This window comes from Mesorhizobium sanjuanii (genome assembly GCF_002529485.1).
In the GTDB taxonomy this organism is placed as follows: Bacteria; Pseudomonadota; Alphaproteobacteria; order Rhizobiales; family Rhizobiaceae; genus Mesorhizobium; species Mesorhizobium sanjuanii.
Genome location: NZ_NWQG01000022.1, coordinates 57,086 through 112,634, shown reverse-complemented (window position 1 = coordinate 112,634; position 55,549 = coordinate 57,086). Strand labels below are relative to the sequence as shown.

Sequence of the window (55,549 nt, the reverse complement as noted above, 5' to 3'; positions counted from 1 at the left end):
AGGGCACGGCCAGCATGGTGTGGGAGAGGAACAGCGAGATATCGCGGTTCAAGAGGTTCCAGGGCGCGAACTGCAGATAGAGCCCAAGGCCAAGAACGATGACCGGCACCAGCAGCGGCCCCATGATGAAGCCGTTGATCAGGCCGGCACCAGACAGGCGCGCCCGCTGCAACGCATAGGCTGCGGGCAGGCCCAGAACTGTCGTGGCAAGCGCCGTCATCAAGGCGATCATCAGGCTTTGCATCATGGCGCCCCACCATGCCGCGTCGGTGAAGAACTGCTGGTAGAGGCCAAGCGAAAGCGCGCGCGGTGGAAATTCGAACTCGCCCCCCGTTCCGAACGAGATCGGAAAGACGATGACACTGGGGAGCAGGAGGAAGAGGTAGCAGGCCCAGGCGACCACGGGCACGAAGAAGACGGCGGCTATTCGCAATGGTCTTGTCATGATGCCACTCCCATGACGCCGGCCCCGCCGCGGACACGCCCGAGGATGGTCACCAGAGCGCCTGAGATCAGCAGCAGGACGACGGAGATGGCGGAGGCCATCGGCCAGTCGAGAGTCTGCCTTGTATAGAAATCGATCAGGTTGGCGATCATCATGTCCTGGCGCCCGCCAAGCAGCGCAGGCGTAATGTACATGCCGATCGACAAGGTGAAATTGATGATGATCCCGGCAATGACGCCCGGCATGCTGAGCGGCAGCGTCACCTGGCGGAAAATGCGGAACGGTCCGGCACCCATCACTTCGGCCGCCCGCGCCAGATTGCCGTCCTGCGCGAGCAGGCTGCCGAGGACCGACAGGATCATGAATGGCAGCAGATAGTTGATCATGCCGACAATGGCGCCAAAGCGATTGAAGACCATCGGAAACTGGATGGTTCCGCCGCTGATGAAGCCCAGCGCCTGGTTGACAATGCCGCTGTGGCCGAGAAGCACGGTGAGCGCGAAACTCTTGACCAGAATGCTGGTCCAGAAAGGCAGCATCACCAGCATGAGGTAGAATGTGCGCCTGCGGGGCGACTGCCTCGACAAATGCAAGGCGACCGGATAGCCGATGAACAGGCTGACCAGCGTTGCGGTAAGGCTGATGACGAAGGTGGTACGAAGAACCTTATAGAACAGCGTCGACGTGGCAAGCTCGGCATAGGCCCGCAGCGTGAAGCCGCCCTCGTAGAAGCTCTGCCAAACCGTCAATACCAGCGGGTAGGCGAAAAACAGGATCAGCAGCGCACCGAGCGGCGCGACGAGAAGCGTCGCCGACCTCGGGCTGAGAAATGAAACGTCACTCGCACTCGACATTTGAAAAGTTCCCAGTCATGTCGCGATGCGTCGTGAGGTCAATGCCCCGGCTGGCCCCTGGATGAGGTCCGCCTCCCATCTTTCGCATCCACGATTTTCATAAAACTGGCATATGCCATGCCATATAACAAGCGGTTTTCTGAAAAATGAAATTTCTGACGACGACCCATGAGGCGCGTAAGGCGCCTAGATGTTTGCGTTGACCCAGAAGACGGTCGCCTGGTTGGCGCCGACATTGGAAAAACTGTGCGGATGATCGCTCGGAAACGAGAAGCAATCGCCTACCCGCAGGATGAAGACGCGATCGTCGATTCTCAATTCCAGCACGCCGGACATGACGAGCCCCATCTCCTCGCCGGTATGCACATAAGGCGCAGGTCCGGAGCCGCTGCCGGGCTCGATGACGACGTAGAAACCCTTCAGCCGCTTGCTGGCCACCGGCGAAATAAGGTCCTTTTTCAGGCCGTCCGCGTTGAGGAAAGGCTGGCGCTTGTTGGCCCTGACCACGAAGGGCGCGTCCACGTCTCCGCTATTTTCAGGGTCGATCAGCCAAGCGGGCGACACGCCAAGCGCGCCTCCCAAGGTGAAAAGCGTGCGCACCGTCGGCGAAACGAGATCCCGCTCCAACTGCGAAAGCGTTCCGATCGAGAGTCCCGTGCTGGCGGCAAGGTCGGCCAGCGTCAGCTTTCTTGCCTGCCGCAACTCGCGCAGACGCGCCCCCAGCCTGGGATCACTGTCCTGCCCGGCATCCGCTTTCTGCAATGTCATCAAACGAGACTTTATGTTTTCCATGCTGGACTTTCACGTCTTGCTGCCCACCGGGCAATCGTTTTTTCCAGCGCGCTAAAGACATGCGCCAGGGCGGCAACGATGGTCGTGCCGGAAGCTAGCCAAACTTCGCCGATGAAACAATCGTTTTTCAGAAAATTAAAAATCATTGTTGTGATTCCGGGAAAGCCGTGCAGAATTGCTTGGCGCGACCCCGGCACGACGCCCGTTGGGTCTGTCTTCCAGTTCAGCCTGCACGGAGTTCCCGCACGTGGCGCATCCCCTTTCGCTCAAAGGCATCATTCCGGCCTTTCCGACCCCCATTCGCCCCGACCACAGCGTCGATATCGAAGGCGTACGCAGGCTCGTGCGCTACATGATCGACAATGGCGCCTCCGGCGTGGTGCCGCTCGGCGGAACGGGAGAGTTCACGGCACTTTCGGCAAAGGCCCGCATCGAGACGGTCGGGGCGAGCGTTGCCGCGGCCGCGGGAAAGGTGCCGGTCGTGGCTGGCGTGTTGTCGCCCGGGTTGGGTGATGCGGTCGATACCGGCAAATCCTTCAAGGAAGCGGGTGCTGACGCGCTCATGCTGATCGTCCCGTTCTACACCCGCAACAGCCAGGAAGGCGTACTACGCTACTTCGCCGAGGTCAGGGAGGCGGTCGATCTGCCGATCGTCCTCTACGACAATCCGGCCCGTACCCATTTCGTCATTGCTCCCGAAACCATCGCCACCATGGCGAAGCGCGACATCATCATCGGTATGAAGGCGTCGAATACGGATCTCTACCATTTCGATCATGTCATGCAGAAGGTTCCCGCCACCTTCCAGATGCTGAGCGGCCAGGACACGCTGTTCACCCAGCAAGTCAGCATGGGCGCCAGGGGCGGGATCCTGACTTCGGCTGTACTTGTTCCGTCCTTCTGGAACGAGGTGCAGGTCCATGCCAAGGGCGGACGCTTCGACGACGCTCTCGCTCTGCAACGCCGGCTTTGCCCCTTGATGGATGCGCTGTTCAGTGAGGAAAATCCCGGTCCGACACGACTGGCTCTCGGCATGATCGGGCTTGATCCTGGCGGCTCGCTACCGCCGCTTGGAGCGGTGTCTGAGGGCCTGGGGACCAGGCTGCTCGGCATTCTGCGGGAGTTGCATTCAGCTGGCACCCTCCCCGTCAAACCTGTCGCTTCTTCGCCGGCCACGCTTTCGCCGGCGGCTGCTTCGTAAGAGCGTCGCCTATGCTCGAAAGTGAACCGCCTAGAAGCCTCTACCGCGAAACCGCCGGCGGCAGCGTTAACTACCCGGTCCTCGCCGGTGCGCAGCGCGCGAGGATCGCCATTGTCGGCGGCGGCTTCACAGGACTTTCGACGGCACTGCATCTGGCGGAAGCCGGCGAGGACGTCGCCGTGCTCGAGGCGCGCCAGCCGGGTTGGGGCGCCTCGGGCCGCAACGGCGGCCAGGTCAATCCTGGCCTCAAATACGATCCCGACACCATAGAGGCGATGTTCGGCCCGGATCTCGGGCCGCGCATGGTCGACTTCTCCTATGGTGCGCCCGACTTCACCTTCGATCTCATCAAGCGCTTGTCGATCGCCTGCGACATCAGGCAGAACGGCACCATACGTGCCGCCATCCGCCTGAAGCCGGCAGGCGCCGTGCGGGCCACGGCCGCGCAGTGCGAGCGGCGAGGCATGCCGGTCGCCATTCTGGACGCAAAGGCAATGGCGGCGCGGACCGGCACGGACAGATATATGTCGGGCATGTTCGACGCCCGTGGCGGCGATCTCCATCCCTTGAAATATGCCCTTGGTCTGGCCGCTGCGGCCCAGAATGCCGGCGCGCGGATCTTCGGCGACAGCGAGGTCCTCTCGCTCGGCAGGGAGGCCGGACGGTGGCGCCTCAAAACCGCAAGCGGCTCTCTCAGCGCCGAGAAGGTTCTCATCGCGACCAATGGCTATACCGGCACGCTTTGGCCAGGCCTGAAACAGTCCCTCGTCCCGGTGTTCAGCGCCATCGCCGCGACCGAACCGCTACCGTCGCCGGTTGCCGCGGCAATCCTTCCCGAAAGGCCGGTCGTCTATGAGGCCGGCAACATCACGGTCTACTACCGGATCGACGCGCAGAACCGCCTCCTGATGGGCGGCAGGGGGCCGATGCGGCCGATCGAGAATGCATCCGCCATCGGCTACCTCACCGATTACGCGAGGCAGCTCTGGCCAACGCTTGCCGGCACACGCTGGACACATGGCTGGAACGGCCGGGTCGCGATCACCAGGGATCACCTCTTGCATGTGCACGAGCCGGAAGACGGCATCCTCATCTGCCTTGGCTACAATGGTCGTGGCGTCGCCATGGCTTCGGCAATGGGCAGTGCCTTGGCGCAGCGTCTTCGCGGCGACGAGACGGCGCCGTTCCCCATGCCAATATCGCAGGTGAAGAGGATCCGGTTCCACCGGTTCTGGCCGCTGGGCGTGAAGGCGGCGATCCTTTCCGGGCGGCTGAAGGACCGGTTCGGCCTTTGACGCAGTGAGCGCTGATTCAGTCGGTCGCCAGAAGCCTCACCGGATCGAGAGGCCGGCGGCCGCGGATCATGTCGTAGCCGCGTCTGGCAAGCGTGCGGGTCAGCAAAGCCATGGCCTCCATTCGAAAAGCCCAAGACTTGGTCAATCGGGTCATCTGGCAATCCCATGTCTCCACGACAGGAATTGCCGCCATCTTGAGCATGCGCCGGGCGCGGTCAGTGTGGACACCACCGGTGAGAATGATCCTTCAGGCCGACGCCACAGCATCGTCTCGATCAATTCCTCTTCTTTCTGTTCGGAGTAGTCCGTATCCAAGCATGAGCTGCAAACCGGCGCGCTGGAGCTCTTCGGTGATCCCACGTGCGGTACGCCTGAGTTTGTGCCGACGACTATTGCAACTCGACAGCCAGATTTCACTTAAGCTGTCCGCACACTGCGGCTGGCATAGGTGTTGTAAAGACGCTGCTGATTGAGGGCATCCTGCTTTGGTGCGATACCGAACTCGCGCGAATATTCTCGGCTGAATTGCGAAACGCTTTCGTAACCTACCCGATAAGCCGCGTCGCTGACATTTGCCGCCTCCGACACCATCAATCGACGAGCCTCGAGTAAACGCAATTGCTTCTGGAACTGCAGCGGCGTCATGGACGTCAGTGCCTTGAAATGCTGGTGAAACGACGATGGACTCATCCCGGCCAGTTCGGCGAGCTGTTCTATCCGCAAGGTCCGAGCGAAGTTGAGATGCAATGCCGAGATCGCCGCGGCGACCCGCTCGACATTCGACTCCGGCAATACCAGCTTGCGCAACTCCCCGCCATGCGGGCCACTCACCAGCCAGTAGCAGATCTCGCGCATCACTGATTGGTAAAGGATGGGGATCGACTTGGGCGACGCCGTCATGCGCATGAGGCGCATGACACAGTCAATCAAGGTCTCGTCCACTCGGCCCACGAATACGCAGGGTCCGGACTCCGCGACCGGCGCAGGCGGTTCGTCCAGTTGCTCAAGGACGTCCCGCACCATGGCCACATCGAAATCGATGACAACGCCGATATAGGGCGCTTCGGCGCTGGCCTCGACGATCCGTCCCGTTGCCGGAAGTTCGACGCTCACGACCAAGCAGTCCATGGCGCCATAATCGAGTCTGTCGTCGCCGAAGTGAATCTCCTTGGCGCCTTGCAAAACAACGCAGAGCGACGGCCTGTAAACTGCCCGGACCGGCAACATAGACTGAAACGAGCGGACGATGTTGAACCCTTCGACCAGGGTCGGGAACAGGCCCTGCCCGCCGCCCTGACCCTCGATATACGCGTTGACGGCCGCCAGAAGGGTGGACGACATTTGGGCCTCCTTGTGAGGCCAGAGCAGTACCTGACCCTCCGACAGCCTATCCTCATTTGTAGGAATAGGCAAATTTCTTGAAGGTTCGGGCATTCTGATCATTGGGCGCTCCATTTAGCTTGATTATGCCAACAAGCGAGGAGCCGCTCAGGAATGACAGAAACGTCAGCGCAGTCAACCGTATTAACGATCACGCGACCATATCACGCTGAAAATACCAGCAATTCATATGTTGAAGGTTGGCGCGTTGCGTCTATGTGCATCACTCTTATTCTAATCAACGCGTTCTCGCAGATTGATAGAATTCTCCCCTTCATCCTGGCCGAATCCATCAAAGCCGATTTAAACTTGAGCGATACACAGATGGGCCTGCTCACCGGCCTGGCATTCGCCGTCTGTTATGCGCTTCTATCACTGCCACTTGCGCGCGCCGCCGATCGTGGATCACCAAGATTTGTGCTCGTTTCCTGCATCCTGATCTGGAGCGTGATGACTGCACTCGGCGGTTTTGCAGCAAGCTTCCTGTTTTTGGCCCTGACCCGATTTGGCGTCGCTTTCGGCGAGGCCGGCGCGGTTCCCGCCGGGCATGCGCTGATCGCGAGAAAGATCCGGCCCGAACAGCGCGGATTCGTGATCGGATTATTCGCCATGGGAATCCCGCTCGGCACGATGGCCGGTTTTGCCGCCGGCGGCGCAATCGCAGATACCTTGGGTTGGCGTACAGCGTTGATCGGCGCTGGGTCGATCGGTATCGTGATCGGGCTCGTGACGATCCTTGTCGCCGGTCCGACTCCGCCCTCCAGACGTCCGGCGAGCGACAATGAGCCCTTCTTGCGTACCGCCCTCAATCTGCTCGCCACCCCGGCGTTTCGCTGGATGTTCGTCGGCGCCATTTTCATCGGCTTCGCTGCCGCACCGTTCTATGCATTCATCGCACCGTTTCTCATCCGCTCCTACGGCTACACCGCCAGCGAAGTGGGCCTCGCCTTCGGGCTTCTCCAAGGGCTCATGGGCATCCTCGGTACGCTGGGTGGCGGCCGCTGGTTCGACAGCGCGGCACGGTCCGGCACGGGCAGAGTTCTTGGGCCGCCGGCAATTCTCCTGCTGCTTGCCAGTCTGACGACGACGGCCGCGCTGTTCATGCCCACAGGGTGGATGTCGATCGCACTTCTCGTTCCCTCCATGCTGTCCTTCTCCTTCATGTTGCCCTGGGGGTTCGGCGCCGCGCATCTGGTTGCCGGTCCTGGCCGGCAGGCGCAGGCGTCCAGTCTTGTGATGATCGGCACCGGCCTCGTGGGTCCGGCACTCGGACCAATCCTTGTCGGCATCATCAGCGACACCGCAACCGAGGCGAACATTGCTAACGGCTTGGGGCTCGGATTGTTGATCGTACCGCTCGGCAGCGCCTTGGCCGGTCTCGCCTTTCTGGTCGCAAACCAAAGGGTCGCAGATTTCCTTCGAAAATAGCCGCCGAGGGACCGCCGCACTCAGGCCGACTCCTTCCATTTTCCCAGATCCGAGGTTGGCATGCTTACCCTCATTGAAAATGCACTCGAAAACTTCCTGGATGAAGACGATGGACAAGCCGTCGTGATGTTGAATCTCCTGCGGTTCCGAGAGGACGGCGGCAGGGAACGATACATGGAGTACCTCGCCATCGCCACGCCGATCGTCGCCCGCTTCGGGGCGGAGATCGTCTATGTGGGCAATGGCCTCCCGGCCCTTTCGGCGGAACCCGGACAAGCCTGGGACGCGGTGGCCCTCGTCCGTTACCCCAACCGCCGGGCATTCGCCGATTTGGCGATGGATGCCGACTACCGGGACAAGGCGGCACCGTTGCGCGAGGCGGCACTGGCTGAAGCCGTCTTGCAGCCTCTCCAGACAGCTTCCTCCTAAAGGCCGCGAGAGAATTTCCGGATGCGAAAGAATTGGACCACCCAGGACATGCCGTCCCAGAACGGCAGGACAATCGTCGTCACGGGCACCGGTGGCCTCGGCTTTTATGATGCACTTGCGCTTGCGCGCGCAGGCGGCGACGTCATTATCGCCGGGCGAAACCCTCGCAAGGGAAGCGATGCCGTCGCCCGCATCAGACAGTCGGTGGGACATGCGCGCGTGAGCTTCGAGCCCGTCGATCTTGCAGATCTGGCCTCTGTCGCCGCATTCGGACAGCGATTGCGCGAGAGCCGGGAGCGGGTCGACACTCTGATCAACAATGCAGCCGTCATGACGCCGCCGCAGCGCGAGACGACGACGGATGGGTTCGAATTGCAGTTCGGGACCAACTATCTCGGCCACTTCGCGCTGACTGCGCATCTGTTGCCTTTGCTCAGGCGTGGACAGGATCCTCGTGTGATCACGCTGTCTAGTATCGCCGTGCGCCGGAATGCAGCTATCAATTTCGATGATCTTCAGGCCGAAAAGGCCTATCTGCCGATGCCCGTCTACGCCCAATCCAAGCTCGCCTGCCTGATGTTAGCGCTCGAGCTTCAGCGCCGCAGCGACGAAGCGGGCTGGGGCCTGACGAGTATTGCCGCTCATCCCGGAATTTCGCGAACCGACCTTCTGCACAACGCCCCGGGGCGATACAGTGCCCAGGGACTTTTGCGTTCGATCCTGTGGTTTCTGTTCCAGCCGGCGGCGCAGGGAGCCCTTCCCACATTGTTCGCGGCGACGTCACCGGATGCTCGCGGGGGAAGGTACTACGGCCCCGACAGGCTTTCGGAGACACGCGGCCATCCAAGCGAGGCGGAGACTCCCGCTGCCGCACTGGAATTGCACGTCGCCCGCCGGCTCTGGGATGTCTCGGAAAATCTGGCGAACGTTGATTTCATAGCCGCGGCGGCAACACCTCTCCACACCCATCCGTGTGGGTCCAACCTTGTCGCGGAGGGCTGAGGGATGGACCCGCTCGGGAGCCTCGTCGACTGGATTGCTCTCTACGGACTACTTGGTTTGTTCGCTGCAGGGCTGGCGGAACGTTTCATACCGGCCTTGCCCTCCCATGGTATTTTGGTTGCGATCGGCATGGCTGCGGTCGAAGACAGTTGGTCGCTCCCGTCCGCTTTCATCATGACGACCTGCGGAAGCTTGTTCGCCAGTCTGGCAATGTTCCTCGTCGTCCGTGCTGTCGGGCAGGATGTATCCGGGAAACTCTTGTATGGAACCGGGCGGCTCCTGGGTCTGCCATCGACGCGCCTTGACAGGATGCTCATCTCCTTTCGAGCGCATGACCGGAGCCTGTCCCTGATTGCGCAGATCATCCCGACAGTCCGCTTCGTCGCGCCGCTGGCGGCTGCGCTTGTTCGCTTGAATGCGTGGCGCTTTGCGACCGGCACTCTTCTGGGCATCGCCCTGTGGAACGGCCTATTCCTGACCGCGGGCTACACAGCCGCACACTCGATCCCCGACCTCAATGCATCAGCCGCGGCGATCAAGCTCCTGTTCATCGTTCTTGGCGTCGAGAGTTTGTCCGTGCTGATCTGGCGACTGCTTGGGCGAACCAGGTGGCGCCGGACCTCCTCGGAGGATCAAGCATGCTGAACAGGTCGTCGGAGACCCTCCAGTTCTTCCGCGCCTGGCTATCCGAACCGCTCAGGGTTGCGGCCGTGACGCCATCCGGACGGGCGCTGGCGGCTTTGATCGTATCGGAGGTTTCTGCGGAAACCGGACCAATCCTCGAACTCGGTCCCGGAACGGGGGTATTCACGCGCGCGCTGTTGGCGCGGGGGGTTGCCGAGGAGAACCTCGCGCTCATCGAATTCGGTAAGGAGTTTGCCGCAAAGCTGAATGCCGATTTCCCTCGTGCGAAGACATTGTGCATGGATGCGGCGCGATTGCGCCATGTTGAGCTTTTCGATGACACCCCGGCAGGGGCTGTCATCAGCGGCCTGCCGCTTTTGTCGATGGCGCCGCGAACGGTCTATTCGATCTTGGAAGGCGCCTTCGCGCATGTTCGCGCCAACGGTGCGTTCTATCAGTTCACGTATGGCCCGCGCTGTCCGGTATCGCGTCCGTTGCTCGACCGGTTGGGCCTCAAGGCCACCTATTTGGGCGGTACCTTCGCAAACGTGCCTCCGGCTGCCGTCTACCGCATTCAGCGTCGCAAGATTCTGCGGGTACGTGCCACGACCGCGGGCAGTCCCTGACGCGATAACCCCGTCGCTGCCTTGAGGATCAGGCCTTGTCGCCATGTCGAAGTCGGCACTTCTGTCGTACACACGAGGCCTTTCACGCGAACTCGGCCCTCAAGGTATTACTGTGAATCTCGTTCTGCCGGGATCAACCGACACGGAGATGAACCCTGCCAATGGCGAGAGCGCTGATTATCAGCGGAGCCTCACGTCGCTGGGTCGATTTTGGCGAGCCCCGTGAAGTCGCCAGCGCTGTCGCGTTCCTTGCTGGCCCCGCTGCAAGTCTGATTACGGGTGCGGTCATCAGGGCGGACGCCGGCTTCAACGCCTGAGCTAAACCCCGCCACCACCGGCCAGTCGCCGGGTGAGCTGCAGTCATGCGGCTTGCACTTCGCAACTGGCGCACTTGCTTCCGATCAAACGGACTTGGTTCCTTCAAACTACGAAATCGAACCGTCCGAACCGTCCGTCGCCGGTTTGCTTCATGTCGAGGAGGAGTGTCTCGTGAAAGAGCCGATCTCCGACATTTCCGGGCTCTCCGGGAAAATAGAGCTGGGTGGTGAGGACGCGTCCACCTGGGCGCTGGACCTTGAAATGGAAATGACGCGTTCGGCCAGGATAAAGCGCGGGCACGATGGTGTTGAACCACCAGCGCCCCTGCACGTCGGTGAACTGGTGCCCGCGCAGGCGAAAACCGATGCTGTCGTAATCGCCGTTTTCGTCCGCATGCCAGATCTCGACGAGGCTTCCGGCGAGCGGCCGGCAGCGATTGTCGAAGACAAACCCGGCGACCGTTATCGCTTTGCCGTCGAGAGCGTCCGAATGGAGTTCTCGATTGCGCGGCGAGTTCGGCTTGAAGAACGGACCAGCTTCCCGCTCCAGAGTGAGGTCGTCTCCGTCGCGACATTCCAGGGTCAGAGGAAGTTCAGGGCCGGCTTGCGCGAATGCCTTGGTCCTGGCGGCGTGGATCAGAGGCAGTGTTAGAAATGCGATCAATAGGGATCTTCGGCTTGAGGGCAAGATCAGTCTCCAGGTCTTGAATTCACGGGTACCTCGGATGGACGTGATCGGTCATTGCAGTCGCCGCACGGCGTTGGCCTGCGCCTCCCGGATCAGACCGGAATACAAATTCTCCTTGCCGGGATACCACGGCATGGCGCCGATGGAGCCGAAGCTGGGGATGGTTTCCATGTGTGCGACCATGCGGGCGCGCATGCGCTCGTCGGGAAGCGGTCCGGTCATCGCCTGGATATTGTCGCTCATGTGGTCGGGGTTCGACGTGCCGCATAGCACGCTGGTGACGGCGGGATGCGCCATGACCCATTTCAGGAAGAACTGGGCCCAGCTCGTCGCGCCGAATTCTTCGGCGAAAGCGGGAAGCGGCTGTCCCTCGACCACCTTCATCAGGCGGGCCTTTTCGAGAGGCAGATTGATCAACACGCCGACGCCCTTGTCTGCGGCTGCCGGAAGCAGGCGGCGTTCGGCATCGCGATTGAAGATCGAATAGTTCGTCTGGATGAAGTCGACGTCGTCGCGTTCGACGATCGCCAGCAACTGGTCCTGCGCCGCCGACTCGTGATGGGTCACGCCGACATGGCGGATCAGGCCTTCCTGCTTCCACGCCTTCATCAGCGGGATGATGACAGGCGCATTGGTCATGCTGTGGCATTGCAAGAGGTTGATCGTGTCGCGCCATGTGCGCATGCGCGACTGCCGAAAGCTTTCCTCGGCATGGGTTTCGTCGCCGAGATATTCGCCCGTGGCCCAGACCTTGTTGGCGAGAAACATCCCGTCCGAGCCTTCGAACTCGCCCATGAACTGGCCGACGCTGACCTCGGCCGAGCCATAGAGCGGTGAGGTGTCGACCACGCGACCGCCTGCGGCAACATAGCGTTCGAAGACCTGACGAAGAGCGTCGCGACGATCGCCGGGCCTCAGGTCGAAGGTGAGGAAGGTACCGAGGCCCAGCGTGGTCACCCGTTCACCGGTGCGGGGCAGAGTACGGGTCAGCACCTCGGGATTGGAGCCCGAGGCTGCGGAGGTCGTGTCCTGGGCCTGCGCCGTGGCAGCGGTCTGGGCGGCAAGCGCCAGCCCGGTTGCCGCAGCACCCACCGTTCCGAGAAAACCGCGACGATTGATCTTTGACTGGTCCACGAGAGGTTTCCTGTTCGATTATTTGTTGAATTCAAAACTGCCAGTTGGCGGGAACCCAGGCGTAGCCGCCATCGGTCTTCAGCATCCGGCCGAGGCCGGGGAACGGGAAGTGGAAGCCGAGCACCGGGATGCGGTCGGTTGCCGCCCAGTCGAAGATGCGCCGGCGCGACGCGAGCGCCGTCTCCTTGTCGCGGTCAGGGCCCGGAAGCCAGGGATTGTCGACGTTGACGACCGGGTGATAGGCAAGGTCGGCCGTCAGCAGCAGTTGGTCGGCCCCAGAGTGGACGAGAAAGGTCGCCATGCCCGGCGTGTGACCGGATGCGACGAGGGTCGTGAGGCCCGGCACAATCTCGGCGCCGGCTTCATAGAACTCGACATCGTTCATGACCGGCTCGAGGCTATTCTTGATCGCGGCGGCGAAGCGCACACGAAACTCCTCCGGCACGGGCATGTAGGAAAGATCCGGATCGGTGCGGACGAAGAAGTCCCAGTCCGCCTTCGGAACGAAGACCGTCGCGCGGGGGAAGGCCTTGCTGCCGTCCTCTGTACGGAGATTGCCGACATGATCGGGATGGGTATGCGAAATGACGATCGCGTCAATGTCAGCGGGACCGAGGCCGATCGCTGCCAGGTTTTCAAAGATGTGGCCGCCGTTCGGCCCCATCGTCTTGCCGGCGCCAGCCTCGATAAGAATCCGCCGTCCGCCGGTTTCAATCAGAAGCGTATTCAGGTTGAGCGTCATATGGTCGGTCGGAAGGAATGCTCGCCGCAGCACCTCCTCAAGCTCCGCTTCGGGCGCGTCGCTGGCATAGACACGAGGAGGGCCGCCAATAACGCCGTCGCTCAAGACGGTCGCGCTGATCTCGCCGACTCGAATGCGGTAGTGACCGGCGTTGCCACTCAACAAGGACGCGGCCTGGGCATTGGCGTTGCCGGAGCCGCTCAGGCTTGGGATGAGCATACTTGATGCGCCTGCGACAGCGGACAGCATGATAGCGCGTCTATTGAGAGCGAAGGCATTCATCGGTTTTCCCTTCTTCGTGGGCACGCTCCCGCTTCTTTCAATTGTACGGGGCCGGAAATGACCGGCGAAAGGAAGCAGACAGGGCGCGATAGTTAACTTTGCACCTACCATGACATGGGATAATTGATCCGATAAGATGCGCAACCATGATCAGCTTGGTTAGAATTACTTCCCAATGAGCCCTGTTCGCCTGGACAGCTTTGACGTGTTCGTCTCTATCGTCCGCTGCGGTGGCTTCCGCGCGGCGGCGCTCGAGCGCGGCGTGTCTTCATCGGCCCTGAGCCAAACGATGAACGCGCTCGAAGAGACCCTCGGCATCCGGCTCCTCAATCGCACGACGAGAAGCGTGTCTCCCACGGAAGCCGGGAAACGCCTCCTTGAACGGTTGGCGCCCGCATTGAGCGACATCAGGCTAGCGATCGCGGAAGTCGACGAGTTGAGGGACACTCCATCCGGAACGCTCAGAATCAACGCCCCGGCGCCGGCGGTCGATCATTTTCTTTGCCCGTTGGCATTCGAGTTCATGGATGCCTATCGCGAGGTGAGCATCGAAATCATCAGCGATGCGGCGGTTATCGACATCGTGGAACAGGGCTTCGATGCCGGCGTCAGATTCGGCAAGCAACTGGCGCAGGACATGATCGCGCTGCCGCTTGGCCCGGCGCTTCGCTATGCAATCGTCGCTTCACCGGACTACATTAATAGGTGCGGGCAGCCGCAGACGCCACACGAACTCGTTGGTCACGACTGTATAAGACGTCGTTTCCCTGGTGGCACCCTCGTCACCTGGCGGTTTGCCGAGGGAAGCGAAGATATCGAAGTCACTCCCACGGGCCGCTTGACGGTCAGTTCTGCGCACAATGAGCTGCAGGCGGCTCTGGCCGGCAGAGGAATAGCCCATGTTTTCGATGACTATGCCAAGCCCTATATCCTGAATGGCGGACTCGTGGAGCTGCTCTCCGATTGGAGCTCGACCTTGCCGCACTGGTTTCTGTACTATCCGAGCCGTCGCCTCCCGAGCGCTTCCATGCGTGCGTTTCTCGACTACGTTAAGCGCTACGACTGGCAGACCCGAACGTGACGGCGCCCCATCCGCGCCGGTCGGGTGAGACGCGCGCAACTTCGGTCAGTGACCATATTTTGTGTCAAGCATCGTGCATAGATTCGCCAATGCAGGGTTTAAGCTGCTAGCTGGTTTCGACGGCCATGCTCATCTCCAATCTGTGCTCTCAAACCAGCGTCGACTGCTGGGCGAACATACCCGCCATCGCGCCTTGCCATGTTTTCGGAGTCAGGCCGTGCAGAAGCCGGGGACGGCGACCTTCTGGAACAGGTGCGGGCTGGCCACGACGGATGAAGGATATGCTGGAGGTTTCGCGAGGAACTCGGGATCAGTGAAGGCGGCGCGGACCGCCTCGGTGGATTCCCACACCACATAGTTCAGGTAGGTCGGGCTATCGCCGATCGCTCGGTGCAGTTGGGTGGAGATGAACCCCGGCTGCTTCTTCAGGATTTTGGCAGCCGCCGTAAAGGCGTCTAGGAAGCCCGCTTCGTCGGCGGAATCGAGCGTGAAGAGGTTGATGAGCACGACCGGCGCGGCCGGTGCCGAGTTGGCGCTCAAGCGGGAATTTATCGTCTAGCGGCTTGAACCGATCTCCTGCTTATCGCACGCTTCGATGAGGCGAGAGCAGAGGACGAGAACGAAATCGAATCCTATTGCCGGTCGGCCGTCGCCATGTTCATCGCCGCGCACGGTGGCAACGACCACGCGGGCGGATAAGCATTTGATTGCTCCGGGCAGCTTGGCCGGGACCGTCGTCCAGGCGCTTCGTCATATTGGGCCGGCGCGCGCGGCCGAGCTTGCACAGATCGCGGCCTCATCTTTCTCCCAACGATAAAAAGACGCTCGCATCTACCGCAGTCCAAGCTCCCGCCTGGATGCGGTCGACGCTTCTCTCCATCGCAGATCCGGCAGCAGTCGGGACAACATTTGATAGGTGATGCGACGGTGCCATCCGACGATATGCTATCGGGTCCGGAACATCGATCGATACCGCTGCCAAAGCTGAAACTATGTATGTCGACAACTAAGCGTCTGATTGTGGAACTTCTCATCCGTGGTGCGGTGACAGCCGCAGCCGCGATGCTGGAAACACATCTCGACGCCGCGATGAAACGCATGATTGCCCAGATAAAAATCGTCTCGATCATTCCAGGCCCGAGTGTGACCGCCGGTTACCTAACGCGGGTCGAGTAGCGGGACCACAATTATCTCCCGCGCACTCAAGCCAACACGCTTCTGATCCGATCCAGCAATGCTGGAGCGTGTCGCTCAAAAGTGCGCAACGGTTTTGAGACAACGACATGCATAAAACAAAAACTTAAAGCGCGATTGGCCCTAGTGCCTGACCATCCCGGCGTCGACATTCAGTGTCTGGCCGGTGATCCAGCGGGCGTCCTCGCTCGCCAGGAACGACACGACATCGGCGATGTGTTCGGGCTGGCCCTTGCCCTTCATTGCCTGCAGCATCTCGACGAAGCCGAACGCCTCGTTGTGCGGGCTCGCCTTGACGCCATCGCTCTCGATCAGGCCGGGCGTCACCGCATTCGCCGTGATGTTGTATTTGCCAAGCTCCGTGGCCAGCGCCCGGGTGAAGCCAATGACGCCGCCCTTAGCCGCGACATAGGCGGCCATGTTCGGCGTGCCGGCAAAGAAGGTGTTGGAGGCGATGCTGATCACCCGCCCTGCCTTGCCCGCCGCACGCATCTGGTCCGTGCCGGCGCGGGTGACAATGAAGGTCCCTGTCAGGTTGACGTCGATGATCTTGCGCCAATGGTCGAGATCGACGTCGTCCCAGGCGACGAACGGCACGATGCTGGCATTGTTGACCAGGATATCGATGCCCCCGGTCAGGGCCTGGATTTCAGCGAAGAGTGCTTTGACGGATGCCGGATCGGCAATGTCGGCGGCGATCGCCCTCGCCTTTCCGCCTATCGCCGCGGCCGCCGCCTTGGCGCCTTCGGCGTTGATGTCGCTGACGATGACGGTCGCCCCGTCGACGGCAAGCCGCGCCGCGATCGCCTTGCCGATACCCTGCGCTGCGCCAGTAACCAGGGCCGTCTTTCCCGCAAGTCGTTCAGTCATGAAAATGCTCCCTCGATCCTTGATCCGATGATGTCTGTTCAGGCGTCGGCGTCGATAACGGCCAGCGCCGCCTCGATGCCTTTGCCGATCGCCAGTTTCTGGCCGGCCGCGTTCATGGCGCCGCCAAGTGCCGTCAGCGCCGCGATCGCATAGATCGGCTGGGCGGTCGGTCCCATATGGCCAATGCGCGTCAGCTTCCCCAATGTTTCGCCACGGCCCGACGAAAACACCACGCCGTAGCGGGCGCGCGCGGCCTGGCGAAGCGCCTTCTCGTCGACACCTTCGGGGGTGCGAACGGCGGTCGTGGTTGGCGATGCGATTCTGTCGCTGGCGGCCCAGATCGACAGGCCCATCGCGGTGACGCCCGCGCGCATGGCCTTGGCGGTGAGCGCGTGGCGCGCCCATACCGCCTCCGGCCCCTCATTGAGATAGAGGTCGAGCGCGGCATCGAGCCCGTTGATCTCCGAAACCGACGGCGTGAACGGAAATGGCTTGTCTCTCGACCAGGCATCTTCCCAGTCGACGATGCTGAGCATCGACGCGCGTGGCGCTGCCCCGTTTGCCTTCATCTTGACCCAGGCTCGCTCGCTGACGCCCATCATGGTGAGGCCGGGAGGGGCACCCAGGCATTTGTTGGGGCCGGTGACATAGATATCGGCCTTGCAATCCTCGGGATGCGTCCTCATGCCGCCAAAGGAGGAGACGGCATCGACGATGAGATAGCCGCCATGCGCCGAAACAAGGGCGCCGATGGCGTCGATCGGGTTGATCGTGCCCGACGGCGTGTCGTGATGGCAGACGGAGACGATGGTGATTTCGGGATGTGCCTTGAGCATGTCGGCGACCGCCTGTGGATCGATCGCCTCGTTGTAGGGCACTTCGATCTCCAGCAGATGCGGCGAATAGCGTTTTGCCCAGTAGCCAAAGCCTTTCCCGTACACACCCGAGGCAAGGTTGAGCACGACGTCGTCGGACGTGATCAGCGACGCCGCCGCCGCCTCGAGACCGAGCACCGGCTCGCCATGCAGGATGACCGGCTTGTTCAACAGCCGCATCGCCTTCTGCGCCTTGTCGACCACCTTCTCGTAGAAGAGCTGGAACGCCGGATCGTAGTCGTAAAGCACGGTGCGGGCGAGGCCGCGCAGCACTTCGGCATAGGCGTTCACCGGCCCCGCGGTGAGTGTGATGACAGGATCGGCGTGGTCGGGATAACGCATGGTCTTGTTCTCCGGATTGGCGAGGGATCAGCCGTAGAATTGCGTGCCGGTCCTGTAGGTCTTGAAGTTTTCCATGTCGTGCGAATACATCAACTCGGCGCCATGGTCCTCGGCCAGCTTCTTCACTTTGCGCATCGAATTGACGCCCGCCACCGGGTCGATGTGAAAAGCCGCCTGGCACAGCGTTTCAAGGCTCTTCTGGGTGTAGGCGGCGTCGATGGTGAACATGATCGGCTTGCGCCGGGGGAACTCGACCAGCAAGCTGTAGTGGCCGATCGAATGGCCGGGCGTCGAGATCAGCTTTACGCCCTTGGCGAGATCGACGTCGCCCTCGATGCCCTCGAAGGTCGAGTTGGCGCGCGTCGTGCCTTCCAGCAATTGCGCGGTCGCGCCACGCGCTTCCGCCGCCTCCGCCGAGAAGCTCAGATCCGAATAGCCCAGATGTTCGAAAGGCTGCGGATTGCAGGCCTGCGGCACTTCCGAACGATGGCAGATCTTCTTGGCGTGTGGAAAATACTTGTTGCCGCCGCAATGGTCGAAATGGAAATGCGAATTGACGACGACGTCGATGTCCTTGGGCTCGAGCCCGAGCAGCGCAAGCGCGCCGGGAATGGTCTGGTGCTTTTCCTGGATCGGCTTCTCGAAGGGCAGCACCTTCATGACGTGATCGTAGTCATAGCCGGTATCGATGAGGAAGCGGCCCTCGGCATGCTCGATCAGGATCGAATAGACCGGAAAGCGCACTTCGCCGCCAGGGCCGCGATTCCAGAACACATGATAGCCATCGAGAACGAGCGAGCCGCCATCGAGCAGGTAGACCTTGGTGTCCGACATCTTTGCCTCCTGTTTTGGCGCGGATCCCTTCCGCGCATCTGATTGTTGTCAGCGCGCACCGCGCTCGTATGGAATGCCAAGTGCCGCCGGCAGACTGGCCCGCCGGCCGAACAACACCAGCATGATCATCACCGCCAGGAACGGCAGCATCTGGATGACGTCGGTCGGTATGTTGATGCCCGCCACCTGCATGGCCGTCGTCAGCGACAGGCAGACGCCGAACAAAAGGGCGCCGAACAGCACCCAGATCGGCCGGCCGCGCGCCAGCATTGCCAGAACGATGCCGAGAAAGCCGGCACCGTTGGTGATGAACGGAATGAACAGGCCCGCCCCGACATTGGCGAGATAGGCGCCGCCGAGCCCGGCCAGCGCGCCGGTCGTCAGCACGGCAATGGTCCGGGTCTTGATGACGTCGATGCCGGCGACGTCGAGCGCGGCTGGCTTGTCGCCCGCGGCCTGCAGGTTGAGGCCGAGCTGCGTGCGCCGATAGAGGTAGCCCATGCCGAACACCAGCGCGACCGCCAGATAGACGATCAGGTGATGCTTGAAGAAGGCGGACCCGATGACAGGAATATCCGACAGCAGCGGAATGACGGTGGCGTCCGCCGCCGGCAGGCGGGGATAGCTGCGCGAGAATTGGAAATGATGAAGCAGCGCCGTCAGGCCTTCGAGACCGAGCGTCAGCGCGATGCCGATGACGATCTGGTTCAGCCCGATGCGCACGCACAGCAGCGCCATGATCAGCGCCACCGCGACGCCGCCGGCGGCCCCTGTGAGGAACCCGAGCCATAGCGACCCGGAATAGAAGGCGCCGACGAAGCCAAGATAGGCACCGGCCAGCATCATGCCTTCGATGCCGATGTTGAGCACGCCGGCCTTTTCCGACATCTGCTCGCCGAGGCCGGCCAGCAGCAGCGGGATCGCCGCGGTGATGGCACCGAACAAGAGCGCGCTGAGAAAGACTTCGCTGAACAGGCCGTTCATGGCTTCAGGCCCTCCGCGACTGGTTGTAGCGGTGATCGATATACTCGGCGAGAGCGAGCACGATCAGCACGATGGAAACCAGCACCAGCGTGAAATGATTGGGCACGCCAAGCCGCCGTGCAGCGCTTTCGCCGCCGATCGACAGCACTGAAAGCAGGAACACGAAACCTATCGCGGCAAAACCGTTCATGCGGGCGAGGAACACGGCCGGAATGACCGCCAGCCCGTAAGCGGGATTCCAGTCGGCGCGGACATTGCCCTGCACGCCGATGATGTCGACGGCGCCGGCAAGGCCCACGAGCCCGGCGGAAATGGCGAAGACGGCAATCGTCAGGCCAGGCACGCCCAGCCCCGCATGAACCGCCGCTCGTGGATTGGCGCCGACGATCCGCAATTTCAGGCCGAACGCCGTGCGCGTCATCACCAGATGCACGATGATGATTGCTGCCAGGCCGAGCAGCAGGCCGCTGGTGATGGTCGTATCGAACAGGCGCGGCAGCCGGTCTTCCACGGGCAGCGTGCGCGTCTGGGGAACGGTCGTGCCGGGATCGCGAAACACAAGCTTGACCAGAACATTGGCGAGCGAGGTGCCCAGGAATGTCATCATCAGTGTGGTGATGATCTCGTTGACGCCCTGATAGGCCCGCAGCAGCGCCGGCACCAGCGACCAGATCATCGCTACCACCGCGGCGATCAGGAACGAACAGATGAGGGCCAGCCAGGCCGGCATCAACTGGACGAACACCGGGGCGCTGGCGGCTGCCGTGACGGCACCGAGCAGGAACTGGCCGTCGCCGCCCAGATTCCACATACCGGCGCGAAAGGCCACGATCAGGCCGGCGGCAAGAAACAGCAGCGGCGCCATGCGCGTCAGCGTCTGCTGGATGCCAAGCGGCGAGAACAGGCCTTTTTCCAGCACATAGCCATAATAGGCGAGCGGGTCGACGCCGACGGCAAGCAGGATGCAACCGGCGATGACCAGTGCGGCGAGGATCGGGCCGAGCGTCATCAGCAGCCTGTGCAGGATGTCGCGGCGCGTCGCAGCTCCGCTCGTGGCATCAAGTGCGGTGGCGCTGACGGTGGGTGCGGTGTCGATGCTCATGCGGCAAGTCCGATCATCAGGCGACCGACCTTGGTGCGGGCGTCGTCTACGTTCTCGACGGTGCCGACCAGCGCTCCGTTGGCGATGACGGCTATGCGGTCGCATATGCTCAGCAATTCCTCGAGGTCGGTGGAGATCAGCAGCACCGCAAGGCCACGGGCTGCCGTATCGCGGATGCGCTGGCGCGACGCTAATGTGTTGGCGAGATCGAGCCCATAGGTCGGCTTGTTGAAGATCACAACCTTGGCGCCTTCGGCCAGTTCGCGCGCCAGCAGAACCTTCTGGATATTGCCGCCGGAAAGCCGCGCGACCGGCGTCTTCAGGCTTGGCGTGCGCACATCGTATTCACGCACGAGCTGGGCGGCGCGCTTGTCGATCTCGGCGCGCTGTTCGAAGCCGTTGCGCCAGAACGGAGCGGTGCCCACCTGCTTGAGGAAGAAGTTTATCGAGACCGGGAAAGTTCCAACCGTGCCTTCACCCAGCCGGTCGTCGGTCAGGTAGCGAAGACCGCGCTGGCGGCGTTCGCCGACGCTCAGCGTCTCGATAGCGGTTCCCTCCAGCCGCACCGAACCACCGGTCGCCACGCGTTGACCGGCCAAGGCCTCTGCCAATTGTTTCTGGCCGTTGCCGTCGATGCCGGCGATGCCAAGGATCTCGCCCGGACGAATTTCAAAGGAGATCGACGACAGGCCCGGCGCGTTGTCCGTCGGCGCGACCGCCAGATCCGCGACCTGAAGCAGCGGAGCGGCTTCGGCGCGGACTGTGCGGATCGGGCGATCGACCGCTTCCGGATCGTCCTTCTGCTGGCCGAACATCAATTCCACGATCTCAGAGATGATCTCCTGTTCGCCAAGCGTGCGGAACCGCTCGGGCGGAATCTCGCCAACCTTGCGGCCGAGCTTCAGCACCGAGATGCGGTCGCCGAAGGCCGCCGCCTCCTTGAGCTTGTGCGTGATAAAGACGATCGACAGTCCCTGCTCGACGAGGCGGCGCATCAGCGCGCCCAGTTCGTCGATGCCTGTCGGCGTCAGCATCGAGGTGGACTCGTCGAGGATCAGCAACCGGCTGTTGCGCACCATCGCGCGCAGGATTTCGACCTGCTGCTGCTCGCCCAGCGAAAGCTCCGATATCTTCGCATGCAGCTTGACGGTGATGCCAAGCGTGCTGGTGATCTCGGCGACGCGCGCCGCCAGTTCTTCGGTCCTGGGGCGTTGCCACCACGGCCCGCCAAGCAAGAGGTTTTCCGCCACTGTCAGCGTCGGCACCAGCATCATGTGCTGGAAGACGGTTCCAATACCGAGCGCCAGCGCATGGCGCGGCGAGGTGATCGGCGTTGGCTTGCCATCGACCAGTATGCGTCCCTCGTCCGGCTGCTGCAGTCCCGACAGCATGCCGATCAAGGTGGATTTTCCCGCGCCGTTCTCGCCGAGCAGCACATGCACCTCGCCGGGACGGATCGACAGATCGATGCTGTCATTGGCGACAATGCCGGGAAAGCGTTTGGTCACGCCCTCAAGCGCGACGATGTCGCGCGCGGCAACGGACGATGAAGAAAGACTGCTCATGAAAGCCCAGCACAAAAATGGGAATTGTCCGGAGGGATGAACTGGTCACCCCTCCGGCGGCCGACCATGATCGCCCTACTGGGCGACGCTGGTCATCAGCGCCCTGACGGCCGCTGCATCATAGACCGGCTCGACCGGAATCTTGCCGGAAATGACGTCGTCGCGCAGCGCCTGGATCTCGGTCCAGACATTGTCCGGGATCGCAGCGGTCTTCAGAAGCTTGACCGAATCGTCCTTGAGGCCGATCGAGTAGCTCTTGGTGCCAAACGTGTCCGCCTTCAGATCGGCGATCATCGCCGCATAGACCGGCTCGATGTTCCACACCACCGACGACAGCAGGAAGCCTTTGTCGATCGGCGTCTTGTCGCCGATGACGTCGATGAAATAGACCTTGCCGCCGTCACCGGCCTTGGTCGTCTCGACCGCCTGCAGCATGCCGAAGCTCGAGCCGTTGCCCTGGCCGAAGATGATGTCGGCGCCCGACGCGATCACGCTTTCGGTGACGCGCTTGCCGCCTGCCGCGTCGCTGTAGGCGGCGGGCCCGATCACCGCATAGGTGATCTTGACATCCGGATTCTCGGCCTTCACGCCCTGCGCGAACGCCGCCGACTGCGAGTTCCACGAGGGCGGCTCGCCCGACACGACGATGCCGACCGACTTCGAGCGCGACATCTTGGCGGCAAGACGGCCGGCTAGATAGGCGCCCTGGTGACCACTCAGCGTGTAGTCGGCGACGAGGCCCTTCTCCAGACCGGTCGGCGTATCGACGATCGCCACCGGAACCTTCAATTCCTTGGCGATTTCAGGCGCCGAGGTGTTGTAACCGCTGGCGTGGGCGATCAACAAGCTGGCGCCGTCGGACGCGAGCTCCCGCAACGTCGGACGAACATCGCCATAGCCGAGACCCTGGGCCACGACCACTTCGACGCCGGCGGCCTTGCCCGCCGCCTTGGCGGCATCGATGCCCTGCTGGTTCCAACCGTAATCGGTGCCTTCTTCGGGCGTCAGGATGGCGATCGACTTGACTTCGCCGGCAAACGCGCTGCCTAGCAAGACGCCACTTAGTATAGCTGCGCTCACACTACTCTTCAGAATCTTTAACATGTTACCCTCTCTGTTTGATTTACCAATCAATATTCTTGTTGTTATTGCGCACATGCGAGGTAGACTGCCTGAGAAAATTTACCCGTGGAGCTCAGGCAAAGTGAAGATTCGTTATGTTCTCCCTGTGGCGCTGGCGTTCACATCCTTCGCCAACGCGGTTGAGTTGCACCACGTCATCGTCCGAAAGGGCACCGACGGGCTCGACATGGTGCCGTTGACGATTTCGAATGCGGGCAATGAAGGGCTGTCCTGCAATGCCGACTTCGCCCACTGGTATTCGGCCGGGATCGCGACGGTCGAGCCGGGCAAGAGCGCTCGCCTCGAACTCTGGTTCGACCCCAAGACGGGCACGTTCACGATCCTCAACGACAAGCGCGAAAACCTGCCCGTCGAGCGGCTGTGGTGCGGCCTGTCGGGTCGCGCATATGCCACGCGCGGGCAAATCACGCTCGACCGCACCGACGCGGCGAAAGGCGAACGCGCCGTGTCCTGCGTTATGGGGCAGGACAGACTGGTCTGCCGGTAGGCGCTCATCGATTCGTTGGCCCGCGACATCGCGCGACCTACTCCTTAGCTAGGAATTTATCGGTGAAAACATCGTCGGCTGAGAGAGCCGTCTTGAGCACGCCCTGATCGGTGAGCGTCTTCAGCGTTTCCTCCCACTGCGTCTTCGTCATCCAGCCGAGGCCGTGCTCCTTGGTGTCCGGGCTGTTGAAGGTCGACGCGATATCGGCGTTGATCTGCGCCAGCAGCACATCCTTCTTGTCCGCATAACCGGGTGCGGCCTTGGCCGTGATCTCGGCGGCCTCTTCGGGGTGGGCCACGACATAGTCGAATGCCTCCCTGTATGCCCTGACGAAGCGGGCGACGATTTCGGGCTTGTCCTTGATCATCGTCTGCGAGGTGAACAGGCCTGAGCCGTAAGCCTTCCAGCCGTGATCGGCGCCCATCATGATGCTGAGCGAACCGGGACCGCCGGCCTTGGCTTCTAGTTCCGGAACCTCGGCGTCGACATAGCCGACCACGGTCTGCACGCGACCGAGAAGCAGGTAGCTTTCGTAGGGTGGAGAGACGCTGTTCAGCGTCATGTCCTTTTCGGTCAGGCCGTTCGCGGCAAGGAAACCCTTGAAGAAGATATAGGTCGATCCCGCGGGATGAATTCCGATGGTGAGACCCTTGAGATCGGCCGGCTTCGTAAGCTTCAAGGTCTTGGCGAGCGAGATGATCGCCAGCGGCGAATGCTGGTTGACGGCGGCCAGCGCCACGACCGGCACATTCTGCGATCGTGCGACGGCGAGCGTGGGAAGATCGCCGAAGCCGAAATCGGCGTTCCCGTTACCCACCAGGCGCATGGCGTCCGGAGAACCGGATCCTTTGCGGATCTCGGCCACGTCGATGTCGTTCTTGGCGAAGAAGCCCTTTTCCTTGCCGACGAAGAACATAGCGTGGTTGCCGCGCACCACCCAGTCGAGCTGGACGTTGACCTTGTCCGCCGCCAGTGCTGCGCCGGAGAAGCCAAGCGCGCCGGCAAACGCTGCAAGCGTGGCCGCCTTGATGAGTGAGCGTCTCAGCATTGATCGATCCTTCCTGTCGTTGACTGTCCTAGGGAACCTAGGCGTGGCTGAATTTCGGTGCCCATGGCACCACGATGCGTTCGAGAATTTCGGCTGCGTAGTAAAAGGCGATGCCCAGCACCGAGACGAGGAGCAGGGCCGCGAAGACCAGCGCGGTGTCGAGTTGGGTCGAGGCGAACTGGATGACGTAGCCGAGCCCATCCGAGGCGCCGGCGAATTCGCCGACGATGGCGCCGATGACACTGAGCGTCGCGGCGATCTTGGTTCCGGCCATCAGGTTCGGCAGCGAATGCGGAACGCGAATCCTGAACAGGATCTGCGTCGGGCTGGCACCGACCGAATTCATCAACGACAACAGCGAACGGTCGACCGACTGCATGCCGGCCAGCATAGACAAGGTCACCGGGAAAAAGGCGATGACCAGGATCAGGCCGATCTTGGGCGCGAGCCCGTAGCCGAACCAGAGGATGAAGATCGGCGCCAGTGCCACCTTGGGCACGTTCTGGAACAGCACCACCAGCGGATAAAGCGCTCGTCCCAGCCAGTCGAAGCGCACGATGACCAGCGCAAGGGCAATGCCGACCACGACAGAGACAAGGAACCCGAACAGGATCTCGCCTGCCGTCACCAGTGTCGCCTGCATCAGCGTTGCCCATTGCGCGACCAGCGATCGCGCGATCTCGGACGGGGCGGGAATGATGAAAGCGGATATGGCGAAAATCCGCACCACGGCTTCCCACACCACGATCGTCGCCAACAGAAGGATGACCGCTGGAAGCCAGCTGCGTGTTGCGGCACCCCAGCTTGAGACAAGCCGCGACCCGGAGGAATTGGCGACAGTTTGATCGCTCACGACGCGCCTCCCGGTTGATGGCTGGCGCGCAGCATCGTCCGCAGCTGAACCATCAGCCTGACGAACTCCGGATCTTCCGGCACCGATAGATCGCGGGGATAGGGCAGACCAATGTCGAGGCTTTCGGCGATCCGCCCAGGCTTGATCCCCAGCACGTAGACATGGCGCGACAGGTGAATGGCCTCGTCCATCGAATGGGTGACGAGCACGATGGTCTTGCCGGTTCGCTGCCAGATCTCCAGCAGCGACTGGCCCATCTGGTCGCGGGTAATGGCGTCGAGCGCGCCGAACGGCTCGTCCATCAGCAGCACCGCCGGATCGAGCGCCAGGGCCCGCGCGATAGCGACGCGCTGGCGCATGCCGCCGGACAATTCATGGGGGCGCTTGTGGGCGCTGTCGCCCAACCCCACCAGTTCCAACATTTCCTGCCCGCGAGCGCGCAAATCCGCGCGCGAGAGCGACTTGTCGGCGATGCCAAGCAGCATCGACGCGTTATCGACGGCATTCTTCCAGGGGAGCAGGTTGGCGTCCTGGAAGACAAGCCCGATCATGCGCTTGCGCGCCGCCTCGACCGGCGGAAGTCCGGCGATCGAAACGCTGCCGCTCGTCGGATTTACAAGCCCGGCCAGAACCTTGAGCAAGGTGCTCTTGCCGCAACCGGAAGGACCGATAAGGGAGACAAACGACCCCTTCGGTACTGAAAGATCGATGTTCTGCAGAATCAGTTGTTTGGCCATGATCACCGAGACACCCTTGGCGGAGATCAGGTCGTCATGGCGGCTATGAGCCGGCCGGTCGCCGGCTGCTCGGATGGTTTCAATGCGCATGGCTTGCCACCCCATGGGCTGTCGTCAATCGGAGCCGCACCGTCCGGTCCGCGAAAGTCTGCTTGGCGCCAACAGCGACCGCTACGAAGTCCCCGATCCGGCCGACCCTGTGAGCACGATGCGCCATTGGCTACTCCCGACCTTCCAGAATGCGCCGCACAGCGACGAGCTTGCGAGCCCGTTCGCCTTGCAGCGCCTTGGTCTGCTCGGGCGTATAGGAAAACATGCCCTCGCCCGACTTGATGCCGAACTTCGACGCGTTCGTCTTTTCCAGCACCATTGGCGCGACATCGTCGCGATTGGAGAGGTCCGCGTTAAGGAAGGAAGAGACGGACTTGTAGATGTCGAGGCCCGCCATATCGAGCAGCGCCATCGGCCCGATCACGGCGATCTTGTAGCCGATGCCCCATGACACGCAGGTATCCAGATCTTCAGGATCGATGACGCCGCGCTCGACAAGGTCGACCGCCTCGCGCAGCAGCGCATAGAGCACGCGGTTTTCGACGAAGCCGGGAACGTCCTTCTTCACCACCACCGGCAGCAAGCCGATCGAGCGGATCAGATCGCGGATCGTCGCCACGGTTTGCGGCGCTGTCGTCTCGCCGGCGATCACCTCGATCATCGGGATGATGTGCGGCGGGTTCGACCAGTGCATGCCGACCATCCGCTCGGGATGCGATATGTGCTCCTGCAGTTTTGTGATCGGGATTCCCGACGTGTCGGAAGCGACGATCGTATCGGATGCTATCAGGCCGTCGATCGCGCGGTAGACATCGCCTTTGACGGAGATGTTTTCAGGCACGTTCTCGATGATGAGGTCGGCCCCGGAAACCGCATCGCCGAGGTCATCCGTGAAGCGGACGGTTCCGACGCCGGCCGGCGGAGGCGCGATAGCCAAGGCGTCGAGAACGGTTTCGGCCACGCTCAGCATGGATCGCGCGCGCTCGATCGCTGCCGGGGCCACATCGTAGGCGACTACCTGGAGGCCGCCTCTGGCGAGCCGGGCAGCCATGCCCGGTCCCATCGTACCCAGACCGATGATGGCGATACGTCGGATCATTGCCCTGCCCTGCTTTCTTTTGAACTCGCGATGAGGTCGGCGGCCTTCTCGGCAATCATGATCACCGCCGCGTTGATGTTTCCGCAGACGAGGTCGGGCATGACGGAAGCGTCCACCACTCTGAGGCCTTCGACGCCGCGCACCCGCAATTGCGGGTCAACGACCGAGGCTGCATCGGCTCCCATCCGGCAGGTCCCGGCCGGATGATGCACGGTGATGGAGGTCTTGCGGATATGCTCGTCGATCTCGTCGTCGCTCTGGCACTTCGGACCAGGAAAGAACTCCACCTCGATGAAGGGCTGCATGGAGGGCTGCGCCGCAAGATCCCTTGCCACCCGGAAGCCGGCCCGCAGCGACTCCCAATCCTTCGGCGAGGCGAGGAAATTCTGGTGGATCAGCGGCGCCGCGAAAGGATCGGCCGACGCCAGTTTCACCGCTCCCCGGCTTTCAGGCTGTGTCGCCACGATCCGCGTTGCGAAGCCGTCCGGAAACGGCGCCTTGAACGGCCTGAGATATGGCCATGCGGCGAGCGGAGCCGCCGTGAAGAGCAGTTGCACATCCGGTAACGGTCGCGCCGGACCGCTCTTCAGGAAGGCGACAACCCCGCCGGGCACGTCGCCGGAAAAACCTCGTCCCGTGAGGTAAGTCTTGACGAAATCGAACCCGATCCGATCGGCACGCATGTTCCGCAGGAACGGACCTGGATTGCGGCGCCGGTACATGAGAATGACCGAGACGTGATCCTGCAGGTTCTTGCCGACTGCCGGCAGGTTGACCCGCGTCTGGATACCGTGAGCGGAAAGTTCATCCTGCGCCCCTATGCCCGACAGCATCATGAGTTGCGGCGTGTTGATCACACCGCCGGCAAGCAGCACTTCCTTACGGGCGAGGACCGTGCGTTCGCCTCCGCGATGGTTGATGGCGACGCCGGTGGCGCGCGCACCCTCCAGCACGATCTTCGTTGCGCTCGCTTCCGTCAGAACGGTCAAGTTGGGCCGCTTCAGCACCGGCCGCAGATAGGCTGACGCTGTCGAGGAACGCCGGCCTTTTGAAATCGTCATCTGGAGGCGGCCGAAACCTTCCTGCCGCTCGCCATTGTAGTCGTTCGTCTGCGCATAGCCTGCCTGCACGCTGGCTTGCGCAAAGGCGTCGATCAGCGTGTCCTTGTAGCGGCAGAATTGGGTGCTGATCGGGCCGTCGCCGCCACGATATTGGTTCTCGCCTCCTTCCCAGCTTTCCTGCTTACGGAAATACGGCAGGACCTTGTCATACGACCAGTCGCTGAGCCCTGTGGCTGCCCAACGATCGTAGTCCCCGCGGTTCCCCCGCACATAGGCCATGGCGTTGGTCGAGGATGACCCGCCGATGACCTTGCCGCGCGCGCATTCGACCCGACGCCCACCGACGTTGTCTTCAGGCTCGCAGAAATACATCCAGTCATGGCGGCGCTCGGTCAAAATCTTACCCCATCCGAGCGGGATGTGGATCATGGGATCACGGTCCCAGCCGCCTGCCTCCAGCAACAGCACCGAACATCTTGGGTCGGCGCTCAGCCGGTTGGCGAGCACGCAACCGGCTGATCCGGCCCCAACGATGATGTAATCGTAGCTTTCCGCATGCGGCATGGTGTGTTTCATTGCCTTCGCCTGACGCGCCTGCGTCAGGAACCTATCGAAACCGAGCCTGGAAAATCCCTGCGCTTGCCGGACGCTCCAGGCATTCCTCAAGGTGGCCGCCGCTAGAGCAGGCCAGCCTCTCTCAGACGCTGCGACCAGTGGTTCCAACCCCGGTCGATCTGCGCGCCGACAAGCTTTCCAGCCGTCTTGACCTCGCCGGGCGACAGATAATTCACCTTGCCGATCTGCAAGCCGGCCGTCAGCGCTTTCGCCTCCTGCTCCAGATAGAAAGCGCGGAAGACGACTTCGCGCACCGAATTACCGACATTGACCACGCCGTGGCGCGCCATGAGGACCACGGTGCTGCCGCCGAGACTTTCGGCGATATCGGCGCAGACGTCGGTACTGCCACCGAAAAGATCGGTGGCGTCGCCATGCTTGTCGCGGATCTCGTAAACCGGAACGGATTCGCCCATGAACGCACCCATATGGGTGACGGGCCGCAGCGGGGTGTCCACGAAACAATAGGGCAGGACGGCCGGCGAGTGGGTATGGAGCACGCACTGGACGTCAGGGCGCGCCTTGTAGATCTCGGAATGGATATAGCGCTCCAGATAGGAGGGCCGGTTGTCCTGCGTCTCGCCATCCAGGTTCAGCCGCTGGATGTCATCCACGGTGATCAGGCTCGGAGCCAGCTTCTGTCCTAGGAAGAAGAAGTTGGGATCTTCCGGATCGCGGGCGCTGATATGCCCGAACGTGTCCATGATGCCTTCATGCAGAAGGATTTTTGTGGCCCTGACCAGCTCCTCGAAAACCGTGCTGCGAGCGGATTTGTTCTCTGTCACTTCAAATTCTCCCACTAGGCGGCGCCTGCGATCATTCTTGTTGTCGTTATCGACCGCCGGCGCCCGGATATTTCACTTGTTTTCGTACAGACCGACGATCCGGTTCTGCTCAATGATGTTGCCGGCGTATGTCTGGAGAAATTCCTCCCGCGTCGGCGTCCCTTCGACCTTGGTGTCGAGGGCGTAGACCCAGAAATAGTAGTGATGTTTTCCGTGACCTGCAGGCGGCTGGGGACCGTAGTACTGCTTGTCGCCGGCGCCATTGGGCCCCACGCGGAATCTCTCCTGGGCGTCCGACAGGTCGGTGGTCGACGGATCGATACCGTACACCACCCAGTGGGTGAAGCCATTGGCCAGCGGCGCGTCTGGATCGTGGCAGATGACGGCAAGCTCCTTGGTTCCTGCCGGCACGCCGCTGAGGGTCAGCCTCGGCAAGACATTGCCTTTGTCGCCCGCATGCTCGTCACGCAGCATTCCTAGCGGCTCGAAATCGGCCGACGTGATCTTGAGGTCCTTGATGTTCAGGGGCACGTAACTCGTCCTTTCAGAAACTATATCGCGCTAGACTGCGGCATTGAGGTCGGCGACGGTCTTGCCGCCGACCCGCTGGTGTACGCGCGAACCGGAGGCGACAGCGACGCAGATCAGCAGTTCGTCGGGGCGCGGGCCGTCCGGAACGGCGAAGGTGACGGCATCATAGTGCGAGCGGATGTAGAGCTCGTCCTTGTGCGCCAGCGGGATGTCGATCGCCGTGCCGGCCACCGCGACCTTGCTGGCAGACGAGATCCAGGCCCTGCCTCCACCGACCTGCTGGCGAAGCGGATCGCCGAACACCGTGGTGATACAGGCAACGACGTGCTCCTGCTCGCCCGCCGTGCCGGCGATGCCGCCCTTGCCATAGCTTTCGACCGGCCTGTTGCCCAAAAGGGCCGCAGCCCGCTCACCAAGCGCATGGCCGATGGCCTGACTGGAATCCGTCAGTTCCGACAGGTCTGCGACGAATTTGCCGGCAAAGGGATTGCGGATGATGACACCAACCGCGCCCTTGACCAGACCCTCCCCCGGCGCTCCGCCGTCGTGGCGGATTTCATGGATGGTGGAATACCAGCCGCGCACATCGTAATGTTTTTCAACTTCCAGCGAGTAATCCATTCGTGTCTCCCAGCAGGCGCGCAGCCCTTGCGCGCGAAAACCGTTATTGCGTGCGCCCACCGGCTATTGCGGCCACGAAGAGACGCGGCGCAGCGGGTCGTAACAGGCGGCCTCCAAGGCTACCGGCGTGAACATGTTTCCCTTCGACAGCGAGCGGTTCGCGGCATAGTCGGCCGAGAGCGCCTGGCAGCGATCCGTGATCCCCCGGATGCGCGCCTCCCACTGCGGCAGTGCATCCACGACCGAGGAAACAGTCGCCATGTCCTGGGCGAGGCTGAATGCATTGACCATCGCGCAGCCGGCGCCCTGTGCAAGCGCCGGGCACATGGCGTTGGCCGCATCGCCCACAAGCGCGACCTTGCCCTTTGCCCAACTGTCGAGCTTCGTCGTCTCGTACTTGTCATACCGGGCCGACTGCAGCTTCGCTGCTTCCACGAGACAGGGTTCGAGGAACGGGAACATCTCGACCCACACCTCCAAATCGATCGGCACGCGCGAGCCGCGCGGATCGGACGCCGGCGCCATCATGCCAAGGTAGAGTTCCTGGTCGTTGCACGGCGAATAGAGAATGCGCTGGACACGTGGGCTGAAGTTCCACATGTCGATGGTATTGTCCCACTCGCCCTCGCCAAGCCGCTCCTTGAGACGCGGCACGATGAGCCGAATGATACCGTCTGTAGCGGCCCAGCGCTCCTGCTTGAAACCGATCGAGTCGCGCACCTTGGAACCAACACCGTCGGCACCGACGATCAGATCGGCCTCCAGCACCTCGCCGGTTTGCAGCGTCAGCCGCCCGGCGGGGTCCGCCGCGATGGCTTCGGAGTTCACCCGAAACTCGACGCCGACATCGTTTGCGCGGCGCACCAGCGCATTGTGCAGGTGGCTCCGCGTCATGACCCGCCACGGCAGGCCGTGAAAGGTCTCCTTCGAGACGGACTTGTTCTGCATCCAGGTCTCGTAGGTCGGCGGCGTGTGCGAACCGTTCAGCACATCCTCCAAGGCACCCAGCCCCTCAAGCACGCGAAGACCATTGTGCCAGAGATAGATGCCTGCGCCGAACGCCCGCAGATCAGAGCTCTTTTCGTGCAGCCTGACATCCCAACCATTCTGCCTGAGCGCGATGGCGGCTGTCAGGCCGGCAAAGCCGCCGCCAGCGACCTCGGCACGACGCGCTTTGCCCGGAGTTTTGTTTACGTTGGCCATTTTCTGGATCCTGCTGCGTACAAGAAGACGGCGCGCTTGGCCGTCAGGCGTCTATGAAGTTGGTGATGGCTTTCAACGTGATCTCGGGAGAGACCTCGTTGACGTAATGGTCGGCGCCCGGAACGACGACGACAGGCAGATCAGGCCGCAGTTGACTTGTCTTCGCTAGCGCCGCCGCTGAGACCAATTTGCTCGTCTCGCCCCGCACGATGAGGACGGGCTTCGTCACGTCGCGGTAGGCCGGCACCAAGTCTGATCGCAGGCCCCTGGCGGTCTGCGCCATGGCCGCGGGCGAGGCCAATGGACGCAATCCGCCATCGACCGACTGATAGCCGCTCTCAGCCCTGATCTTGATAGCATCGGCGGGAATATTCGGATAGCGGCCGGCGAGGTATGCTTCGATGGCCGCCACATTATCGAACAGCTGGTCCCCCGCGATTACCCGCGCTTCCAGCGCGTCGAACACTTCAGTCTCGATGTACGGCGTGAAGTCGATCGCGACGACCGACCGCACCAGGTCCGGATATTTCGCTGCGGCCGTGACGGAATTTCTGGCACCGAGCGAATGTCCGACCAGGATGGCACGGCCCCGGTCGAGAGTGCGTACCAGGCCGGCGATGTCGTCCGCGTAGTCATTCGCCTCGTAGCCGGTTTCCGGCTTGTCGCTGAGGCCATGCCCCCTCTGGTCAACCGCTATGGTCGTAAACCGATCTGAGAGTCGAGCCATCAACGGCTCGAAGACGGCGGAGTTGGAGGTGATGCCGTGGAAGAACAGCATCAATGGGCCGTTGCCCTTCTCGCGCACGTTCAAGGTGATGCGGCCAGTGTCGACGCGTCGCGAGATGAAGTGGTCGGAAAGTCTGTCCACCGCCATGTCCATGATCCTCGTCTCCGCTGCCCGTCTCCTGCAAAAGGATCATACAAGCGGGGGCCGCGTCAAGCCGATTGTCTGACATTCTTGCAATCTTCAGATTTGACAATCTGACTATCCTGCTATCAAATTTGCACAGCGTGGCGTATGCTGCTTCAGCTTGCGACTCAGAGGCCCATGAGACGTTACCGATGACCCCAGATTTGAATTTGCGAATTTCGCCACGGACCGTGCAACGGGAAACCGTCGACAAGTTACGGCTCGCGATCTTCTCGGGGTTGTTCCAGCCGGGAAGCCGCCTTGTCGAAAGTCAACTGTGCACCCAACTCGGCATCAGCCGCCCCTCGCTAAGGGAGGCTTTGCGCAGTCTTGAGGCCGAGCGCCTGATCGAGATTGTACCCAACCGCGGGCCGTCGATACCGGCACTTTCGTGGGAGGTGGCAACCGCCATCTACGAGGTTCGAGAGCTGTTGGAAGTCGAGGCAGCGGGACGATGCGCGTTGAGAATTTCCCCGGAACAGTTGCGTGACCTTGAGAAGTCTCTTTCCGCATTCGAAGAGGCGGCATCCAGCAATGACAGCCTGGCGCAGGTCATGACCGCCGCAGACTTCTATTCAATCATACTCGCGAATTGCGGGAATCCGATCCTGGAAGAAGTGCATCGCGGTCTGGTGGCCAGGATAAGCTTCTTTCGAGGACGATCGATGTCATTGGACGGCAGAGCACAAAGCAGCCTGGCGGAGATGAGAGAGATATTCGAATCCATCGCCGCCGGCGACGAGAAAGCCGCCCGCAAAGCCTCGAAACAGCATGTCTTGAAGGCGAAAGCGGCAGCGAAGATATCCATGGACAGTGGGCTTTGAGTCCTTCGAAAGACTGTAGTTCCGTCTGAGACTGGAAGTCCTTCATGACGTTTCGGATCGGGTATCTGCCGCCGCAGATCAGTGCGCGCGGTCTTCACAATGTTGGTGTCAGACGTGCCGGCTATCGAAGCCAGCAAGTGGCGGATGGAGCGATGATGACCGGGGCCAATGTCGAGCGCAAACCGAATTCTGATATCGTCATCGTCGGCGGTGGGTCGGCCGGCACGTTGCTTGCCGCGCGACTGAGTGAAGAGCCGGACAGTCGCGTTCTGCTGATCGAGGCAGGCGAAGAGGCGACGGACCCCGACATCTGGAACCCCGCTGCCTGGCCGACGCTTCAGGGCCGCAGCTATGATTGGGACTATCGCACGGAGCCGCAAGCCGGCACCGCAGGCCGGGTGCATCATTGGGCGCGCGGGCGGTTGATCGGCGGCTCGAGTTGCCTGCACGCGATGGGCTACATACGCGGTCATCCTTCCGACTTCCAGGCTTGGGTCGACGCGACCGGGGATCGCCGATGGAGTTGGGATGAACTGCTGTCTGTTTTCCAAGCTATCGAAAACCACCCGCTTGGTGGCGACGGCATTCACGGCAAGGGCGGGCCGTTGCCGATCCATTTACCGGCGGACGAAGTAAGTCCGCTTGCTCGTGCCTTCATCGAGGCAGGCGCAGCGTTAGGTCTGCCTCGCCTTGAGGGCCACAACAGCGGAGAGATGATCGGTGTCACCCCGAACTCCTTGAACATTCGCGACGGGCGGCGGGTTACGACGGCGGACGCCTGGCTCACAAAGACTGTTCGCGGCCGCCAAAACCTGACCATCCTTACGGGATCCCGGGTTCGGCGGCTCAACTTGGAGGGCAATCAGGTCCGCAGCCTCGAGGTCGTAGGGCGACAGGGTTCGGTCGAAGTCTTTGCGGATCAAATTGTACTTTGTGCCGGAGCGCTGGAAAGTCCGGCGTTGCTGATGCGTTCGGGCATCGGTCCGCACGATGTGCTCGATGCCGCGGGCATTGGCTGCTTGATCGATATGCCTGAAATCGGTCGAAACCTTCAGGACCACCTGCTTGGTGCCGGCAACCTTTATGCGGCCCGCGAGCCGGTTCCTCCATCGCGCCTCCAACATTCGGAGTCGATGGCCTATATGCGAGCTGGCAACTTCACCGCTACCGGGCGACCTGAAATAGTCGTTGGTTGCGGCATCGCGCCGATCGTGTCCGAATGCTTCCAGGCGCCTGCCGCCGGCACGGCCTACACGCTGCTGTTCGGGATCACCCATCCGACGAGCCGCGGCAGCGTGCGCATAAGTGGGCCTGAGCTCGGTGATCGATTGATAATCGACCCGGCATACTTGCAAACCGGTCGGGACCGCGAACTGTTTCGCCGAGCTCTCGAGGCAGCACGGACAATCGGACATAGAGGTGAACTCGCCGGCTGGCGAGAGCGCGAACTCCTGCCAGGCGCCCTGAACAGTGCGGCCGAGGTCGACGACTTCATCGCGCGGTCGGTCATCACACACCATCATCCCTGCGGTACTTGCAGGATGGGCAAGGACCCGGACGCCGTCGTCGATGCAAATCTACGGTTCAAGGCGCTCGACAATCTTTTTGTCGTGGATGCGTCGATTATGCCCAACCTAACCGCAGGGCCGATTCATGCTGCGGTCCTCGCGATCGCCGAGACCTTCGCTCGATGGCACCGGGAAACCCTACAATCTTGACCCGAAGGGCTGATGTTCTTGACCGGTTCATCTCATCATTCCTCGCGAAGATCGCGGCCGTTGCAGCTCGTCCTCCGGGATAAGATTGTTTTGACTCCGACATGCAGGCACGGCAGATGCGCGCGGCTCTTGCCGGCCAGCGTGCGGTCGGTGAGCGCGATCGCCGCGGCGAGCGGTTCGGCAACGTCGGCGAGCGGCACCGGCCATGTCGGATCGTGCCCATTCTGCAGGATCCAGTCTACATCTTATGCGACTTTTGACCTCATTCAGGTGCGCTCAGCCAGCTCGCTGTGAGCGCGATGACCTCAGAGCGAAGCCCGCCGATTTGCACGCCATTCCACGCCATTGCCCTATTCCCAAGCCCATGGCGCTTCACATTCTCGCCGGTGCGTTTCAGATTAGTCAGGCTGTTTAGAAGGAGCACGAACCCAACGACGAGTGAATGCCGCGTGGTTGCAAACGGAGGTCGAATAGGCCGCCGAAATGAGGTTGTTGCCGTCGTCGCTCCCCTCATTCCCACTCGATTGTTCGGGGCCATATCAACCATTTGAATTCATTGAAGAAATATTTTTTCGCCCAGGGACTACCGGCCTAGGACCTGTCAGAAAGCTACGCTACTGATATCGTTGAGGAATTTCCACCAACCTCCGCAAGCCATCTATCGGCTGCCATCGGCTATTTCTGATCCTTTCCAGCTCTGACGCCCGGATCCAAATTGCGCGAAAAGTACCGTCAGCGTTGGCACGACCCGCCGCCTGCCAAAACGGGCAATGTCTGGGCGCGACTTGGCTGCTGCGGTTCCCTTTTCGCGCCCTTGCTCAGTCTTCGTCCTGCCACCTGCGCAGATCCGTCTGGTCATGATAGGCCATGCGGTCAGGCGTGGTGATCAACTCAATCGTCGTGCCCCATGGCATGCGGCAATAGCAGACCCTGTTTCCGGGACCTTTTTCGGTGGCGTATGGAATAGCGCGCGGCGCGGTAAGGACTGTGCCACCGGCCTTCTCGAAGCGCTCAATCGAAGCGTCGATGTCGTCAGTGTAGACGCCGAAGTGCGTAATGCCGAAGTCGCTGGCTCGACCGACGAGGGCCATGGGATCATCGCGCTGGCGGAGCAGATGGAAGAAGGCGCGTTGGCCATGGAGCGCCGGCTTGCGGGGCAGGAACAGAATCTCAAGGGCAGTCTGCGCATTTCATCAGCGGACTGGTTTGGGGCCTATGTGCTCCCTCCCATCCTGGCAGATTTCTCGAAGGCCTATCCCAATGTCGACGTCGAGATCCTGACCGGCACGCGCCGGTTCAGCCTCGCCCAACGGGAGGCCGACGTCGCGTTTCGCATCGTTCCGTTCGACACTGCCGATGTCGTTCAGCAGCGGCTATTCAGGCTCGAATATGGCGTCTACATCGCCGAGGAGGCGGCTGATCCCAACTATGGCGACGGGACCGGTTTCCGGCTGATCACCCATGACACATCCACGGGCCATTTCCCTGACATCGCGTGGCTCATCGAGAGTTTCCCTAACGCGAGACCAGTCCTGCGATCGAACAACCGCAACGTCCAGGGGCGCATGCAGGCATGGCGTCGGCATCGCTGTCTTGCCCCGAGTGGTCGGCAATCAGATCCCCGGTATCCGCAGGTTGGAACTGCCGACGCCGCCGCCAACGCGAGAAATTTGGATGGGATACCACCGGGACCTACGGCGTCTTAAGCGTCTTCGTGCGTTCATCTCGACGGTGTCGGACCATCTGGTGAAAGCCACGGCATGATGTGCGGCCCTGAAAGAAGGCGCCGAAGGCGGCGTAGGGGACGCGAGGTCAGCGATGCTGACCGGGGCGGTGCCGACGGCCTTGCTGAGCATGTATGCCCCGGCGAGCCCCGACTGGGCGCCGCTGAGAATCATCGCCCACTGGGCTCCATACGACTTCCAGCGCCGCAGGCCGGTCATGAGTTGGAGGAGGCCGGTCAGGACAGCCCACACACCGAAGATCTGGAGCACCGCGTGCATGCCGTGCGGCAGGGTCGCCGCGACGGCGATCGCCGTCACCACGCTGACGACGAAGTTCAGCATCTGGCTCTTGTTACGCGCCAAGCCGTTGCTCCGGCTGGCGTCGAGATAGTTCGCCAGCGCGTCCCACGCGGGATAGGCGACGAGCATCACCGCTGCCAGCGACAGTATGGCCTTCGCGACCGTGAAGGCGAGCGCGACCCAGATGGCGGAGACTGCGAAGCGCAGATAGTAGTAGGTCTTGAGCCAGTCCTGGTCCGGGGACTTCGCGTCGGTGATGGTCTTCATGGCATGTTTCTTTTCTGTGATGCAGGCGCACGTCTCCTGTCCCGGGGTCGGGGTGGGTTGGTGGTCGGTGCTCAGGCGGTGTGCGGCTCGTGATCTGCCGCGTCGTCCCCCGATAGGTGACACAGACGCTGACGCTGTCGGACTGACCGTTCATGTCCGCTTCCCCTGCTTGGCTACCTAGGTGAATACCGGAAGTCAGGCGGCGAAGCCCCGTCGATCGTGTGCATGGCGCCCGTGATCCCGCGTGCCTGCGTTCCGGCGAGATAGAGCGTCAGGCTCGCGACCTCGTCGGCGGTGCCATAGCGCTTGATTGCCATCGACTCGAGCATGCCGGCCGCGCGCGCGGACCATCGGCAGGGTTCATGTCGGTATCCGTCGGACCAGGCTGAATTACGTTGATCGTGATGTCGCGCGGACCCAGGTCGCGTGCCAGGCCGCGCGCCATGCCTGCATCGCCGCCTTGGTCAGCACATGGGCTGCAAGTCCGGGGAACGGCATGCTGTCGGCGGTGTCGGATCCGATGACGAGGATGCGCCCGCCTTCGGGCATCAGGCGCGACGCCTCGACGCGGGCGATTTTTCGCACCTTGCGGCGTTCGACGGCGTGCCCAAGCCGTCCTAAAAAGTACCGTCACCGCTCCAACATCCTCAATTCAGTCAGCGTCCTGAACTGCACTACCCAAGCGTCTGACTGGCGAGGGCAAAGGTCATTGGAGGGGTAGCGCCGACGACGAAAAAATCGGCCAGGCGTTTGCCCATCGACATGGTGAGCACCGTGTCGAAAATAGGCATTCCGCTGTGCGACAGAAAGGCAGCGAACTCGCCCTGGTCCATGTGGGTGTCAATGCGCAGGAAAGACCCCGAATGGTCGGCCACGTGCGGCCGGACGACGGCCACGGCGTCGGCGTCGCTTTCCGCCACCACCGGCCCCACGACATGACCCCGCCCAAACGGCCGGCAGAGCGCGAAAGCGGTCAGCGTATCGCCCTTGAAAAGACCATAGCCGGCCGAGTGTGCGAAAAGCCTTTCGATGAGCGCAGCCCGCCTCACGCCAAACCCAGTCGCATCGAGCGCGATCACGGCGGCAATATCATTTTCGACCAAACGCCGGACATCGCCCCTGTTATTTGCCGGCCCAACGATGGTCTGCGCACGGGCGATGCCCTGGCATTGATAAACTGTCTTCTCCGGCTGGAAGTCGAGCGAGAGATAGAGCCGCCTTGCCGCACGCGTTGCGTTGAGGCGCAAGTCGCGGCCTACGACCTTGTCGAAAACCCGCTTCATCAACCATTGCCCCGCCCCCAGCGTCTGCAACCGCGGCGAGGTGATGACCATGCCCACGGTTGCAAAATCCGTACCATGCGCGAACCACATGGCCGAACCGAGAACCCGGCCGATCTCATCGAGCGCCACCAACCCCTGTCCCGACTCGCGCACGAATTGCCAATCCTCGGCGCGATGCGGCCATCCCACGGAGAGCGAAAGCGCGTGCAAGCGGTCCAGCTCGACGTCTTCGATGTCGCCGATCCGCATCGAGAAGGTATCGATTTTCAAGCTTCCGGACGGCTTCAATTCTGTGCCCCTGCAAGATTACCGCACCAGAGCGCCACGCACTGGTGGCCACCCTCTGCCCGCCAACGCTAAACGAGCAGACCGATACGATTTGCTCGAAAGCCGCGCAGCAACGCAAGATTCAACTGAAACATTTCAGCTTTCGGCACGCAATCGCGAAAGAACGCACGCATCCTCTTTGGAAATCTGGCAGCATATGGTCGACGGCACCGATTCCGGCGAACCCGAAACGCTTTGAGGGCTGGAATGGACGTCTTCGACATCCTCGACCGTCTCGTCGCCTTTCCATCGGTCGCCGGCAGGCCGAATGGCGATATCGCCGGCTGGATCGAGGCCTATCTCGCGGAACACGGAACCCGGGTCACCGTGCTTCCAGGGCCGGAGGGCGATCGTTCCAATCTTTTCGCGACGATCGGCCCCGCCAACGTCCCGGGCTATATCCTGTCCGGCCATATGGACGTTGTTCCCGCCGCCGAGCCGCAATGGAGCTCGTCTCCTTTCGCGCTGCGCCGGGAGGGCGAACGGCTCTACGGACGCGGCACCACGGACATGAAGGGGTTTCTTGCCGCGGCACTCGCAGCCGTGCCTGCGCTGGCGGGACTACGCCTCGCCAGGCCAATCCACCTCGCCTTCTCTTACGACGAGGAGGTGGGATGCCGCGGCGTGCCGCATTTGATCGCCCGCCTTCCCGAGCTTTGCGCGAAGCCGCTCGGCGTCATCGTCGGCGAGCCGAGCGGCATGCGCGCCGTGCGCGGCCACAAGGGCAAGGCGGCCGCCCGTGTGATCATCAACGGGCGCACCGGCCATTCCTCGCGGCCCGATCTCGGCCTCAACGCCATCCATGCCATGGCCGCTGCGCTGAGCGCGGCCGTGAACGAGGCCGAACGGCTGACACACGGTCCGTTCGACCCGGCCTTCGAGCCGCCCTACTCCTCGCTGCAGGCGGGCGTGGTGACGGGCGGACATCAGGTCAACATCATCCCCGACATCTGCACTCTGGACCTGGAGGCACGCGCCATACCTGGCGTCGACCCTGCGAGCCTGCTGGCACCTGTAAGGGCACGCGCAGAGGCGCTCGCGGCCGATGGCTTTCGCATCGCGTGGAACCCGAAGAGCGCCTATCCGGCGATGTCGCTGCCGCCGGACGCACCAATTGCGGGACTTCTGCACGCGCTGACCGGCGAAGCGCCGCTTGCCGCCGTCAGCTACGGAACGGAGGCCGGGCTCTACCAGGCCGCGGGGCTCGATGCGATCATCTGTGGACCCGGCGACATCGACCGCGCCCATAAGCCGGATGAGTACATTGTCACCAGCGAACTCGCGGGCTGCCAGCGATTGATCGAGGCGCTGGGCGCGCGCTGCGCGGCTTGAAGGAAACCGGAATGACATTCCTGTTCAATTCCGATACGCGCCGCGGGGCGGTCTTCGCCGATGCCTTCGCGAGAGAACTGCCGGATGTCCCCTTCACGATGGATGCCGCGACAGTCGATCCCCACGCCGTGCGTTACCTGATCAGCTGGACCGTGCCGGATAACATTTGCCGCTACAGGAACCTGGAAATCCTGTTTTCCATCGGCGCCGGCGTCGACCAGTTCCGCCTCGATGCGGTGCCAGCGAACGTGAAGATCGTGCGCATGATCGAGGAAGGCATCGTGCGCATGATGCAGGAATATGTGACGCTTGCCGTCCTCGCGCTGCATCGCAACCTCCCGGCCTATCTGGCGCAGCAGCGCGCTGGCGAATGGGCAGATATCGCACAGTTGCAGGCCGGGTCGCGCCGGGTCGGCGTGCTCGGCCTCGGGCAGCTTGGCCAAGCCGTCCTCGACCGCCTCAAGCCCTTCGGCTTCCCGCTTGCTGGATGGAGCCGCTCACCGCGGCGGATCGACGGCGTGACCTGTCATCATGGCGAGCCCGGGCTGAACGAGATGCTCGCGGCCAGCGACATTTTGATCTGCCTGCTGCCGCTGACCGAGGAGACGCGCGGTTTCCTCGATGCCGATCTGTTCGCGAAACTGCCCAAGGGCGCGGCGCTCGTCCACACCGGCCGGGGGCCGCAGCTCGACCAGGAAGCCCTTGTCGCCGCCCTCGACAGCGGCCAACTTTCAGCGGCGATGATCGACGTCACCGATCCCGAACCCCTGCCGGCGGGCCATCCGTTCTGGTCGCATCAAAAGATCATTTTGACCCCGCATGTCGCCAGCGTCACCCAGCCCGCCGGCGCCGCACAGGCCGTTGTCGAAAACATCCGACGTTACCGCGCCGGTCTTGACCCCATCGGGCTCGTCGACCGGTCGCGCGGCTATTGAAACTCAACATGAAAGGCCATCTCTTGTCCCTGCTCAAGACAGTCGATACCAGCCCTGCCTTTCCGCCGCGCGAATCCGCGGCGCTGCCCGAACGGCTGATTGCCGGCAACCCCGCCTTCAAGACCTGGGCGCAGGATGTCGCCAAGGGCGACCTGGTCCATACCGGCGTCTGGGAGGCGACGCCGGGGGAAACGCGCTCGATCAAGGGCGAGACCTTCGAGTTCTGCCACATCCTCTCCGGCGTGATCGAAATCACGCCCGACGACGGCAGACCGGTGACCTACCGCGCCGGCGACAGCTTCGTGATGAAACCTGGCTTCACCGGGATTTGGAAGACCATCGAAACGGTCCGCAAGATCTACGTAACCGTAGGGTAACGGGAGCGCGCGAGACGCGTGCCCTCCGCAACAGATTTTGCCGTCTGTCATCGCCGGCACACAACAATCATCCGCGACCGATCGCCGAACGGTGCATGCTGCGCTGCCGCCCGCGCTAGGCTCCTGCCGAATAGTCCAGAGTGGGTGCCATGGGCCTGAGCTTCGACCCGGATACCGTCTCCCTTCCTGTCGGCCATTTCATCGGCGGCGAGCTCATCGCTGCCGAGGGTGCGATCGAGATGCGCCGACCGTCGGATGGCAAGGTATATGCGGCCTGCCCGGTGGCCGGCGTCGATATGGTCGACCGTGCCGTGGAAAGCGCCAAAGCGACGCTGAAGTCCAGCAACTGGGGTGGTGTTCGGCCGCGCGAACGGACGAAGGCGCTCCAGGCCTGGGCCGACCTGATCGAGGCGGAAGCCGAAACGCTGGCCAGGATCGAGGCGCTGTGCTCGACCCGGCCTGTCGGCCAGCTCGTTGCCGGCGACATCGCCATAACCGCCGAGCAGATCCGCTTCTTTGCCGAATTCGCCGACAAGGAAGGCAGCGAGCTCGTGCCTACCGACGACGCCACTCTCGGCATGATCATGAGCGAGCCCTACGGTGTGGTCGGCGCGATCACGCCTTGGAATTTTCCCATCTCGATGGCCGGATGGAAGCTTGGCCCGGCATTGGCCGCGGGCAATGCGGTCGTGCTGAAGCCGTCGGAAATGACGCCCTTCTCGGCGGTCTATATGGCGCAACTCGCCGTGAGGGCAGGCCTGCCGGCAGGCCTTATAAACGTCGTGCTGGGAGACGGTCCGACGACCGGCACGGCGCTGACCGGCCATCCCGAAATCGCCAAGGTCAGCTTCACCGGCTCGACCCGCGCCGGCTCGGCGATCATGGAGAACATCGCCCGCACCGGCGTCAAGCCGATGACGCTGGAACTCGGCGGCAAGAGCCCGCAGCTCGTCTTTGCCGACGCCGATCTCGACAAGGCGGCGGCGGCGATCGCCGGCAGCGTCATCTTCAATGCCGGCCAGGCCTGCGTGGCCGGCACGCGCCTGATCGTCGAGAAGAGCGTCGCCGACAGGCTGACGGCCGCCATCGTGGAGCGAATGAAGGCGGCGCGGGCCGGCGCGACCTGGGATGAGACGACGCAGTATTCGCCGATCATTTCGGAGCGGCAGCGGGCGCGTGTCGACGGCATCGTGCGGGCCGCTGTCCAGGCCGGCGGCGAGTGCCTGACCGGTGGCGGGGCCATGGAAACTCGCGGCTATTTTTACGAACCGACGCTGATTGCCAATGTAGACCAGGCCAATCCGGCGATCGTCGAGGAGATCTTCGGCCCGGTCCTGACCGTCCAGACCTTCGAGACCGAGGAGGAGGCTCTGGCGCTGTCCAGCCATCCGACCTACGGGCTGGCCTCCGGCCTGTTCACGACCGACCTGTCCCGCACGATCCGTCTCGCGCGCAAGCTCGAAGCGGGTACCGTCTGGGTCAACCGCTACAGCCGCTCGCGCGACCACATCCTGCCGACCGGCGGCTACAAGCGCTCGGGCATCGGCAAGGACCTCGGCCGCGAGGCCTATCTCGCCAACCGCAGGACCAAGAGCGTCCTGATCAGCCTCTAGAGAGATGCCGATGAAATCCTATTCGATCGCTCTTATCCCCGGTGACGGCATCGGCTGCGACGTGACCGCCGCCACCTGGACGGTGCTGGAAACGGTGGCCGGAAACTTTGGCTTTGCGCTGACGGGAACCGAATTCCCGTGGTCCTGCAAATTCTACAAGGATACCGGTCGCATGATGCCCGAAGATGGCGTCGAGACCTTGCGCGGCTTCGACGCCATCCTGCTCGGCGCCGTCGGCTGGCCGGCGGAGGTGCCTGATTCCGTTTCGCTGCACGGCCTCCTGCTGCCGATCCGCAAGGCTTTCGTGCAATACGCTAACATCCGGCCGCATCGCCTGCTTCCGGGCGTGACGGGACCGCTGCGGGCGGAAAATTTCGACATATTGTGCATCCGCGAGAACACTGAAGGCGAGTATTCGGGCGCCGGCGGGCGCGTGCATCAAGGCACGCAGGACGAGGTCGCGGTGGAGACATCGATCTTCACCCGCGCCGGCGTCGAGCGGATCCTGCGCTTCGGCTTCGAGCAGGCGGGGGCGCGTCGGCGCAAGCTGGCCTCCGTCACCAAGTCGAACGCGCAGAAATACTCGATGGTGTTCTGGGACGAGATCACGCGAAAGCTGGCTGCGGATTATCCGGACGTCGAAGTGACCAGTTATCATGTCGACGCGCTCGCCGCACGTATGATCATGGCACCGGAGAGCCTCGACGTTGTCGTCGCCTCCAACCTGTTCGGCGATATCCTCACCGACATTGGCGCGGCGATCCAGGGCGGGCTCGGCTACGCTGCCTCCGCCAACATCAACCCCGACCGCTCGGCGCCGTCCATGTTCGAGCCGGTGCACGGCTCGGCGCCCGACATAGCCCATCTCGGCATCGCCAATCCGATCGCCACCATTTGGTCCGGCGCGATGATGCTCGATCATCTCGGCGAAACGGCCGCGGCCGGCCGCGTCATGCAGGCGATCGAGGCCGCAACCGCCAGAGGCATAGGGACCATTCCCGGCAAGGACCGGACGGAGGCCATCACGGCCGCAATCGTTGCGGCGCTCACCTGATTGCAAGGTCGTATTCGATGAAAAACCTCAGAGACAAAAAGCTCTTCCGCGAAGCCGGCCTGATCGGCGGCGAATGGGTCGCTGCCGGCTCCGGCAGGACGGTCGACGTCATCGATCCGGCGACCCAGGCCGCGATCGGCACGGTACCTGACATGGCCGGTTTGGAAACCCGCGCGGCCATAGAGGCAGCGGCTTCCGCGTACGGGCCTTGGAAGAAGAAGACCAACGCCGAGCGCGCCGCCCGCCTGGAAGCCTGGCACGGCCTGATGCTGGCGCATCTGGACGATCTGGCGCTGATCCTGACGACCGAACAGGGCAAACCGCTGGACGAGGCCAAGGGCGAGATCCACTACGGCGCGTCCTTCGTCAAATGGTTCGCGGAGGAGGCGCGTCGCATCAACGGTCATACCATCCCTTCGCCCACCTCCGACCGCCGCATCATCGTGCTGAAGGAACCGGTAGGCGTTTGCGGCATCATCACGCCGTGGAACTTCCCCAATGCGATGATCACCCGCAAGGTCGCGCCGGCCCTGGCCGCGGGCTGCACGGTGGTGATCAAGCCGTCCGAGTTCACCCCCTATTCGGCGCTGGCGCTCGGCGTGCTTGCCGAACGCGCCGGCATCCCCACCGGCGTCATCAACATCGTCACCGGCATGCCCACGGAGATCGGCAACGAGATCATGGCGAACGAGGCCGTCCGCAAGATCTCCTTCACCGGCTCGACGCGGGTCGGGTCGCTGCTGATGCGCGGGGCGGCCGACAGCGTGAAACGACTCAGCCTCGAACTCGGCGGCAACGCCCCCTTCATCGTCTTCGACGACGCCGATCTCGATCTCGCCATCGAGGGTGCGCTGGTCTCCAAGTTCCGCAATGGCGGCCAGACCTGCGTCTGCGCCAACCGTATCCTTGTCCAGGCCGGTGTCTATGAAAGCTTCGCCGCCAAGCTTTCCGCGCGCGTCAACGCCATGACGGTGGGGCCGGGCACGCAGCCGGGTGTTGCCATCGGGCCGATGATCAACATGGCGGCGGTCGAGAAGATCAACCGCCACGTCGAGGACGCACTCGCAAAGGGTGCTGCGATCATCACCGAGAAGCCGGCATTGCCCGAGGGTCCTCAGTATGTCGCGCCGCTGGTGCTCACCGGCGCCACAAAAGACATGCAGCTCGCCGGCGAGGAAACCTTCGGCCCGGTCGCGCCGCTCTTCCGTTTCGAAACGGAAGAGGAAGCTATCGCGCTCGCCAACGGCACGCCCTACGGACTTGCCTCCTATTTCTACACCGAGAACTTGAAACGCGCCTGGCGCGTCGGCGAAGCGCTGGAATTCGGCATGGTGGGCTTGAACACCGGCTCGGTCTCGATGGAAGTGGCCCCCTTCGGCGGCGTCAAGCAATCTGGTCTCGGACGCGAGGGCGCGCAGGCCGGCATCGAGGAATATCTCGAGATGAAGAGTTTTCACATGGGTGGGCTCAGCTGAGCAATTTGCTGAAGCCCTGGCCGGCCGGATCGGCGATCACTGAATCCGGTCGAGCGCCTTGTAGTAGAGGCCGACCATCGGCAGGAACCAGGGCTTGCCGGAATAACCGGGAATGGCAGGCCACTCGAGCCCCTTCAGCGGATTGCGGTCTTCGCGGCCAAGCATAGCATCGGCGAGAATCATGCCGAGATGGGTGGAAAGTTGCGCGCCGTGGCCGGAATAGCCCATCGCGTACCAGACACCGTCTTGGTAGCCGGCCCGCGGAAAGCGGTCCTTGGTCATGTCGACCAGCCCGCCCCAGCAATAGTCGATCTCGACCTTGGCGAGTTGCGGAAAGATCGCCGCGAGGCCTGCCCGCAATATCTCTCCGCTCCTGGCGTCGGAGCGCTGGTCCGATGTCGCCGAAAAGCGTGCGCGGCCGCCGAAGATCAGCCGGTTATCAGGCGATAGCCGGAAGTAGTTGCCGATGTTCATCGAGGTCACGCAGGTCCGGTTGCCTGGAATGGTCGCAGCGATCTCGGCGTCGCTCAACGGCCGCGTGGCGATGATGAAGCTGCCGACGGAGATGATCCTGCGACGAAAATAACTGAAATTCGGCGTGGTATAGGCGCCGGTCGCCACCAGCACGTTGTCGGCGCTGATCCACCCGCGAGAGGTTGTCAGCTCATGCCTGCTGCCGGCCTGCTTGCGATCGGTCACAACCGTGTTTTCGTGGATGACGGCACCGTGGCGGGCGGCGGCCGTGGCCAGGCCCGCCACATAGCGGCCCATATGCATCATGGCGCTCTTCTTCGAGAGCATCGCACCGTGGAAGGGCGAACCGATCTCGGACTTGAGATCGGCCGCCGACAGCAGTGCCGTATCCGGATCCACTTCCGCATGGAGGGCTTCGTAGTTGCGGGCGATCGCTTCGAAATGCTGCGGCTTGGAAGCGAGCTTCAGCTTGCCGGCACGGCGGAAATTGCAGTCGATGCCTTCCTCGGAAACCAGCGCCTCGATGGTGTCGACGGAGTCGTCCAGCGCCCGGTAGAGCGCGATTGCCCGTTCCTTGCCGAGCTCCGCCTTGGCCGCAAGGTAGCTATGGGCGAGGCCGTTGTTGAGGTGGCCGCCATTGCGACCGGATGCGCCCCAACCGACACGCTGCGCCTCTAGCACGACGACCTTGGCACCGGCCTTCGCCAGCTGGCGCGCGGCGGCGAGACCGGTGAAGCCGCCGCCGACGATGGCTGCATCATAGTGCCCCTCGACCGGGCCTTGCGCCCCGCCGGAAAAGACCTGGGCGGTGTCGTGCCAGTAGGAGACGAACTTCATCGGCAATCCGCCTGTTTCTAAAGACCGACCACGCCTGGAAGACCGGAAATATTGGCGATCTCTGTGTACCCGTAATACGGGTTGGCCGGTTCGTGCGCGCGGTTGACCCAGACCTTGTTCTTGATGCCGAGGTCATGCGCCGACATCAGGTCGTAGCGGAACGAAGACGAGCAGTGAAGAATGTCTTCAGGGCCGCAGCCCAACATATCGAGCATGTATTCGAAGGCTTTGAAGCGCGGCTTGTAGGCCTGCGCCTGCTCGGCCGTGTAGACGGCATGGAACGGCGCGCCGAGCTTCTCGACATTGGACATGATCTGCGCATTCATGGCGTTGGAGAGGATCACCAGCGGAATTTCCTTGGCGACCTTGGCAAGGCCTGCCGGAACGTCGGCGTGCGGTCCCCAGGTCGGAACACGCTCATAGACCATCTTGGCGTCGTCGGGGCTGAAAGCGACGGCATTGCGCTTGCAGGCGCGCTCGAGCGCATTGTGGATGACATCGGCATAAGGCTTCCAGTCGCCCAGGATCTCATCTAGCCGATAGGCCGCGAAGTTCTTGATGAACTCCTGCATGCGCGGCTCGTCGATCCGGCTGCCATAGAGATCGCGCGCCGCTTCCGCCATCTGGAAAAAGGTCAACGTGCCGTAGCAGTCGAAGGTGATGTATTTGGGCCTGAAGGAAGCCATGTCCGTCAATCTCCGGTGGAAACGCATCCGTGCTGGGATGTATTTCATCATAGGATGGCAGGCGACGAGCCACTTGACCGAAATCGGCTCTCCGAAAGCAGAAAGTTCCGTATCCGCCATCCGGTTTGGCATGCTGTAGCATCTTGCCTGTCGAGAAGCGCGCCATTGCACGACGGTGAAACGACCGCCGAGGACACTGCCAGCAGAAGATGCGGCGCACGCCCCGCGCAAAGGCGAAAGATATCGCAGAGACCGAAACCTTCAGACGATCTGCGGCGCGGCGATGACCGAGACTTACAAGCAGACGGAAGGATGCCTCATGCAACAGGGCGAGATCGAACTCCGGGACTTCGGGCCGGACCATATCGAGGGCGCGGTGGCGCTTTCTCGCCAGGAGAATTGGCCGCATCGCCCGCAGGACTGGCAAATGGCGCTGCAGCTCTCGAGCGGCACGGTCGCGCTCGACGACCAGGGCCGCGTCACCGGAACCATACTGGTGACGCCCTATGGCGCGGATTGCGCCATGATCAACATGGTGATCGTCGACAGGAATGTGCGGGGCAAGGGGCTCGGGCGCCGCCTCATGGATCAGGCCCTCGCCTTGGCCGGCGACCGTCCGCTGCGGCTCGTCGCGACAACGGACGGCATGCCTCTCTATGAAAAGCTCGGCTTCGTGCCGTCCGGTACGATCCGGCAACATCAGGGCAGCGTCGCCAAGCTTGGTGCGCCCGGCGGCGTGGAAGCCGCAGGCACCGACGATCTCCCGGAAATCAAGACGCTGGACCGCGACGCCTACGGCGCCGACCGTGAAGCCTTGATCGACGCGCTGGCCGAGCGTGGCCAATTCGCTGTCATCCGCCGCAATGGCGCCATCGAGGCCTATGCCGCGATCCGCCCGTTCGGACGCGGCGAGGTTATCGGCCCGGTCATCGCGGGCAGCGCGGAGGAAGCCAGGGCACTGATCGGTTTCTTCGCCGCGACCCGCCCCGGCGCCTTCCTCCGCGTGGATACGGACAGCAGGGCAGGCATCGCCGGCTGGCTCACGGAAATCGGCCTCGCTCATGTCGGCGGCGGCGTCGCCATGGATCGTCCATCCAGGACGGACGCGGAACAAGCCAGGCCAAGAGTTTACGCCCTCGCCAACCAGGCGCTCGGCTAGCCCGGAGGATAGAATGCTCGCCAATTCCCTGATCGAACTCGACCGCGCCCACCTCGTCCATCCGGTCTCATCCTATCGCGGCCATGAGGCGCTCGGCGTGCGCGTGCTGAAATCGGCGAAAGGTGCGACCGTGACCGACGCGTCCGGCCGACAGCTTATCGACGGTTTCGCCGGGCTATGGTGCGTCAATGCCGGCTACGGCCACGACAGCATCGTCGAGGCGGCGGCCCGGCAGATGCGCGAGCTTCCCTACGCGACCGCCTATTTCGACCTCGGCTCGGAGCCGGCCATCCGCCTCGCCTCGGAACTGGCCGAGCGCGCGCCCGGGGATCTCAATCACGTCTATTTCACGCTCGGCGGATCGGACGCGGTCGACAGCACGATCCGTTTCGTCCGCTACTACTGGAATGCGCGGGGCGAGCCGAAACGCGACCAGTTCCTTTCCATCGAGCAGGGTTATCACGGGTCATCGGTGGTCGGCGCGGGCCTCACCGCCCTGCCCGCCTTTCACGCCGGCTTCGGCATTCCCTTCGAATGGCAGCACAAGATCCCCTCGCCCTATCCCTATCGCAACCCGGTAGGCGAGGACGGCAACGCGATCACCACCGCATCGCTCGCCGCGCTGAAGGCCAAGATTGAGGAGCTCGGACCGGAGCGGGTCGCCGCCTTCTATGCCGAGCCAATCCAGGGCTCGGGCGGTGTTATCGTCCCGCCGAAGGGCTGGATCAAGGCGATACGCGAGCTCTGCCGGGAGTACGGCATCCTGTTCATCGCCGACGAGGTCATCACCGGCTTCGGCCGCACAGGCCCCCTGTTCGCCTGCACGGAGGAGGACATCGTTCCCGACTTCATGACGACCGCGAAAGGGCTGACCTCAGGCTATGTTCCTATGGGTGCCGTGTTCATGGCCGATCATGTCTACAACGTCATCGCCGATGGCGCGGGCACTTCTGCGGTCGGCCACGGCTATACCTACTCCGCCCATCCCGTCAGCGCCGCCGTCGCGCTCGAGGTGTTGAAGCTCTACGAAGACGGCCTTCTGGAGAATGGCATCAAGGCCGGCGCTCGCCTGATGGCGGGACTGGCAGGCCTGAGCGACCACCCGCTCGTCGGCGATGTGCGCGGTCGCGGCATGCTTGCCGCGATCGAGCTGGTGGTCGACAAAAAGAAGAAGACACCGCTTCCAGCGTCAGCCATGCCGGCGCGGCGCGTCTTCGACAGGGCGTGGGACAACGGTCTGATCATCCGTGCCTTTGCCAACGGGGTTCTCGGCTATGCTCCCCCGCTCTGCTGCACCGACGACGACATCGATGCGATCATCGATCGGACGCGCCGGACGCTCGACCAGACGCTGGAAGATGTCGATGTCCGCCAGGCCCTGGCATGACGGGCGACAAATACACGTGTTTCGAAATAGCGCCGGGGCAGACGATTTCGCAATTTTGTGCCGCCCCTCACGCGTTTTCGGCGAATTCAGCGCGGGGGAAGTGCCAGACTGTCCTTAAGACAAGGCCAGAAGTCCCGAATTCAGACCTTTTGAAAGGCCGACGCCCACGGAATTTTGTTCTGTTCAACACCATGCAATTCGGCCGCGCGCAGAGGAGAGCCAGTCTTGGCCAAGGGCTTTAGCGAATTCAAGTACATGACCTTCGACGTCGTCGGCACGCTGATCGACTTCGAAGGCGGCATTACGACCTGCCTGGCCGGGATTGCCGCTGACGCTGGCGTTGCTATCGATGGCGAAGCCGCGCTGGCCCTGTACCGGCAAGCTCGCTACATGCCCGATGCGGGGCTGTTTCCCGACGATCTCGTGCGTGTCTACATGGTCATCGCGCCGCAACTCGGCCTGCCGGCCGAGGAGAAATACGGCGTCCGGCTGCGGGATTCGGCCAGCGCCTGGCAAGGTTTCCCCGACAGCGCGGTAGCATTGGCGGAGCTTGCGAAGTCGCACAGGCTGATTGCCATGACCAATGCCCGGCGCTGGGCGCTCGATCATTTCGAGAAGCAACTCGGATCGCCCTTCTTCGCCACCTTCACCGCCGACGATACCGGCACGGAAAAACCAGACCCGGCCTTTTTCCAGAAGGTCTTCGATTTCGTCGCCTCAAGGGGCGACTGCAAGGATGACATCCTGCACGTCGCGCAAAGCCAGCACCACGATATCGGCATATCCCGGGCACTTGGCATGACCAATTGCTGGATCGAGCGCCGGCATGCCCAGAAGGGCTATGGCGGCACGATCGAGCCCGAGCGCTTCACCGCGCCCGACCACCACTTCACCTCAATGGCCGCGTTGGCGGCGGCCGTACGGGAAAGCCTGAAGGAACGAACCTGAGCCGAAGCCCGGAAAGCCGCGTCAAGACGAGCAACCCGGAAAACAAACAGAAAGGGGAATGATTATGACCGACAAGATCACGAACTGGACCAGCGCAGACGATGCCATGGTCGAAAATGCCATTCGGCGGGGCGCGAGCCGCCGCGAACTTCTCAAGATGCTGTTGGCCGGCGGCTCGGCGGTCGCCGCGGGCAGCGTGGTGCTCGGCCGTGCCACCCAGGCCGTCGCCGCCGAGCCGGTTTCCGGCGGAAATTTCAAGGCCGCCGGCTGGTCGTCCTCGACCGCCGACACGCTTGATCCGGCAAAGGCATCGCTGTCGACCGACTATGTCCGCTGCTGCTCGCTCTACAACCGCCTGACTTTCCTCGACAAGGATGGCGTCACGCAGATGGAGCTGGCTGAAAGCTTCGACAGCAAGGACGCCAAGACCTGGACCGTGAAGCTGCGCAAGGGCGTCACCTTCCATGACGGCAAGGATCTCACTGCCGACGACGTCGTCTTCTCGATGAAGCGCCATCTCGATCCGGCGGTCGGTTCCAAAGTAGCCAAGATCGCCGCGCAGATGACCGGCTTCAAGGCGGTCGACAAGTCGACCGTCGAAATTACGCTCGCCGATCCGAATGCCGACCTTCCGACCATCCTGGCGCTGCATCACTTCATGATCGTGGCCGACGGCACCACCGACTTCTCCAAGGGCAATGGCACCGGCGCCTTCGTGCTGCAGACATTCGAACCGGGCGTGCGGTCGGTCGTCACCAAGAACAAGAACTACTGGAAATCGGGCCAGCCCTATCTCGACTCGTTCGAGTTCATCGCCATCAGCGACGACAGCGCCCGCGTCAACGCCCTGCTTTCCGGTGACATCAACTTCGCCGCCGCGATCAATCCGCGCGCGATGAAGCTCATCGGCGGCCAGCAGGGCTTCGAATTGTCGAAGACGACCTCGGGCAACTACACCGACCTCAACATCCGGCTCGACATGGATCCGGGCAACAAGGCCGACTTCGTGACCGGCATGAAATACCTCGTCAATCGGGAGCAGATCGTCAAATCGGCATTGCGCGGCCTTGGCGAAATCGGCAACGACCAGCCCGTCTCGCCGGCAAACATCTTCCACAATGCCGACCTCAAGCCGAAGGCCTTCGACCCGGACAAGGCCAAGTTCCACTTCCAGAAGTCGGGCCTGCTCGGTCAGTCCATCCCCGTGGTCGCCTCCGATGCCGCGACCTCGTCGATCGACATGGCTGTCATCATCCAGGCCGCCGGTGCCGATATCGGCATGAAGCTCGATGTCCAGCGCGTCCCGTCCGACGGCTACTGGGACAATTACTGGCTCAAGGCGCCGGTCCATTTCGGCAACATCAATCCACGCCCGACGCCAGACATCCTGTTCTCGCTCCTCTACGCCTCCAACGCGCCCTGGAACGAAAGCCAGTACAAGTCGGAGAAGTTCGACAAGCTGATGATCGAGGCGCGCGCCTCGCTCGACCAGGCCAAGCGCAAGGAAATCTACGGCCAGATGCAGACCATGGTCTCCGAGGAGGCCGGCACCATCATCCCGGCCTACATTTCCAACGTGGATGCCCTCTCCAGCAAGGTGAAGGGTTTGGAGGCGAACCCGCTCGGTGGCATGATGGGCTACGCAATGGCGGAATATCTCTGGCTCGAAACCTGAGAGGCGCCGGCCGGTGACCGGACAGCCGGTCGCTGGCACCTTATTGCGCAACATGGCTTGGCCGAACGCAACCGCAGGAGCGCTTCCATGACGTCTGGGGTTCTAAACCTCGTGCTGAAGCGGCTGGCGATCGCGGTCGTCACGCTTCTGATCGTCCTGTTCGCCGTGTTTTTCGCCACCAGCATGCTGCCTGGTGACACCGCGTCGATCCTGCTCGGCCAGGCGGCGACCCCGGAAGCCGTCGCCGGCCTGCGCGAGGCCATGCATCTCAACGATCCGGCAATCCTGCGCTTCCTGCGCTGGCTTCTCGGCCTGCTCCATGGCGACCTCGGCACCTCCTATGCCAATGAGATGCCGGTCGCGGCGCTGATCGGCGGGCGCTTCGTCAACACCATGGAGCTCGCCGGCATCACCACGCTGCTTTCGGTGCCGCTGGCGCTGACGCTGGGCATCACCGCCGCAATGCTGCGCGGTTCCCTCTACGACCGCACCGTCACCATTCTTGCGATCGGCGTCATCTCGGTGCCGGAATTCATGGTCGCGACGCTGGCGGTCCTGCTTTTCGCCGTTTACCTCAAATGGCTGCCGGCGCTATCCTCGGTCAATGAGGCGCATACGCTGACCGACCTCGTGCGCATCTATGCCATGCCGGTGATCACACTCACCTTCGTCATCTCCGCCCAGATGATCCGCATGACCCGCGCCGCGGTGATCGAAACGCTCTCCACGCCCTATGTCGAGATGGCGCTTCTCAAAGGCGCCTCACGCGGCCGCATGGTGCTCAAGCACGCACTTCCCAATGCGCTCGGGCCAATCGTCAACGCGGTTGCGCTGTCGCTGTCCTATCTGGTCGGCGGCGTCATCATCGTGGAGACGATCTTCAACTATCCAGGCATCGCCAAGCTGATGGTCGATGCGGTCGCGACCCGCGACCTGCCGCTGATCCAGAGCTGCGCGATGATCTTCTGCCTTGGCTATCTCTTGCTCATCACCGTCGCCGACATCATCGCCATCATGTCCAACCCGAGGCTCAGGTGACGATGGCGCGCGTGGCAGCTTCCCGACGGTCCTTCCTGGGCCACAGCTACAATCTCGTGGGCGTCGTGGCCTCGCTGGTCATCTTGGCGTGGACGCTGATCGCCATCTTCGCGCCCGCCATCATTCCCCATTCGATCGGCGACATCGTCGACGACGATTATTTCGGCCCGATGCGTCAGGGCCTATGGCTCGGCTCGGACTATCTGGGGCGCGACATGCTCTCGCGGGTGCTGATGGGGGCGCGCTACACCGTCGGCATATCGCTCGCTGCCGTCTGTATCGCCTGCTTTTCCGGCGTGGTGCTGGGGATGATCGCTGCCGTCACCGGCGGCTGGCTCGACAGCTGCCTCAGCCGCTTCCTCGACGCCATGAACTCCATCCCCAGCAAGCTGTTCGGTCTTGTCGTCGTCGCCGCGGTCGGCTCGTCGATCCCGGCGCTGATCCTGACGCTCGCCGTCATCTATATCCCCGGCGCCTACCGTTTCGCGCGGGCGCTCGCCGTCAACATCAACAGCATGGACTTCATGACCGTCGCCCGCGTCCGCGGCGAAAGCACCGCCTATCTCATCGGCTCCGAGATCCTGCCCAACATCATGCGCCCGGTTCTGGCCGACTTCGGCCTGCGCTTCGTCTTCATTGTGCTCTTGCTCTCCGGCCTGTCCTTCCTCGGGCTCGGCCTGCAGCCGCCGCTCGCCGACTGGGGCGCGCTGGTGCGCGAGAACATTGGCGGCCTGCCCTTCGCGGCACCGGCCGTCATCGTGCCGTCGCTGGCGATCGCCAGCCTCACCATCAGCGTCAACCTGCTGATCGACAACCTGCCACAGAAGATCAGGGACAGGGACGCATGACCAATCTCGTCGAGGTCAGGAACCTGAGGATCGAGGCG

General features: G+C 62.6%; 57 protein-coding genes and 9 pseudogenes (2 of these 66 cut by a window edge). 30 read left to right on the top strand and 36 right to left on the bottom strand.

From position 1 onward, the window contains the following. The 4 genes from CN311_RS05065 to CN311_RS32450 form a co-directional block, all read right to left on the bottom strand. Positions 1-445, bottom strand: the 5' portion of a protein-coding gene (locus tag CN311_RS05065) for an ABC transporter permease (RefSeq protein WP_097572280.1). 353 nt of this gene lie to the left of the window's left edge; 445 of the gene's 798 nt are visible here — the first part of the coding sequence; its start codon is at positions 443-445; its stop codon lies off the left edge, out of view. Beyond that, complete coding sequence (locus tag CN311_RS05060) at positions 442-1,299, bottom strand: ABC transporter permease (RefSeq protein WP_097572279.1); 858 nt, start codon at positions 1,297-1,299, stop codon at positions 442-444. The genes CN311_RS05065 and CN311_RS05060 overlap by 4 nt, the downstream gene beginning before the upstream one ends. Before the next feature lie 186 nt (positions 1,300-1,485). Continuing rightward, positions 1,486-2,067 (bottom strand): helix-turn-helix domain-containing protein, encoded by a 582-nt coding sequence (locus tag CN311_RS05055; protein WP_208866429.1) that lies wholly within the window; start codon positions 2,065-2,067, stop codon positions 1,486-1,488. An 11-nt stretch (positions 2,068-2,078) separates the two neighbouring features. Next, complete coding sequence (locus CN311_RS32450; protein ID WP_165779587.1) at positions 2,079-2,237, bottom strand: hypothetical protein; 159 nt, start codon at positions 2,235-2,237, stop codon at positions 2,079-2,081. 101 nt (positions 2,238-2,338) lie between these two features. On the opposite strand from CN311_RS32450, the gene CN311_RS05050 reads away from it, so the two are divergent. Continuing rightward, on the top strand, positions 2,339-3,292 hold the full coding sequence (locus tag CN311_RS05050; protein WP_165779586.1) for a dihydrodipicolinate synthase family protein: 954 nt from the start codon (positions 2,339-2,341) through the stop codon (positions 3,290-3,292). Between the two features lie 11 nt (positions 3,293-3,303). After that, a complete protein-coding gene (locus tag CN311_RS05045; RefSeq protein WP_097572276.1) occupies positions 3,304-4,587 on the top strand; it encodes an NAD(P)/FAD-dependent oxidoreductase in 1,284 nt (427 codons plus the stop codon). Between the two features lie 73 nt (positions 4,588-4,660). Here the strand turns inward: CN311_RS05045 and CN311_RS05040 are convergent. Continuing rightward, positions 4,661-4,954: pseudogene (locus CN311_RS05040) on the bottom strand (type 1 periplasmic-binding domain-containing protein); the annotation flags it as partial. A 50-nt stretch (positions 4,955-5,004) separates the two neighbouring features. Then, positions 5,005-5,928 carry an AraC family transcriptional regulator gene (locus CN311_RS05035; RefSeq protein WP_097572275.1) on the bottom strand — a complete coding sequence of 308 codons (924 nt, stop codon included), beginning with the start codon at positions 5,926-5,928 and terminating at the stop codon, positions 5,005-5,007. Between the two features lie 153 nt (positions 5,929-6,081). Between CN311_RS05035 and CN311_RS05030 the strand changes: the two genes are divergently transcribed. From CN311_RS05030 to CN311_RS05005, 6 genes and pseudogenes are all read left to right on the top strand, one after another. Then, complete coding sequence (locus CN311_RS05030) at positions 6,082-7,395, top strand: MFS transporter (RefSeq protein WP_097572274.1); 1,314 nt, start codon at positions 6,082-6,084, stop codon at positions 7,393-7,395. A 60-nt stretch (positions 7,396-7,455) separates the two neighbouring features. After that, positions 7,456-7,824 carry a DUF1330 domain-containing protein gene (locus CN311_RS05025; RefSeq protein ID WP_097572273.1) on the top strand — a complete coding sequence of 123 codons (369 nt, stop codon included), beginning with the start codon at positions 7,456-7,458 and terminating at the stop codon, positions 7,822-7,824. A gap of 21 nt (positions 7,825-7,845) precedes the next feature. Next, positions 7,846-8,826, top strand: a complete 981-nt coding sequence (locus CN311_RS05020; RefSeq protein ID WP_097572272.1) for an SDR family oxidoreductase — start codon at positions 7,846-7,848, stop codon at positions 8,824-8,826. A 3-nt stretch (positions 8,827-8,829) separates the two neighbouring features. Further along, on the top strand, positions 8,830-9,471 hold the full coding sequence (locus CN311_RS05015) for a DedA family protein (RefSeq protein WP_097572271.1): 642 nt from the start codon (positions 8,830-8,832) through the stop codon (positions 9,469-9,471). Further along, entirely contained in the window at positions 9,465-10,076 is a 612-nt protein-coding gene (locus CN311_RS05010) for a class I SAM-dependent methyltransferase (RefSeq protein WP_097572270.1), read from the top strand. The genes CN311_RS05015 and CN311_RS05010 overlap by 7 nt, the downstream gene beginning before the upstream one ends. A gap of 25 nt (positions 10,077-10,101) precedes the next feature. After that, positions 10,102-10,393 (top strand): annotated as a pseudogene (locus CN311_RS05005) (SDR family NAD(P)-dependent oxidoreductase); the annotation flags it as partial. 103 nt (positions 10,394-10,496) lie between these two features. Here the strand turns inward: CN311_RS05005 and CN311_RS05000 are convergent. From CN311_RS05000 to CN311_RS04990, 3 genes are read right to left on the bottom strand one after another with little or no spacing between them, the layout of a single operon-like run. Continuing rightward, a complete protein-coding gene (locus tag CN311_RS05000) occupies positions 10,497-11,081 on the bottom strand; it encodes a dioxygenase family protein (RefSeq protein ID WP_097572269.1) in 585 nt (194 codons plus the stop codon). Between the two features lie 51 nt (positions 11,082-11,132). Then, positions 11,133-12,215: an aldo/keto reductase gene (locus CN311_RS04995; protein WP_097572268.1), complete on the bottom strand. Its 1,083-nt coding sequence runs from the start codon at positions 12,213-12,215 to the stop codon at positions 11,133-11,135. A 31-nt stretch (positions 12,216-12,246) separates the two neighbouring features. Further along, complete coding sequence (locus CN311_RS04990; RefSeq protein ID WP_097572297.1) at positions 12,247-13,239, bottom strand: MBL fold metallo-hydrolase; 993 nt, start codon at positions 13,237-13,239, stop codon at positions 12,247-12,249. A 175-nt stretch (positions 13,240-13,414) separates the two neighbouring features. Between CN311_RS04990 and CN311_RS04985 the strand changes: the two genes are divergently transcribed. Further along, positions 13,415-14,320, top strand: coding sequence for a LysR family transcriptional regulator (locus tag CN311_RS04985; protein ID WP_097572267.1), 906 nt, complete (start codon positions 13,415-13,417; stop codon positions 14,318-14,320). Positions 14,321-14,530: 210 nt separating this feature from the next. Here CN311_RS04985 and CN311_RS04980 read toward each other — a convergent pair. Continuing rightward, positions 14,531-14,888 (bottom strand): annotated as a pseudogene (locus CN311_RS04980) (antibiotic biosynthesis monooxygenase family protein); the annotation flags it as partial. Here CN311_RS04980 and CN311_RS04975 point away from each other — a divergent pair. The 3 pseudogenes from CN311_RS04975 to CN311_RS04965 all read left to right on the top strand — a co-directional run. Beyond that, positions 14,888-15,019 (top strand): annotated as a pseudogene (locus tag CN311_RS04975) (TetR/AcrR family transcriptional regulator); the annotation flags it as partial. The pseudogenes CN311_RS04980 and CN311_RS04975 overlap by 1 nt on opposite strands. Further along, a pseudogene (locus tag CN311_RS33285) lies at positions 15,015-15,240 on the top strand (hypothetical protein); the annotation flags it as partial. The pseudogenes CN311_RS04975 and CN311_RS33285, both read left to right, overlap by 5 nt. Positions 15,241-15,322: 82 nt before the next feature. After that, positions 15,323-15,496: pseudogene (locus tag CN311_RS04965) on the top strand (GntR family transcriptional regulator); the annotation flags it as partial. Between the two features lie 141 nt (positions 15,497-15,637). Here the strand turns inward: CN311_RS04965 and pldH are convergent. The 7 genes from pldH to CN311_RS04930 all read right to left on the bottom strand — a co-directional run bounded on the left by pldH (position 15,638) and on the right by CN311_RS04930 (position 23,166). After that, positions 15,638-16,384, bottom strand: a complete 747-nt coding sequence (pldH, locus tag CN311_RS04960; RefSeq protein WP_097572266.1) for a pyridoxal 4-dehydrogenase, SDR-type — start codon at positions 16,382-16,384, stop codon at positions 15,638-15,640. A 38-nt stretch (positions 16,385-16,422) separates the two neighbouring features. Beyond that, entirely contained in the window at positions 16,423-17,601 is a 1,179-nt protein-coding gene (gene ppaT / locus CN311_RS04955; RefSeq protein WP_097572265.1) for a pyridoxamine--pyruvate transaminase, read from the bottom strand. 27 nt (positions 17,602-17,628) lie between these two features. Continuing rightward, a complete protein-coding gene (pldA, locus tag CN311_RS04950; protein WP_097572264.1) occupies positions 17,629-18,435 on the bottom strand; it encodes a 4-pyridoxolactonase in 807 nt (268 codons plus the stop codon). Between the two features lie 48 nt (positions 18,436-18,483). Then, on the bottom strand, positions 18,484-19,419 hold the full coding sequence (locus tag CN311_RS04945; RefSeq protein ID WP_097572263.1) for a putative B6 ABC transporter permease subunit 1: 936 nt from the start codon (positions 19,417-19,419) through the stop codon (positions 18,484-18,486). Between the two features lie 4 nt (positions 19,420-19,423). After that, a complete protein-coding gene (locus CN311_RS04940; RefSeq protein ID WP_097572262.1) occupies positions 19,424-20,521 on the bottom strand; it encodes a putative B6 ABC transporter permease subunit 2 in 1,098 nt (365 codons plus the stop codon). Beyond that, a complete protein-coding gene (locus CN311_RS04935; RefSeq protein ID WP_097572261.1) occupies positions 20,518-22,086 on the bottom strand; it encodes a putative B6 ABC transporter ATP-binding protein in 1,569 nt (522 codons plus the stop codon). Before CN311_RS04935 ends, CN311_RS04940 begins: the two co-directional genes overlap by 4 nt. A gap of 75 nt (positions 22,087-22,161) precedes the next feature. Further along, entirely contained in the window at positions 22,162-23,166 is a 1,005-nt protein-coding gene (locus tag CN311_RS04930) for a putative B6 ABC transporter substrate-binding protein (RefSeq protein ID WP_245440727.1), read from the bottom strand. Between the two features lie 124 nt (positions 23,167-23,290). On the opposite strand from CN311_RS04930, the gene CN311_RS04925 reads away from it, so the two are divergent. Beyond that, a complete protein-coding gene (locus CN311_RS04925) occupies positions 23,291-23,716 on the top strand; it encodes a hypothetical protein (RefSeq protein WP_097572259.1) in 426 nt (141 codons plus the stop codon). Between the two features lie 37 nt (positions 23,717-23,753). Here CN311_RS04925 and CN311_RS04920 read toward each other — a convergent pair whose 3' ends face one another. The 10 genes from CN311_RS04920 to CN311_RS04875 all read right to left on the bottom strand — a co-directional run bounded on the left by CN311_RS04920 (position 23,754) and on the right by CN311_RS04875 (position 33,200). Further along, entirely contained in the window at positions 23,754-24,764 is a 1,011-nt protein-coding gene (locus tag CN311_RS04920) for an ABC transporter substrate-binding protein (RefSeq protein ID WP_097572258.1), read from the bottom strand. Between the two features lie 37 nt (positions 24,765-24,801). Then, positions 24,802-25,617 (bottom strand): ABC transporter permease, encoded by an 816-nt coding sequence (locus tag CN311_RS04915; RefSeq protein WP_097572257.1) that lies wholly within the window; start codon positions 25,615-25,617, stop codon positions 24,802-24,804. Next, entirely contained in the window at positions 25,614-26,444 is an 831-nt protein-coding gene (locus CN311_RS04910; protein ID WP_097572256.1) for an ABC transporter ATP-binding protein, read from the bottom strand. The genes CN311_RS04915 and CN311_RS04910 overlap by 4 nt, the downstream gene beginning before the upstream one ends. A gap of 130 nt (positions 26,445-26,574) precedes the next feature. Then, the gene (gene fhmpcd1 / locus CN311_RS04905; RefSeq protein ID WP_097572255.1) at positions 26,575-27,504 is read right to left on the bottom strand and encodes a 5-formyl-3-hydroxy-2-methylpyridine 4-carboxylate 5-dehydrogenase; all 930 of its coding nucleotides are present in this window, start codon (positions 27,502-27,504) and stop codon (positions 26,575-26,577) included. Beyond that, the gene (locus CN311_RS04900) at positions 27,501-29,129 is read right to left on the bottom strand and encodes a GMC family oxidoreductase (RefSeq protein WP_097572296.1); all 1,629 of its coding nucleotides are present in this window, start codon (positions 29,127-29,129) and stop codon (positions 27,501-27,503) included. Before CN311_RS04900 ends, fhmpcd1 begins: the two co-directional genes overlap by 4 nt. A 113-nt stretch (positions 29,130-29,242) precedes the next feature. After that, complete coding sequence (locus CN311_RS04895) at positions 29,243-29,965, bottom strand: class II aldolase/adducin family protein (RefSeq protein ID WP_097572254.1); 723 nt, start codon at positions 29,963-29,965, stop codon at positions 29,243-29,245. A 72-nt stretch (positions 29,966-30,037) separates the two neighbouring features. Beyond that, positions 30,038-30,496 (bottom strand): YbhB/YbcL family Raf kinase inhibitor-like protein, encoded by a 459-nt coding sequence (locus CN311_RS04890; protein WP_097572253.1) that lies wholly within the window; start codon positions 30,494-30,496, stop codon positions 30,038-30,040. Between the two features lie 30 nt (positions 30,497-30,526). Beyond that, entirely contained in the window at positions 30,527-31,117 is a 591-nt protein-coding gene (locus tag CN311_RS04885) for an amino acid synthesis family protein (RefSeq protein ID WP_097572252.1), read from the bottom strand. A gap of 63 nt (positions 31,118-31,180) precedes the next feature. Beyond that, a complete protein-coding gene (locus CN311_RS04880) occupies positions 31,181-32,320 on the bottom strand; it encodes an FAD-dependent oxidoreductase (protein WP_097572251.1) in 1,140 nt (379 codons plus the stop codon). Positions 32,321-32,363: 43 nt separating this feature from the next. Then, on the bottom strand, positions 32,364-33,200 hold the full coding sequence (locus CN311_RS04875) for an alpha/beta fold hydrolase (RefSeq protein ID WP_097572250.1): 837 nt from the start codon (positions 33,198-33,200) through the stop codon (positions 32,364-32,366). A gap of 182 nt (positions 33,201-33,382) precedes the next feature. On the opposite strand from CN311_RS04875, the gene CN311_RS04870 reads away from it, so the two are divergent. Together CN311_RS04870 and CN311_RS04865 are read left to right on the top strand one after the other, a co-directional pair. Next, complete coding sequence (locus tag CN311_RS04870; RefSeq protein ID WP_097572249.1) at positions 33,383-34,054, top strand: GntR family transcriptional regulator; 672 nt, start codon at positions 33,383-33,385, stop codon at positions 34,052-34,054. 155 nt (positions 34,055-34,209) lie between these two features. Then, a complete protein-coding gene (locus CN311_RS04865; RefSeq protein WP_165779590.1) occupies positions 34,210-35,772 on the top strand; it encodes a GMC family oxidoreductase in 1,563 nt (520 codons plus the stop codon). Positions 35,773-35,807: 35 nt separating this feature from the next. Here CN311_RS04865 and CN311_RS32445 read toward each other — a convergent pair whose 3' ends face one another. Together CN311_RS32445 and CN311_RS04860 are read right to left on the bottom strand one after the other, a co-directional pair. Further along, the gene (locus CN311_RS32445) at positions 35,808-35,972 is read right to left on the bottom strand and encodes a hypothetical protein (RefSeq protein WP_165779585.1); all 165 of its coding nucleotides are present in this window, start codon (positions 35,970-35,972) and stop codon (positions 35,808-35,810) included. 618 nt (positions 35,973-36,590) lie between these two features. After that, a pseudogene (locus tag CN311_RS04860) lies at positions 36,591-36,842 on the bottom strand (VOC family protein); the annotation flags it as partial. On the opposite strand from CN311_RS04860, the pseudogene CN311_RS04855 reads away from it, so the two are divergent. Further along, positions 36,822-37,536 (top strand): annotated as a pseudogene (locus CN311_RS04855) (LysR family transcriptional regulator). The pseudogenes CN311_RS04860 and CN311_RS04855 overlap by 21 nt on opposite strands. A gap of 146 nt (positions 37,537-37,682) precedes the next feature. On the opposite strand, the pseudogene CN311_RS33820 reads toward CN311_RS04855, so the two are convergent. From CN311_RS33820 to CN311_RS04845, 5 genes and pseudogenes are all read right to left on the bottom strand, one after another. Then, a pseudogene (locus CN311_RS33820) lies at positions 37,683-37,775 on the bottom strand (DUF308 domain-containing protein); the annotation flags it as partial. Positions 37,776-38,236: 461 nt separating this feature from the next. After that, positions 38,237-38,380: a hypothetical protein gene (locus CN311_RS33275; protein WP_245440733.1), complete on the bottom strand. Its 144-nt coding sequence runs from the start codon at positions 38,378-38,380 to the stop codon at positions 38,237-38,239. Further along, positions 38,335-38,508, bottom strand: coding sequence for an SDR family oxidoreductase (locus tag CN311_RS33270; protein WP_245440726.1), 174 nt, complete (start codon positions 38,506-38,508; stop codon positions 38,335-38,337). The genes CN311_RS33275 and CN311_RS33270 overlap by 46 nt, the downstream gene beginning before the upstream one ends. Further along, positions 38,454-38,648 carry a hypothetical protein gene (locus CN311_RS33265; protein ID WP_245440732.1) on the bottom strand — a complete coding sequence of 65 codons (195 nt, stop codon included), beginning with the start codon at positions 38,646-38,648 and terminating at the stop codon, positions 38,454-38,456. The genes CN311_RS33270 and CN311_RS33265 overlap by 55 nt, the downstream gene beginning before the upstream one ends. 89 nt (positions 38,649-38,737) lie before the next feature. Further along, positions 38,738-39,595, bottom strand: a complete 858-nt coding sequence (locus CN311_RS04845; protein WP_097572294.1) for a GNAT family N-acetyltransferase — start codon at positions 39,593-39,595, stop codon at positions 38,738-38,740. Between CN311_RS04845 and CN311_RS32160 the strand changes: the two genes are divergently transcribed. The 7 genes from CN311_RS32160 to CN311_RS04815 all read left to right on the top strand — a co-directional run bounded on the left by CN311_RS32160 (position 39,579) and on the right by CN311_RS04815 (position 46,459). Further along, complete coding sequence (locus CN311_RS32160) at positions 39,579-39,872, top strand: hypothetical protein (protein WP_133117134.1); 294 nt, start codon at positions 39,579-39,581, stop codon at positions 39,870-39,872. The two genes, CN311_RS04845 and CN311_RS32160, sit on opposite strands and share 17 nt — an antisense overlap. An 8-nt stretch (positions 39,873-39,880) precedes the next feature. Next, positions 39,881-41,005, top strand: a complete 1,125-nt coding sequence (gene argE / locus CN311_RS04840; protein WP_097572248.1) for an acetylornithine deacetylase — start codon at positions 39,881-39,883, stop codon at positions 41,003-41,005. A gap of 11 nt (positions 41,006-41,016) precedes the next feature. Next, positions 41,017-41,940 (top strand): 2-hydroxyacid dehydrogenase, encoded by a 924-nt coding sequence (locus tag CN311_RS04835; protein WP_097572292.1) that lies wholly within the window; start codon positions 41,017-41,019, stop codon positions 41,938-41,940. A 23-nt stretch (positions 41,941-41,963) separates the two neighbouring features. Then, a complete protein-coding gene (locus tag CN311_RS04830; RefSeq protein ID WP_097572293.1) occupies positions 41,964-42,317 on the top strand; it encodes a cupin domain-containing protein in 354 nt (117 codons plus the stop codon). Positions 42,318-42,466: 149 nt separating this feature from the next. Next, on the top strand, positions 42,467-43,930 hold the full coding sequence (locus tag CN311_RS04825; RefSeq protein WP_097572247.1) for an aldehyde dehydrogenase family protein: 1,464 nt from the start codon (positions 42,467-42,469) through the stop codon (positions 43,928-43,930). A 10-nt stretch (positions 43,931-43,940) separates the two neighbouring features. Next, a complete protein-coding gene (locus CN311_RS04820; protein ID WP_097572246.1) occupies positions 43,941-44,984 on the top strand; it encodes a tartrate dehydrogenase in 1,044 nt (347 codons plus the stop codon). Positions 44,985-45,001: 17 nt separating this feature from the next. Further along, entirely contained in the window at positions 45,002-46,459 is a 1,458-nt protein-coding gene (locus tag CN311_RS04815; protein WP_097572245.1) for an NAD-dependent succinate-semialdehyde dehydrogenase, read from the top strand. Between the two features lie 36 nt (positions 46,460-46,495). On the opposite strand, the gene CN311_RS04810 is transcribed toward CN311_RS04815, so the two are convergent. Continuing rightward, on the bottom strand, positions 46,496-47,770 hold the full coding sequence (locus tag CN311_RS04810) for an NAD(P)/FAD-dependent oxidoreductase (RefSeq protein WP_097572244.1): 1,275 nt from the start codon (positions 47,768-47,770) through the stop codon (positions 46,496-46,498). Between the two features lie 17 nt (positions 47,771-47,787). Beyond that, entirely contained in the window at positions 47,788-48,456 is a 669-nt protein-coding gene (locus tag CN311_RS04805) for a haloacid dehalogenase type II (RefSeq protein ID WP_097572291.1), read from the bottom strand. A 319-nt stretch (positions 48,457-48,775) separates the two neighbouring features. Between CN311_RS04805 and CN311_RS04800 the strand changes: the two genes are divergently transcribed. The 7 genes from CN311_RS04800 to CN311_RS04770 form a co-directional block, all read left to right on the top strand. Continuing rightward, positions 48,776-49,615 (top strand): GNAT family N-acetyltransferase, encoded by an 840-nt coding sequence (locus CN311_RS04800; RefSeq protein ID WP_097572290.1) that lies wholly within the window; start codon positions 48,776-48,778, stop codon positions 49,613-49,615. A 13-nt stretch (positions 49,616-49,628) separates the two neighbouring features. After that, positions 49,629-51,002 carry an aspartate aminotransferase family protein gene (locus CN311_RS04795; RefSeq protein ID WP_097572243.1) on the top strand — a complete coding sequence of 458 codons (1,374 nt, stop codon included), beginning with the start codon at positions 49,629-49,631 and terminating at the stop codon, positions 51,000-51,002. Positions 51,003-51,227: 225 nt separating this feature from the next. Then, positions 51,228-51,950 (top strand): HAD-IA family hydrolase, encoded by a 723-nt coding sequence (locus CN311_RS04790; RefSeq protein WP_097572242.1) that lies wholly within the window; start codon positions 51,228-51,230, stop codon positions 51,948-51,950. A gap of 64 nt (positions 51,951-52,014) precedes the next feature. After that, a complete protein-coding gene (locus CN311_RS04785) occupies positions 52,015-53,625 on the top strand; it encodes an ABC transporter substrate-binding protein (RefSeq protein WP_097572241.1) in 1,611 nt (536 codons plus the stop codon). A gap of 87 nt (positions 53,626-53,712) precedes the next feature. Continuing rightward, a complete protein-coding gene (locus CN311_RS04780) occupies positions 53,713-54,663 on the top strand; it encodes an ABC transporter permease (RefSeq protein WP_097572240.1) in 951 nt (316 codons plus the stop codon). A gap of 2 nt (positions 54,664-54,665) precedes the next feature. Further along, entirely contained in the window at positions 54,666-55,511 is an 846-nt protein-coding gene (locus CN311_RS04775) for an ABC transporter permease (RefSeq protein ID WP_097572239.1), read from the top strand. Then, positions 55,508-55,549, top strand: partial view of an ABC transporter ATP-binding protein gene (locus CN311_RS04770; protein ID WP_097572238.1) — the beginning only. 1,614 nt of this gene lie beyond the right edge of the window; the window shows 42 of its 1,656 coding nt (coding positions 1-42); the start codon lies at positions 55,508-55,510; its stop codon lies beyond the right edge, outside the window. Before CN311_RS04775 ends, CN311_RS04770 begins: the two co-directional genes overlap by 4 nt.

Bases quoted from the DNA above. Each gene is read 5' to 3' on its own strand.
- CN311_RS04940 (WP_097572262.1), bottom strand. From the start codon at position 20,521: ATGAGCATCGACACCGCACCCACCGTCAGCGCCACCGCACTTGATGCC.
- CN311_RS04875 (WP_097572250.1), bottom strand. From the start codon at position 33,200: ATGGACATGGCGGTGGACAGACTTTCCGACCACTTCATCTCGCGACGC.
- CN311_RS04985 (WP_097572267.1), top strand. From the start codon at position 13,415: ATGAGCCCTGTTCGCCTGGACAGCTTTGACGTGTTCGTCTCTATCGTC.
- CN311_RS33270 (WP_245440726.1), bottom strand. From the start codon at position 38,508: ATGGCGCGCGGCCTGGCACGCGACCTGGGTCCGCGCGACATCACGATC.
- CN311_RS04785 (WP_097572241.1), top strand. From the start codon at position 52,015: ATGACCGACAAGATCACGAACTGGACCAGCGCAGACGATGCCATGGTC.
- fhmpcd1 (WP_097572255.1), bottom strand. From the start codon at position 27,504: ATGATCCGACGTATCGCCATCATCGGTCTGGGTACGATGGGACCGGGC.
- CN311_RS05025 (WP_097572273.1), top strand. From the start codon at position 7,456: ATGCTTACCCTCATTGAAAATGCACTCGAAAACTTCCTGGATGAAGAC.
- CN311_RS04820 (WP_097572246.1), top strand. From the start codon at position 43,941: ATGAAATCCTATTCGATCGCTCTTATCCCCGGTGACGGCATCGGCTGC.
- CN311_RS05060 (WP_097572279.1), bottom strand. From the start codon at position 1,299: ATGTCGAGTGCGAGTGACGTTTCATTTCTCAGCCCGAGGTCGGCGACG.
- CN311_RS04945 (WP_097572263.1), bottom strand. From the start codon at position 19,419: ATGAACGGCCTGTTCAGCGAAGTCTTTCTCAGCGCGCTCTTGTTCGGT.
- CN311_RS04845 (WP_097572294.1), bottom strand. From the start codon at position 39,595: ATGCGGATCGGCGACATCGAAGACGTCGAGCTGGACCGCTTGCACGCG.
- CN311_RS05055 (WP_208866429.1), bottom strand. From the start codon at position 2,067: ATGACATTGCAGAAAGCGGATGCCGGGCAGGACAGTGATCCCAGGCTG.
- CN311_RS05020 (WP_097572272.1), top strand. From the start codon at position 7,846: ATGCGAAAGAATTGGACCACCCAGGACATGCCGTCCCAGAACGGCAGG.
- CN311_RS05045 (WP_097572276.1), top strand. From the start codon at position 3,304: ATGCTCGAAAGTGAACCGCCTAGAAGCCTCTACCGCGAAACCGCCGGC.
- CN311_RS04910 (WP_097572256.1), bottom strand. From the start codon at position 26,444: ATGCGCATTGAAACCATCCGAGCAGCCGGCGACCGGCCGGCTCATAGC.
- ppaT (WP_097572265.1), bottom strand. From the start codon at position 17,601: ATGCGTTATCCCGACCACGCCGATCCTGTCATCACACTCACCGCGGGG.
- CN311_RS32450 (WP_165779587.1), bottom strand. From the start codon at position 2,237: ATGATTTTTAATTTTCTGAAAAACGATTGTTTCATCGGCGAAGTTTGG.
- CN311_RS05015 (WP_097572271.1), top strand. From the start codon at position 8,830: ATGGACCCGCTCGGGAGCCTCGTCGACTGGATTGCTCTCTACGGACTA.
- CN311_RS04880 (WP_097572251.1), bottom strand. From the start codon at position 32,320: ATGGCCAACGTAAACAAAACTCCGGGCAAAGCGCGTCGTGCCGAGGTC.
- CN311_RS04780 (WP_097572240.1), top strand. From the start codon at position 53,713: ATGACGTCTGGGGTTCTAAACCTCGTGCTGAAGCGGCTGGCGATCGCG.
- CN311_RS04775 (WP_097572239.1), top strand. From the start codon at position 54,666: ATGGCGCGCGTGGCAGCTTCCCGACGGTCCTTCCTGGGCCACAGCTAC.
- CN311_RS04815 (WP_097572245.1), top strand. From the start codon at position 45,002: ATGAAAAACCTCAGAGACAAAAAGCTCTTCCGCGAAGCCGGCCTGATC.
- CN311_RS05030 (WP_097572274.1), top strand. From the start codon at position 6,082: ATGACAGAAACGTCAGCGCAGTCAACCGTATTAACGATCACGCGACCA.
- CN311_RS04900 (WP_097572296.1), bottom strand. From the start codon at position 29,129: ATGCCGCATGCGGAAAGCTACGATTACATCATCGTTGGGGCCGGATCA.
- CN311_RS04835 (WP_097572292.1), top strand. From the start codon at position 41,017: ATGACATTCCTGTTCAATTCCGATACGCGCCGCGGGGCGGTCTTCGCC.
- CN311_RS04800 (WP_097572290.1), top strand. From the start codon at position 48,776: ATGCAACAGGGCGAGATCGAACTCCGGGACTTCGGGCCGGACCATATC.
- CN311_RS04990 (WP_097572297.1), bottom strand. From the start codon at position 13,239: ATGAATGCCTTCGCTCTCAATAGACGCGCTATCATGCTGTCCGCTGTC.
- CN311_RS04885 (WP_097572252.1), bottom strand. From the start codon at position 31,117: ATGGATTACTCGCTGGAAGTTGAAAAACATTACGATGTGCGCGGCTGG.
- CN311_RS04870 (WP_097572249.1), top strand. From the start codon at position 33,383: ATGACCCCAGATTTGAATTTGCGAATTTCGCCACGGACCGTGCAACGG.
- CN311_RS05035 (WP_097572275.1), bottom strand. From the start codon at position 5,928: ATGTCGTCCACCCTTCTGGCGGCCGTCAACGCGTATATCGAGGGTCAG.
- CN311_RS05010 (WP_097572270.1), top strand. From the start codon at position 9,465: ATGCTGAACAGGTCGTCGGAGACCCTCCAGTTCTTCCGCGCCTGGCTA.
- CN311_RS04805 (WP_097572291.1), bottom strand. From the start codon at position 48,456: ATGGCTTCCTTCAGGCCCAAATACATCACCTTCGACTGCTACGGCACG.
- pldH (WP_097572266.1), bottom strand. From the start codon at position 16,384: ATGACTGAACGACTTGCGGGAAAGACGGCCCTGGTTACTGGCGCAGCG.
- CN311_RS04795 (WP_097572243.1), top strand. From the start codon at position 49,629: ATGCTCGCCAATTCCCTGATCGAACTCGACCGCGCCCACCTCGTCCAT.
- CN311_RS33275 (WP_245440733.1), bottom strand. From the start codon at position 38,380: ATGGCAATCAAGCGCTATGGCACCGCCGACGAGGTCGCGAGCCTGACG.
- CN311_RS04935 (WP_097572261.1), bottom strand. From the start codon at position 22,086: ATGAGCAGTCTTTCTTCATCGTCCGTTGCCGCGCGCGACATCGTCGCG.
- pldA (WP_097572264.1), bottom strand. From the start codon at position 18,435: ATGTCGGACACCAAGGTCTACCTGCTCGATGGCGGCTCGCTCGTTCTC.
- argE (WP_097572248.1), top strand. From the start codon at position 39,881: ATGGACGTCTTCGACATCCTCGACCGTCTCGTCGCCTTTCCATCGGTC.
- CN311_RS04865 (WP_165779590.1), top strand. From the start codon at position 34,210: ATGACCGGGGCCAATGTCGAGCGCAAACCGAATTCTGATATCGTCATC.
- CN311_RS32160 (WP_133117134.1), top strand. From the start codon at position 39,579: ATGTCGCCGATCCGCATCGAGAAGGTATCGATTTTCAAGCTTCCGGAC.
- CN311_RS04920 (WP_097572258.1), bottom strand. From the start codon at position 24,764: ATGCTGAGACGCTCACTCATCAAGGCGGCCACGCTTGCAGCGTTTGCC.
- CN311_RS04810 (WP_097572244.1), bottom strand. From the start codon at position 47,770: ATGAAGTTCGTCTCCTACTGGCACGACACCGCCCAGGTCTTTTCCGGC.
- CN311_RS04825 (WP_097572247.1), top strand. From the start codon at position 42,467: ATGGGCCTGAGCTTCGACCCGGATACCGTCTCCCTTCCTGTCGGCCAT.